The organism is Streptomyces sp. NPDC096339 (assembly GCF_044762985.1).
Classification (GTDB): Bacteria; Actinomycetota; Actinomycetes; order Streptomycetales; family Streptomycetaceae; genus Streptomyces.
The window spans coordinates 56,043-106,197 of sequence record NZ_JBIWFI010000032.1 but is presented as its reverse complement, the minus strand read 5'-3'; the positions used below and the strand labels follow the sequence as shown (position 1 = coordinate 106,197).

The window sequence follows — 50,155 nt, the reverse complement described above, 5'->3', positions numbered from 1 at the left end:
TGCATTACGGTGGGGCACGAGGGCCTTTCTGGTCGCCGGTGCAGATGTCGCAATCCACACCGAGCCAGAAGGCCCTCACCCATTTCAAGATCCCTTAGTCGAGACCTGCATCACCCGTCCACAACCTCCCGGGACAGAACAGCTAGGGCTTGACCGACCGGTAGTACCGGCGGGCGCCCTCGTGCAGGTCCAGCGGATCGGTGTAGATCGCCGTCCGGAGGTCCACCAGCTGCGCCGCGTGCACCACGTGCCCGATGCGGTCGCGGCTGAGGATCACGGTCCGGGTGAACTGCTCCGTCAGCTCGGGGTCCATCCCCTCGGTGGTCACCAGCAGGTTCGGCACGGCCAGGGTCGCCACCGCGCTGGTGTTCCGTGCCCGCGCGTACGCGTCCTGCGGCATCACCGCGGCCCGGTAGTAGCGCGCCGGGCTCCCGCTGCCCTGGAGCTGCTCCACGAGGTCGCCGAGCTGTACGAGCCGGATCTCGAAGCGCTCCGACAGCTCGCGCACCGCGTTGGTCGGCAGGCCGCCGGACCAGAAGAACGCGTCGATCCGCCCGGCCTCCAGTTCGGCCGGCATGGTGTCGATGCCGATGGACACGGTGGTGAGGTCGCGGGCCGGGTCCAGCTTGGCCGCCGTCAGTAGCCGCTCCGAGACCAGCCGCACCCCGGATCCGGGCTGGCCGACCGCGACCCGCTTGCCCCGCAGGTCCCGCGCCGACTGCACCGGTGAGCCGGCCGGCACCACCAGCTGCACGTAGTCGTCGTAGAGGCGGGCGCACCCGCGCAGGTAGGCCGCTCCGGGTTTCCCGTCGAGCCGGTACTTGGCGACCGCGTCGGCCGTCGCCACAGTGAAGTCCGCCTCACCGGCGGCCACCCGCTGGAGGTTCTGCTGCGAGCCCTCACTGGTTTCCAGCCGGACCTTCACCCCGGGCATGTCCTGCTTGAGGGCCTGCTCCAGCAGCTGCCCGTAGCGGTGGTACACCCCGTTCCGGACGCCGGTGCTGAAGGTCAGCTCGCCCTTGAGCTCGGGCTCCCCGAAGGGCCGCAGCCACCACAGCAGGACCCCGAGCACGGCCAGTACGGCCACCAGGACCCGCAGGGCGTGGCGCCTGCTGATCCGGGGCGGTACGAGAGGCATGCCGGCGATCCTGCCACCCCCCTGCCCGCCTGTCACGCCCCGGCCGCCCCGCCGGCCCCGGCCCGCGGCGCCACGGCCCTGCCCGCGGCCCCGGCCCACGGCGGGCCGGAGGGCTTCCCGGCACCGCCTACCCTTGTTGCATGACCAGCAGCGACCGGAGCCAGGCAGTGGACGTGAAGCGAAGCTACGAGGTGCGCACCTACGGGTGCCAGATGAACGTGCACGACTCGGAGCGCCTCTCCGGTCTGCTGGAGGACGCCGGCTACGTCCGGGCGCCCGAGGGCTCCGACGGCGACGCCGACGTCGTGGTCTTCAACACCTGCGCGGTCCGCGAGAACGCCGACAACAAGCTCTACGGCAACCTCGGCCGGCTGGCCCCGATGAAGACGAAGCGCCCCGGGATGCAGATCGCCGTCGGCGGCTGCCTCGCCCAGAAGGACCGCGAGACGATCGTCAAGAAGGCCCCCTGGGTCGACGTCGTCTTCGGTACGCACAACATCGGCAAGCTCCCCGTGCTGCTGGAACGCGCCCGCATCCAGGAAGAGGCGCAGGTCGAGATCGCCGAGTCGCTGGAGGCGTTCCCGTCGACGCTCCCGACCCGACGCGAGTCCGCGTACGCCGCCTGGGTCTCGATCTCCGTCGGCTGCAACAACACCTGCACCTTCTGCATCGTCCCGGCGCTGCGCGGCAAGGAGGAGGACCGTCGCCCCGGCGACATCCTCGCCGAGGTGGAGGCCCTGGTCGGCGAGGGCGTCTCCGAGATCACGCTGCTCGGCCAGAACGTGAACGCGTACGGCTCCGACCTCGGCGACCGCGAGGCCTTCAGCAAGCTGCTGCGCGCCTGCGGCGAGATCGAGGGCCTGGAGCGGGTCCGTTTCACCTCCCCGCACCCGCGCGACTTCACGGACGACGTGATCGCGGCGATGGCGCAGACCCCGAACGTGATGCCGCAGCTGCACATGCCGCTGCAGTCCGGCTCGGACCCGATCCTCAAGGCGATGCGCCGTTCGTACCGGCAGGAGCGTTTCCTCGGGATCATCGAGAAGGTCCGCGCCGCCATCCCGCACGCCGCGATCACCACCGACATCATCGTGGGCTTCCCCGGCGAGACCGAGGAGGACTTCCAGCAGACGATGCACGTCGTGCGCGAGGCCCGCTTCGCGAACGCCTTCACCTTCCAGTACTCCAAGCGGCCCGGCACCCCCGCCGCCGACATGGACGGGCAGATCCCCAAGGAGGTCGTGCAGGACCGCTACATGCGCCTGGTCGCCCTCCAGGAGGAGATCTCCTGGGAGGAGAACAAGAAGCAGGTCGGCCGCACCCTGGAGGTCATGGTCGCGGAGGGCGAGGGCCGCAAGGACGGCGCCACGCACCGCCTGTCCGGCCGCGCCCCCGACAACCGCCTGGTGCACTTCACGAAGCCGGAGGCGGAGGTCCGCCCCGGTGACGTGGTCACCGTCGACATCACCTACGCGGCCCCCCACCACCTGCTGGCCGAGGGCCCGACCACGGCCGTACGGCGTACCCGCGCCGGCGACGCGTGGGAGAAGCGCAACGCCGCCCCGGCCCAGCCGGCGGGCGTCATGCTGGGCATCCCGACCCTGGGCGTCCCGGCCCCCCTCCCCGCGGCGACATCGGGCTGCGCGGCCCCGCAGGGCTGACCCCGGCCCGGGTGCCGTCGCGAGCGCCTTCCGAGCACCGCCCGCGACCGGCCCCGGCCCCTGCCGTCCCCGGCCCGCGCCGTCCCCGGCCGCTGCCCCTGCCCGCCCCGGCCCGCTGCCCGCGCCGGGGCGCGGGTGTCTTCCGAGCGCCGCCCGCGCCGGCCCCGGCCCGTGCCGTCCGCTGCCCGCGCCGTCCGCTGCCCCCGCCCGCTGCCCGCGCCGGGGCGCAGGTCTCTTCCGAGCGCCGCCCGCATCGGCCCCGGCCCGTGCCGTCCGCTGCCCGCGCCGTCCGCTGCCCCGGCCCGCTGCCCGCGCCGGGGCGCGGGTGTCTTTCGAGCGCCGCCCGCATCGGCCCCGGCCCGTGCCGTCCGCTGCCCGCCGGCCGTTGCCCTGCCCTGCCCTGCCCTGCCCTGCCCTGCCCTGCCCTGCCCGGCCCGTGCCGGGGCGCGGGTGTCTTGCGAGCGCGGCCCGTGCCGGCGCGGGGCTCTTCCCGGGCGCTGCCCGTGTCGGGTTCCTGCCTACCGGGCGATGCCCGTGCCCGCGCCGCGCACCCGCCCGGCCGGAGTCGCCGGCGTTTGAGGCGCGGGGCACGGGGCGGAGCCCCGGGTCGTGGACCGGCACCGGCCGCGCACCCGGACCACACGAGCGGCTCGGGGGCGGCACGGCCCGGCGCGAGCCGCACCGACCCCCCCTGGATCGGCCGCGCTTGGCGATAGGCTGCGGATCATGCTCGTAGCCGCTGCCGTCTGCCCCGCCCCGCCGCTGCTCGTGCCGGCGGTCGCCGCGGGGGCCGCCGCCGAACTCGGCGACGCCCGTACCGCCTGCTCCGACGCGCTGGCGGTGCTCGCCGCGTCCCGGCCCGACCTGCTCGTCGTCGTCGGGGCCGCCGACCGGGACCACGGCGGTCCCTACCCCCAGGGCGCCCGCGGCAGCTTCCGCGGGTTCGGGGTCGAGGCCGACGTACAGCTCGGCGAGGGCGAGGAGGGGCCGCGCATGCTGCCGGCCCCGCTTGCCGTCGGTGCCTGGCTGCTGGGCCACGCCCGGTGGGGCGCCGCCCCCGTCGAGGGGTTCGCCGTCGCGGAGCCGCTGGACGACACCGCGCACTGCCTGCGGGCCGGCCGGGAACTCGCCGCACGGGACGAGCGCGTCGCACTGCTCGTGATGGGTGACGGCAGCGCCAAGCGGACCCTGAAGGCCCCCGGTTACCTCGACGAGCGGGCCGCCGCCTTCGACGCGGCCGCCGCCCGCGCGCTCGCCGCCGCCGACGTCGCCGCTCTCACCGCCATGGACTCCGTGCTCGCCGCCGAACTCCAGGTCGCCGGTCGGGCCCCCTGGCAGGTCCTGGCCGGCGCCGCCGAGGGCGCGGGCCTCGACGGTCGGCTGCTGTACGAGGACGCGCCGTACGGCGTGGGGTACTTCGTCGCCGCCTGGTCCTGAAACCCGTACCGCGCCACGCATACGGGGAAGGGGCGCGGAACCGGCCGTCGCCGGTGCCGCGCCCCTTTCCGGCACCGCGTCAGGAAGCCGTCGGCGGCTTCGGTCCGCCGCCGGGAGCGTCCTTGTGCGCGATCTTGCCCAGGGCGTCCTTCGCCTTGCCCGTCCCGCTCGTGATCCGGTCGCTGTACTTGCCGTGGGTCTTCGCGTCCACGGCCTTGGCCATCTTGTCCAGACTCCCGGTGATCTTGCCTTCGTTCTTCTGGGCGAGGTCGCCGACCTTCTCCTTCGCCGGCTCGAGCTTGGCCTTCAGCTTGTCCAGCAGGCCCATGGGTCACCTTCCATTGGCGGTCGCTACGTACGGGCGCCCTCGCCGGCCTCGCTGTCCACCGCCGGCTCGGCCGACTGCTGCTTCGGGATCCCCACGGCTTCCGCCGCCGGAGCCTCCACCTCAGCAGCCCCGGTCTCGGTCTCCTCGATCTCCTCGGCCGCACCGGACTCCGCCGTCGTGGCCTCGGCGGCGACCTCCTCGGTCACGACCTCTACCTTGCGGCGGAAAAGCCGATCGAAAACGCCCATTTCTCCTCCTATAACGTTACTCGTGTGAGCGAAGTTCCGCCTTGGTCGCAGGGGCCTCCGCAGGGACCTCGGCAAGGGTTGCCACAGCCCCCTCCGCCGGGCTGAACCACGCCAGGGCAACGACCCCGCCCCCACCCCGTCACGTAGCTCGATCGGGTACATGCGGCGGGGTTTGCGAGACTGGGGCGGTGAGGAAAGCACCCCCCGCCCCGCGGGTCATCGCCGTCGTCGGTCCCACCGCGGCCGGAAAGTCCGACCTGGGCGTCGCCCTGGCCCGCCATTTCGACGGCGAGGTCGTCAACGCCGACTCCATGCAGCTGTACCGGGGGATGGACATCGGTACCGCCAAGCTGACGACGGAGGAACGCGGCGGGGTCCCGCACCACCTCCTCGACATCTGGGACGTCACCGACACCGCCAACGTGGCCGAGTACCAGCGCCTGGCCCGCGCCGAGATCGACAAACTGCTCGCCGAGGGCCGCACGCCCGTCCTCGTCGGCGGCTCCGGCCTGTACGTCAGGGGCGCCCTGGACGTCATGGAGTTCCCCGGTACCGACCCCGAGGTCCGCGCCCGACTGGAGGCCGAGCTCGCCCTGAGCGGTTCCGGGGTCCTGCACGCCCGCCTCGCCGCCGCCGACCCGGCCGCCGCCAAGGCGATCCTGCCCAGCAACGGCCGCCGGATCGTGCGCGCGCTGGAGGTCATCGAGATCACCGGTCGCCCCTTCACCGCCAACCTGCCCGGCCACGAGTCCGTCTACGACACCGTCCAGATCGGCGTCGACGTGGCCCGGCCCGAGCTCGACGAGCGGATCGCGCTGCGCGTGGACCGGATGTGGGAGGCCGGACTCGTGGACGAGGTCCGCGCGCTGGAGGCCCGAGGGCTGCGCGACGGAATCACCGCCTCCAGGGCGCTCGGCTACCAGCAGGTGCTCGCCGCGCTCGCCGGTGAGTGCACCGAGGACGAGGCCCGGGCGGAGACGGTCCGGGCGACCAAGCGCTTCGCCCGCCGCCAGGACTCCTGGTTCCGGCGAGACCCGCGCGTCCACTGGCTCAGCGGGGCCGTCGCCGACCGCGGGGAACTCACCGGACTCGCGCAGTCGTTGGTCGAACGAGCGGTCACAGCCTGATCACGTGATGGCATCGGGACGCCCCGTGGGCCCGTAGCGGGCCTGGGGGCGTGCCATCATCAAACTCCTGTGGGTGTGTCACCCGCAGTGAATGGCGGCGTACTGAATCCGAGTGGGGAGGGCGCGTGGCGATGGAGGCCGGCCCTCGTGACACCGGGCGGGACGACACCCGGCGGGAAGCGGACCCGACGCTTCTCGACCTGGCGGAAGGCGTTGAGGGAACGCAGCGGCCCGACGGCCCGGACGTCCCCGACACCCTCGGGCTGCCCACGGGTCCCGCGCGGCTGACCCCGGACGGCCCGGACGCCCCGGACACCGCGGAGGCCGAGGCCGCCGCCGGACCCGAGGTCGAGGTCGAGCTGCGCCCGCAGCGGCGCCTGCGCGTGTGGCAGATCGTCCCCATCGTGGTGCTGGCCGCCGCCGGTTCGCTCATGTTCGCCTTCCCGCTGGCCTTCGAGTTCGGCGACGGCGGAGCCGTGGTCGCCATGCTCGGCTTCCTCATCAGCTGCTGCGCAGGCGGCTGGGGGATGATGGCCGCCCGCCGCGTGGGCTACTCCTGGCCCGGGCTCCCGGCCCGGGGGAGCGGCCGCCGCCCCGACTGGCGCATGGCCGCGCTGTACGCCGTGGTCGCGCTGGCCGTCGTGGCACTCGCCGTGTACCGGGTGGCCCGGCTCCGCTAGGGCCGTCCGGCGGGCGGGCCGCCGCCCGCTGACCGTCCCTCGGACGGTCCGACGCCCCTGACCAGGGGATCGGTACGATGGGCGGGTGACGCAGACCACCCTCTCCTTCCTCAAGGGCCACGGCACCGAGAACGACTTCGTGATCGTCCCGGACCCGGACAACGCCATCGAGCTGCCGGCGGCCGCCGTCGCGAAGCTCTGCGACCGGCGGGCCGGGATCGGAGCGGACGGGGTCCTGCACGTCGTCCGGTCCGCCGCGCACCCCGAGGCGGCCCACCTGGCCGACGAGGCGGAGTGGTTCATGGACTACCGCAACAGCGACGGCTCCATCGCCGAGATGTGCGGCAACGGCGTACGCGTCTTCGCCCGCTACCTCCAGTACGCGGGCCACGTCGAGGCGGGCGACCTCGCCGTCGCCACCCGGGGCGGCGTCAAGCGCGTCCACCTGGACAAGGCGGGCGACGTCACGGTTTCCATGGGCCGTGCCGAACTCCCCGAGGGCGAGGTCACCGTCGCCGTCGGCGCGAAGAGCTGGCCCGCGCGGAACGTGAACATGGGGAACCCGCACGCGGTGGCGTTCGTTGAAAGCCTCGACGACGCCGGGACGCTGTACGACGCCCCCGACTTCAGCCCGGCGTCCGCCTACCCGACGGGTGTCAACGTCGAGTTCGTCGTCGACCGCGGCCCCCGTCACGTCGCCATGCGCGTCCACGAGCGCGGCTCCGGCGAGACCCGCTCCTGCGGCACCGGCGCCTGCGCCGTCGCCGTCGCCGCCATCCGCCGCGAGGGTGCGGACCCGGCCGCCACCGGCGAACCGGCCACGTACACCGTCGACCTCCCGGGCGGCACCCTCGTCATCACGGAGCACCCCGACGGCCGGATCGAGATGACCGGACCGGCCGTGATCGTGGCCGTGGGAGAGTTCGACGCGGCCTGGCTCACCGAAACGGCTTTCGCCTGAAGCTTCCCTCTAATGGGTGATCCGTTTCACGCTCAGCGAGAGGTGGACTGCGCCACGTGGTGGGGTCGGTAACATCAGGCACCGGCCCTGAGGGCTCACCCCATGCCCGCCACCGCCGGTCGAAGCCGCCGGAGGTGCCCATGAGTGCAGAGGCCACGAACCCCGAAGCACACCCCGAAGTGCGCCCTGAGCTCCGCAGACGTGGCCGGACCAGGCTCGATCTGCGCCGGCTCGGCCGAGCGGCGCTGCTCGGGCCGACGTCCCGCGACCGTCTTCCGGACGCCATCGGGCACGTCGCGGAGGCGCACCGCGCCCACCATCCGGACGCCGATCTGTCCGTTTTGCGGCGGGCCTATCTGCTCGCGGAGACCTCGCACCGCGGCCAGATGCGAAAAAGTGGTGAGCCGTACATCACACATCCGCTCGCCGTCACCCTGATCCTCGCCGAACTCGGTGCCGAAACCACCACTCTGACGGCCTCTCTCCTCCACGACACCGTCGAGGACACCGACGTGACCCTCGATCAGGTCCGCGAGGAGTTCGGCGACGAGGTCTGCTTCATCGTCGACGGCGTCACCAAGGTGGAGAAGATCGACTACGGCGCCGCCGCCGAACCCGAGACCTTCCGCAAGATGCTCGTCGCCACCGGCAACGACGTCCGCGTCATGTCCATCAAACTCGCCGACCGGCTCCACAACATGCGCACCCTCGGCGTGATGCGCCCCGAGAAACAGGCCCGCATCGCCAAGGTCACCCGCGACGTCCTCATCCCCCTCGCAGAACGGCTCGGCGTCCAGGCACTCAAGACCGAGCTGGAAGACCTCGTCTTCGCGATCCTCCACCCCGAGGAGTACGAGCACACCCGCGCGCTCATCGCCGCCCACGCCGGTGAGAACGACCCGCTGCCCGCCATCGCCGACTCCGTACGGACCGTGTTGCGCGAGGCCGGCATCGCCGCCGAGGTACAGGTACGCCCCCGGCACTTCGTCTCCGTCCACCGCGTCGCCCTCAAACGCGGCGAGCTGCGCGGCTCCGACTTCGGCCGCGTCCTCGTCCTCGTCGGCGAGAACGCCGACTGCTACGCCGTGCTCGGGGAGCTGCACACCTGCTTCACCCCGGTCGTATCGGAGTTCAAGGACTTCATCGCCGCCCCCAAGTTCAACCTCTACCAGTCGCTGCACACCGCCGTCGCCACCCCCGAGGGGTACGTCGCCGAGGTCATCGTGCGGACCCGGCAGATGCACCGCGTAGCGGAGGCGGGCGTCGTCGCCCTCGGCAACCCGTACGCCACTGCCCAGGCGGAAGCCGCCGAAGCCGACGAGGAGCGGGTGGACCCGACCCGCCCCGGCTGGTTGTCCCGGCTGCTCGACTGGCAGCAATCCGCCCCCGACCCCGACACCTTCTGGAGCGTGCTCCGCGCCGAGCTCGCCCAGGACCGGGAGATCACCGTCTTCCGCGCCGACGGCGGGACGCTGGGCCTGCCGGCCGGGGCCAGCTGTATCGACGCCGCCTACGCGCAACACGGCGAGGCGGCCCACGGCTGTATCGGCGCCCGGGTCAACGGGCGCCTCACCTCCCTCTCCTCCCCGCTCTCCGACGGCGACACCGTGCAGCTGCTGCTCGCGCAGGACGCCTCCTCCGGCCCGGCCGCCGAGTGGCTGGACCACGCGAAGACCCCGGCCGCCCGGATCGCCATCGGCAGCTGGCTCGAAGCCCACCCCGACCGGGCCCTGTCCACCACCTCCGCCGCGCGGGCGCCCCTGTCCGTGGTCGGCGCCCGGGGCGGCGGCGCCAACGCGGTCGCCGACCTGCCGGACGCGCCCGTACGGCTCGCCGGATGCTGCACGCCGGTGCCACCGGACGCCGTCGCCGGATTCGTGGTCCGCGGCGGGGCCGTCACCGTGCACCGCATCCACTGCGCGGCGGTGGCACAGATGCGCGCCGTGGGGCGCACCTCCGTCGCCGTGCACTGGCGGGCCACCGCGGACTGCCGGGTCACCCTGCTCGCTGAATCGTTCGGCCGCCCCCATCTGCTGGCCGACCTGACCGAGGCCATCGCCCGCCAAGGCGTCGAGGTCGTCTCCGCGACCGTGGAACCCCCGGTCGAGCAGCGGGTCCGGCACACCTACACCCTCCAACTGCCCGACGCGGCCGGCCTGCCCGCCCTCATGCGGGCGATGCGCGACGTACCCGGCGTCTACGACGTCCGCCGCGCGTAGGCCGCCCCTGGCCGCCCCACCGCCGGTGGCCCTCCCACGTGTCAGCGGGCGGGCCCCGAAGGTCCCGTTCGGGTGGCCCCGTCGCGCGTCGCGGCCGGCCGTGCGGCGGGCGCTGGTAAGCGGTGGTGGATGCAGCTCACCTCCCCGCGCCTGCGCGCCGCCCTGCTCGCCGCGGCCTCCCTCACCCTCGTCGCCGCAGTCCTGCCCCCGCCGAAGCCGCTGGGCATCGGCGACCGGCTGTTCCCGGAGCTCGGGAACCCCGGATACGACGTGCTCTCGTACGACCTGTCGTTCACGTACAAGGACAACAAGAGCCCCCTCGACGCGGTCACCGTCATCGACGCGCGCGCCCTGCGGCCGCTGGAGCTGATCAACCTCGACTTCACCCACGGCAAGGTGGCGTCCGTCGAGGTCAACGGGGAGCCGGCCCGGTTCGAGAGCGCGGGCGAGGACCTCGTGCTGACCCCCGCGCGCCCCGTCGCGGCGAACGTGCCGCTGCACATCACCGTCCGGCACACCAGCGACCCGCGCGGCCGCGCCGACGGCGGCTGGGTGCCCACGACCGACGGCCTGGCCATGGCCAACCAGGCGGACGCCGCCCACCGGGTCTTCCCCTGCAACGACCACCCCGCCGACAAGGCGTACTTCACCTTCCGGATCACCACCCCGGCCGGGCTCACCGCCGTCGCCAACGGGGTGCCCGCCTCACTGCCCGTCCCCGGCGCGGCCGGGGCGACGACCTGGACATACCGGACCCGGCACCCCATGGCCACCGAGCTGGCCCAGGTCTCCGTGGGCCGCTCCGCGGTCGTCCACGGGACCGGACCGCACGGGCTGCCGCTGCGCGACGTGGTGCCCGCGGCAGACCGCGAGCGGCTGGACCCCTGGCTGAAGAAGACCGCCGGCCACATCGCCTGGATGGAGGAGCGGGTCGGCCGCTACCCCTTCGAGAACTACGGGGTCCTGATCGCGCGGGCGACCACCGGCTTCGAGCTGGAGACGCAGACCCTCTCCCTCTTCGAGAACAGCCTGTTCTCCGGCGAGGGCTACCCCGAGTGGTACGTGGAGTCCGTGATGGTGCACGAGCTCGCCCACCAGTGGTTCGGCGACAGCGTCAGCCCCCGGACCTGGTCCGACCTGTGGCTCAACGAGGGCCACGCCACCTGGTACGAGGCCCTGTACGCGGACGGGCTCGGCAAGTACTCCCTGGAGCGGCGCATGCGCGAGGCGTACACCCGCTCCGACCAGTGGCGGGCCGCGGGCGGTCCCCCGGCCGCCCCGAAGGCCGCCGCCCCCGGTGAGAAGATCGGACTGTTCCGGCCGGTGGTCTACGACGGCGCCGCGCTGATCCTCTACGCCCTGCGCCAGGAGATCGGCGTCCAGGCCTTCGACCGGGTCGAGCGGCGCTGGGTGGCGGAGCACCGGGACTCGGTCGCGGGCACCGAGGACTTCGTACGCCTGGCCTCACAGGAGGCGGGCCGGGACCTCACGGCCTTCCTGCAGCCGTGGCTGTACGGGAAGACGACCCCGGCGATGCCGGGGCACCCGGAGTGGAGCGGGAAAAGCGTGTGACCCGCCCCGAACGGGCATGTCACCATCGACGGGTCCCTCCGGGGCCCTCCCGGGGAATCCCCGGGTGGTGCGACACGTTGGACGTGACAGCTAACGTGTCCCTGCTGGGCGTGACACTGCTATTCGAATCGACGTAAGGATCCAATGACCTCCTCTTCTTCCCCTTCCCAGGACGCGCGGGACGCACGGGACGTGCGGGACTCGCAGAGCTTCACCGAGAGCCTTCGGGCCGATGCCCTGATGGAAGAGGACGTCGCCTGGAGCCACGAGATCGACGGAGACCGGGACGGCGAGCAGTTCGAACGCTCCGAGCGCGCGGCCCTGCGCCGCGTGGCCGGCCTCTCCACCGAACTCGAAGACGTCACCGAGGTCGAGTACCGACAGCTGCGCCTGGAGCGCGTCGTACTCGTCGGTGTCTGGACCTCCGGCACGGTGAACGACGCGGAGAACTCCCTCGCGGAGCTCGCGGCGCTCGCCGAGACGGCGGGTGCTCTCGTACTCGACGGCGTGATCCAGCGCCGCGACAAGCCGGACCCGGCCACCTTCATCGGCTCGGGCAAGGCGCGCGAGCTGCGTGACATCGTCATGGAGAGCGGCGCCGACACCGTCGTCTGTGACGGTGAGCTCAGCCCCGGCCAGCTCATCGCGCTCGAAGACGTCGTCAAGGTGAAGGTGGTCGACCGGACCGCCCTCATCCTCGACATCTTCGCCCAGCACGCCAAGTCCCGAGAGGGCAAGGCACAGGTCGCGCTCGCGCAGATGCAGTACATGCTGCCGCGACTGCGAGGCTGGGGTCAGTCGCTGTCCCGCCAGATGGGTGGCGGCGGCGGTGGCGGCATGGCCACCCGAGGCCCCGGTGAGACCAAGATCGAGACCGACCGGCGCCGGATCCGCGAGAAGATGGCGAAGATGCGCCGGGAGATCGCGGAGATGAAGACCGGCCGCGACATCAAGCGACAGGAACGACGTCGCAACAAGGTGCCCTCGGTCGCCATCGCCGGCTACACCAACGCCGGAAAGTCCTCGCTGCTCAACCGCCTCACGGGCGCGGGCGTGCTGGTGGAGAACGCTCTGTTCGCCACCCTCGACCCGACCGTGCGCCGGGCCGAGACGCCCAGCGGCCGGGTCTACACCCTGGCCGACACGGTCGGCTTCGTCCGGCACCTGCCCCACCACCTCGTCGAGGCGTTCCGCTCCACGATGGAGGAGGTCGGCGACTCCGACCTCATCCTGCACATCGTGGACGGCTCGCACCCGGCGCCGGAGGAGCAGCTGGCGGCGGTGCGCGAGGTGATCCGCGAGGTCGGCGCGGTCAATGTGCCCGAGATCGTCGTGATCAACAAGGCGGACGCGGCGGACCCGCTCGTCCTGCAGCGGCTGCTGCGGATCGAGCGGCACTCCATCGCCGTCTCGGCCCGGACCGGCATCGGCATCGACGAGCTGCTCGCGCTCATCGACGCCGAGCTGCCGCGGCCCGAGGTCGAGGTGGAGGCCCTGGTGCCCTACACGCTCGGCTCGCTGGTGGCCAAGGCGCATGCCGAGGGCGAGGTGATCTCCGAGGAGCACACGGCGGAGGGCACCCTGCTGAAGGCACGGGTCCACCAGGAACTGGCGGCGGACCTGGCTCCGTACGTGCTCGCCAAGAGCTGACCGCTCGGACGGCGATCCGACGCCGATCCGACGGCCATCCGACGCGGAGACGACCGAGGGCCCCCTGCGATGTGCAGGGGGCCCTCGGTCATTCGCTCACGCCCGCTTCGGACCGGGCTACTTGAACTTGCCGCTCACGGCGTCGAAGACACCCTTGGCCTCGGGCCCCAACCGGGGTCCGGCCAGCCAGCCCGCCTTCGACGGGCCGATCGAGGTGTTCGACACCAGCGCCGGCTTGCCGTCGGCGCCCGCCGCGACCCAGCCGCCTCCGGAAGCACCACCGGTCATCGTGCAGCCGATGCGGTACATCACCGGGTCACTCGCGTTCAGCGAGAGCCGGCCCGGCTTGTCCACGCACTGGTAGGCCTTCTGGCCGTCGAACGGAGGCGCCGCCGGGTAGCCGGTCGCGGTGATGCTCGCGACCTTCGGCACGGCCGGAGCGTTGAACTCCACCGGAAGCGCCGAACCGACCGTCTCCTCCAGCGACTTGCCGCCGCCCTGCTCGGGAGTCACGTGCAGCACCGCGAAGTCGTACGGAGCGCCCGCGCCACCCGTCGGGCCACCCGTCGCGATCCACTGGTCGGAGGTCTGTGCCCAGTCGCTCCACCACACGCCGTACGGTGCCACCTGCTCGCGGGGCGCGCCCTTGAGCTGCGCCGTCGGCTTGCCCGCGTTGTTGTAGGACGGCACGAACGCGATGTTGCGGTACCAGCCGCCGGACTTGCCCGCGTGTACGCAGTGGCCCGCAGTCCAGACCATGTTGGACTTGCCGGGGTGCGCCGGGTCCTTGACCACGGTCGCCGAGCAGACCATCGAACCCTCGGGCCCGTCGAAGAAGACCTTGCCGGAGGGCGGAACGCTCTGGTGGTAGGGCGGGTTCGCGGCCTTGGCCGTCACCGGAGCCGGGGTCGGGTCGGTCACGCCCTGGTCCTTGCCCGCGTCCGGGTCGACGGCCGGCTGCTTCGGCTGCTCGGCGTCACGCATGCGGTCGGGGTCCCAGAGGCCCTCGATGATCGGGTTGATGTAGTCGCCCGCCTCGCGGAGCCAGTCCTCCTTCTTCCAGTTCTTCCACGCACCCCCCTTCCACTTCTCCATGTCGATGCCGTGCTCCTTGAGCCTGTCCTTGAGCTGGTCGGGGATCTTGATCCCGCCCGTGCCCGGGGGCGGACTGCTCTGTGCCACGGTCGGCTTGGCGTCGCCGGCGGCCTCGTCGTCGCCGGGGCCGCACGCAGCGGCGGTCAGCGCGAGCGCGGCCGCGCACAGAATCGCGGTGACCGGTCGGTTCGGTCGCATGTCGGTTCGTCCCCCTGGTGGATTCGAGGCGTCGAGTGCAGCAACCCACTATGCCGCCGAGGTTGGGGACGGCACAGCCGGGGTCGTGGTTCCTGGCTCCCGAACGGTGTCGCGCCCTCGGCGGACAAGGATCTTGTGCCCACCCGTGATCCGTCGCCGTCACCGTCGTTGGTACGTACGGGGGATGGGGGAGCAGCGTTGATGTTCGAGGCGCAATCCGGAAGAGCAATCAGTGCGGGAGGTCCGACACTCGTGGCTTTGACCGAGCCGGCGGCGGCAGCCGCGGCTGCCGCCGCCGAGGCACAGGTGCCGCCCCAGGCGAGCCGGGCACGACGACCCGGCGCCCCTGGTGTCCCGGGCATCCCCGGCGCCCCCGTATCCGCGGCCGGCATCCTGCGCCGGCAGTCCCAACGGGAGTCCGCCGCACGGACGTACGCGCGCTCCCTGCCCATCGTCCCGGTGCGGGCCCGCGGGCTGACCATCGAGGGCGCCGACGGGAGGCGCTACCTCGACTGCCTCTCCGGTGCCGGCACCCTCGCCCTCGGACACAACCACCCCGTGGTGCTCGAAGCCGTGCGCGGTGTCCTCGATTCCGGGGCCCCGCTGCACGTGCTGGACCTCGCGACGCCGGTCAAGGACGCCTTCACCACCGAGCTGTTCGCCAATCTGCCGCCCGCGCTGGCCGCCGACGCCCGGATCCAGTTCTGCGGGCCGGCCGGCACGGACGCGGTGGAGGCGGCCCTCAAACTCGTACGCACCGCCACCGGGCGCTCCGGGCTGCTCGCGTTCACGGGGGCCTACCACGGGATGACCGCCGGGGCACTGGACGCGTCGGGGGGTGCCGCGGACGTACGGGTGACCCGGCTGCCGTACCCGCAGGACTTCCGCTGCCCGTTCGGCGTCGGCGGCACCGAGGGCGCGGAACTCGGCGCCCGCTGGACGGAGAACCTCCTGGACGACCCCAAGGGCGGGGTCCCCACACCCGCCGGGATGATCGTCGAACCCGTCCAGGGCGAGGGCGGTGTCCTCCCGGCCCCCGATGGCTGGCTGCGGCGGATGCGCGAGATCACCGAGGCGCGGGGGATCCCGCTGATCGCCGACGAAGTGCAGACGGGCGTCGGACGGACCGGCGCCTTCTGGGGAGTGGATCACGCCGGGGTGGTGCCCGACGTGCTCGTGCTGTCCAAGGCGATCGGCGGCAGCCTGCCCCTCGCGGTGATCGTGTACCGGGCGGGTCTCGACGTCTGGGCCCCCGGGGCGCACGCGGGTACCTTCCGCGGGAACCAGCTGGCCATGGCAGCCGGTACCGCCACCCTCGCCTACGTCCGCGAGAACCGGCTGGCCGAGCGCGCCGCCGCCCTGGGCGAACGGATGCTCACCGCCCTGCACGGCCTCGCCTCCGACCACCCCTGCATCGGTGACGTACGGGGCCGGGGCCTGATGATCGGCGTCGAACTCGTCGACCCCGAGACCGGAGACAGCGCCCCCGCCCTCGCCGCGGCCGTCCGCCAGGAGTGCCTGGACCGCGGGCTGATCGTCGAACTCGGCGGCCGCCACTCCGCCGTCGTCCGTCTGCTACCTCCGCTGACCCTGACCGACGAGCAGGCCGGCGCGGTCCTCGACCGCCTGGCCGACGCCATCCCGGCAGCCGCCCGCCGGCCCCACTGACCCGTACCCCGAGGACCCGCGATGCCCGACGCGCACCATTCCACACCGACCCCCGGCCCCGGCGGCGAGGAGCACCGCCTGCGGCCGGGCGCCTTGACCCCCAGGGCGCAGCAGCAACCGCCGGCCCCCACCGACCAGCCGACCCCGGCCCAGCCCCCCACCCCGGACACGGCAGGGGCCCCGCCGGCCCCCACGGGCCCCGCCCTTGCCGAGCACCACACACCGCCTCCCCGCCCCACCCCGGCCACCCCCACCCACCCCTGGGACGAACCCCCGGCCCGCGACGACCGGCAGGCCACGCCCTCCGAACCGGCCCACCTCTGGACAGCCCCCGCCGAGCCCACCCCCACGCAGCCCACACCCCCGCCCCACCCGCGACCCGTCCACGCGCAGCCCGCACCCCCAGCCCCGGCCACCCCTTGGTCCGCGCCCGCCGAGCCCGCCCACGCGCAGCAGCCCGCACCCCCGGCTCCGGCCCACGCGCAGCCCGCACCCCCAGCCCCGGCCACCCCTTGGTCCGCGCCCGCCGAGCCGGCCCACGCGCAGCAGCCCGCACCCCCGGCTCCGGCCCACGCGCAGCCCGCACCCCCGGCTCCGGCCCACCCGTGGCCCGCGCCCCCGGGACCGGCGCAGCCCTGGGTAGCGCCTGCCGAGCCCGTCCAGCCTCAGCCGACGTCCCCGGAGCCCGCCCAGCCTCGCGGCACGTCCACCGGGCCCGATGACCAGCAGGCCACACCAGCGGACCCCGCCCAGCCCTGGGCCCCGCACCCCACCCCCGCGCACCCGAGGCCCGCGCCCTCAGGGCCGGCCGAGCCCTGGGCCGAGCCTGCCGGCTCGCGGAACGCACCCCCCGAGCCCCGGGTCGAGCATCCCGAGGTCGTGACGGGGGCCGGGGGCGACGGGGCGTACGCCGCCACTGGTGAGCAGGGCCGACGGGTGCCCGCGCCGGAGGGCCCGGCGGCGGCCACCGTGCCGCGGCAGAAGGACGGCACGGCCCCGCCCCGCGTCAGCCGCAGAGACATGGCCCGGCCGGAGCAGGCCGGGCCGCCCGAGCTGCTGGACCACCCCGACCCGACGCTCGCCGCCGAGGCCGCGACGGTCGAGAACCTGCTCCGCTGCTGGGTCCGCGAAGCCGGACTCCGCCGCCCCGACGGCCCCGCCGGGACGCCGCTGCGCATCCCCCTCCCCGCCTCCGGAGCCGCCCTGAACGTCGCCGTCCGCCACTGGTCCCCGGCCGGCTGGCACCGCTTCGGCCCGGCGCGACTGGAATCCGCACCCACCACGGCCCCCGCCCTCGACGCCGTCACCCTTGCCGCTCTCCTCGCCCGTGAAGGCACTCGTACGCGTACCTCCACCGGCGACGGTCACGACCACGGCTCCGCCGACCTCGTGGCGCGAGTGGCCGACTCGGTCCGCCGCACCGCAGAGTTCATCGCCGACCGACGCGAACGCCCCACCGCCCCGGCCCCCGTCAGCGCGGACCGCTTCCTGACTTCCGAACAGTCCCTCCTCCTGGGCCACCCCCTCCAACCGGATCCGAAGAGCCGCGAAGGACTCTCGGAGACCGAAGCCCGTCGCTACTCACCCGAACTGCACGGCTCCTTCCCCCTGCACTGGTTCGCCGTCGAACCCGCCGCCCTCGCCACCCAATCGGCCTGGACGGAACGGGGCCGCCCCGTCTCCGCCGCCCGGCTCCTCGGCCGGCTCGCCCCCGGCCTCGCGGTGCCCGACGGCGCCACCCCCCTTCCCCTGCACCCCTGGCAGGCCCGCGACCTGCTCCAACGCCCCGCCGTCGCCGCCCTCCGCGAAGCAGGACTCCTACACGACCTCGGCCCCCACGGCGCCCCCTGGTACCCCACCTCCTCCGTCCGAACCGTCCACCGCCCCGGCACCCCCGCGATGCTCAAGCTCTCCCTGGGCCTACGCATCACCAACTCCCGCCGCGAGAACCTCCGCAAGGAACTGCACCGCGGCGTCGAGGTCCACCGGCTGCTCCGCACCGGCCTCGCCGAGCAGTGGCAGACGGGCCACCCCGGCTTCGACATCGTCCGCGACCCCGCCTGGGTCGCCGTCGACGCCCCGGACGGCACCCCCGTCCCCGGACTCGACGCCCTGCTGCGCCACAACCCCTTCCGCTCCTCCGACGACGTCGTCTGCGTCGCCGCGCTGACCTCCCCCCGCCCGTGGCCCGGCCGGCCCGGCATGACCTCCCGGCTCGCCGAGACCGTCTCCCGCCTCGCCACGAGTACCGGCCGTCCCACCTCCGCCGTCGCCGCCGAGTGGTTCCTGCGCTACCTCGACCACGTGGTCCTGCCGGTCCTCGCCTTCGACGCGCTCGCCGGCATCGCCCTCGAAGCCCACCAGCAGAACACCCTGGTCCTCCTCGACCCGGCCGGCTGGCCGGTCGGCGGCCGCTTCCGCGACAACCAGGGCTACTACTTCCGCGCATCGCGCCGCGCGGAACTGGAGCACCGGCTCCCGGGCATCGGCAGCGTCAGCGACACCTTCGTATCCGATGCCGTGACCGACGAACGGTTCGCCTACTACCTCGGCATCAACAACGTGCTCGGCCTCATCGGCGCCTTCGGCTCCCAGCGCCTCGCCGACGAGCGCGTACTGCTCGCCGCCTTCCGCCGGTTCCTCCGCAAGGCAGCCCACCTCGGCCCGCTCCCCACGCGGCTCCTCGACTCACCCACCCTGCGCTGCAAGGCGAATCTGCTCACCCGCCTGGGCGGCCTCGACGAGCTGGTCGGTCCCGTCGACACCCAGTCCGTCTACGTCACCATCGCCAACCCCCTCCACGATTGACACGTCAGCGCCGATACGGAGAAGAGCCCCCGATGCCCTCCACCGAAACCACTGCCGATCCCGCAGGCTCCGCAACCCGTGCGTTCGGCAGCCTGCGCACCATCGACGAAACGATCGAACTTCGCTTTCCCGTGGGCCGGTTGCCTCAGCTCGCCGAGGCTGACCTGCTCGATTCCCCGGCCCTCTGGGGCAGAACGGACACGCCGGCCGGCACCTTCCGCCTCGAACCCGTACGACCCGACCGGGACCTGGGGCTGCTCACCGGCTGGATGAACGATCCAGAAGTCGACGCCTACTGGGAGCTCGCCGGCCCCGAAGCCGTCACCGGGGCCCATCTGCGGGCCCAGCTCGACGGAGACGGCCGCAGCATCCCCTGCCTCGGGCTGCTCGACGGCACGCCGATGAGCTACTGGGAGATCTACCGGGCCGATCTCGACCCGCTGTCCCGGTCCTACCCGGCGCGCCCCCACGACACGGGTATCCACCTGCTGATCGGAGACGGAACGAACCGCGGCCGGGGCCTGGGCACCACACTGCTGCGCGCCGTCGCCGACCTGGTGCTCGACAACCGACCTCGCTGCACACGCGTCATCGCCGAACCGGACATCCGCAACACCCCCTCCGTATCAGCCTTCCTGGGCTCGGGTTTCCGCTGTTTCGCGGAAATCGACCTGCCCGAGAAGCGCGCCGCCCTGATGATCCGGGAGCGGGCGCTGCGCAATCTGCTCTGACTGCCGCCCCGCAGGCCCCGACCGCCCCGCCGCTTCGCACCTCTCCCTTCGAAAACTCCGCGCCACGCGGCAAAGTTCCCGAGCCCCGAGGAGACCCGTGCAGAATTTCCAGACCCCCCACGACGCCACGGAACCGCCCGTGCCGCCCTCGCCCCAGCACCCCTGTACGCCCCCCGAACTCACCCGTCCGACCTGGGACTTCGCAGCCCGCCGACTACTCGCCAAGATGCTTTCCGAGTTCGCGTACGAGGAGATCATCAGTCCGGTCCGCGCCTCTGCCCGGTCCGGCGACGCCTGGACCCTCACCCTCGACGACGGCAGCAGCCTCGGCTTCCGCGCCCGCCGCCGCGTCTACGGGAGCTGGCACGTCATCCCGGACACCATCACCCTGACCCCGGCGCCGCCCTCCACTGAGCCTCCCATCGCCTTCGGGGACCCGTACGCCTTCCTCATCCGCGCCCGCACCCTCCTCGGCCTCGACGGAGCCACCCTCGGCCACCTCGTCCGCGAGCTCAGCGCCACCCTCGCCGCCGACGCCCGGATCGACCACACCGCGCTCACCGCCGACGTCCTCGCGGACCTGGACTACGCCGCCCTCGAAGGCCACCAGACGGGCCACCCCTGGCTCGTCCTCAACAAGGGCCGCATCGGACTCTCCGCCTCCGACACCGCGGCCTGGTCCCCCGAGGCCCGCACCCGCCAGCGCCTGCCCTGGCTAGCCGCCCACACCTCGATCGCCGCCTACCGCGGCACCGCCGGCCTGGAGGATCCCGCCCGCCTCTACTCCGCGGAGCTCGATCCCGTCACCCGTGCCGCCTTCGACCAGAGCCTGCGCGACCGCGGCCTGGACCCTCTCGGCTACCTCTACTTCCCGGTCCACCCCTGGCAGTGGGACGAGGTGGTCCTCCCGCTCTTCGCCCCGGCCCTCGCAGCCGGCACCCTCGTCCCGCTGCCCGCCGACCCCGACGTACGACTGCCCCAGCAGTCGATCCGCACCTTCCTCAACCTCACCCGCCCCGACCGGCACAGCGTCAAGCTGCCGCTCTCCGTCTTCAACACCATGGTCTGGCGCGGCCTGCCCTCCGATCTTGCCCTCGCCGCGCCCGCCGTCACCGCCTGGATCCACTCGCTCCGCGACGGCGACACCTTCCTCCGCGACGAGTGCGGGGTGATCCTGCTGGGCGAAGTCGCCTCCGTCACCGTCCGTCATCCCGTGTACGACGAGCTTCCCGAGGTCCCGTACCAGTACAAGGAACTCCTCGGCGCGATCTGGCGCGAGCCCCTGACCGGCCGCCTCGCCCCCGGCGAGCGTGCCCGCACGCTCGCCTCCCTCCTCCACACCGACCCGCGCGGCCGTTCCTTCACCGCCGAGCTCGTCGCCCGGTCCGGCCTGGCCCCGGCGGTCTGGCTCCAGCGCCTCTTCGCCGCCGTGCTGCCCCCACTGCTCCACTTCCTCTACCGCTACGGCACCGTCTTCTCCCCGCACGGGGAGAACGCCGTCGTGATCTTCGACGAGCAGGACGTCCCGGTCCGGCTGGCGGTGAAGGACTTCGTGGACGACGTCAACATCAGCGACGAGCCGCTCCCCGAGCTGGCCTCGCTGCCCGAAGAGGTCCGGGCCGTCCTGCTCACCGAGTCCTCCGACTTCCTTCCGCAGTTCATCCACTCCGGACTCTTCGTGGGTGTCTTCCGCTACCTCTCCGCCCTGTGCGAGGACCGCCTGGACGTGCCGGAGAGCGAGTTCTGGTCCCTCGTACGGGCGGAGATCGTGCGCCACCAGGCCCGCTTCCCCGAGCTCAAGGACCGCTACGAGCTCTTCGACCTGCTCGGAGAACGCATCGGACGGCTCTGCCTGAACCGGAACCGGCTCTACGAGGACGGCTACCGAGACCGCCCCGACCGCCCGCACGCCGTGCAGCACGGCACCGTACCCAACCCCTTGTACCGGCCTTGATCCCTCGCCGGTGCGCTCATTGTCGGTGCGGCCCCGTAGGGTTGGCAGTGCTATGACGAAGCCCTCCCTCCCCGACCTGCTGCACGCCGCCGTCTCCGCCGTCGGCGGTACGGAGCGCCCCGGCCAGGTGGCCATGGCCGAAGCCGTCGCCGAAGCGATCGACGACAACTCCCACCGGCTCATCCAGGCCGGCACCGGCACCGGAAAGTCCCTCGGATACCTGGTGCCGGCACTGGCCCACGGGGAGCGCGTGGTGGTGGCCACGGCGACCCTCGCCCTCCAGCGGCAGCTCGTCGAGCGTGACCTGCCGCGGACGGTGGAGGCGCTGCACCCGCAGCTGCGTCGCCGCCCGCAGTTCGCCATGCTCAAGGGCCGGTCCAACTACCTGTGCCTGCACCGCCTGCACGAGGGCGCGCCGCAGGACGAGGAGGAGGGCCTCTTCGACCAGTTCGAGGCGGCCACCCCCACGAGCAAGCTCGGCAAGGACCTGTTGCGCCTGCGCGACTGGGCCGACGAGACGGAGACCGGCGACCGCGACGATCTGACCCCGGGTGTCTCCGACAAGGCCTGGGGGCAGATCTCCGTCTCCTCCCGCGAATGCCTGGGCGCGACGAAGTGCGCGTACGGGGCCGAGTGCTTTGCCGAGGCCGCCCGCGAGCGCGCCAAGCTCGCGGACGTGGTCGTCACCAACCACGCGCTGCTCGCCATCGACGCCATCGAGGGCGCCCCCGTGCTGCCCCAGCACGAGGTGCTGATCGTGGACGAGGCGCATGAGCTGGTTTCCCGCGTGACCGGGGTCGCCACCGGCGAGCTCACCCCGGGGCAGGTCAACCGGGCCGTGAAGCGTGCGGCCAAGCTGGTCGACGAGAAGATCGCGGACTCCCTGCAGACCGCCGCCGAGTCCTTCGAACGGGTCATGGAGCTGGCGCTCCCGGGCCGCCTCGAAGTGATCCCCGAGGACCTCGGCTACGCGCTGATGGCCCTGCGGGACGCCTCGCGCAATGTGATCTCCGCGATCGGCGCGACCCGCGACAAGTCCGTCCACGACGAGGACGCGGTCCGCAAGCAGGCCCTGGCCGGCGTGGAAGGCATCCACACGGTGGCGGAGCGGATCACCACCGGCTCCGAGTACGACGTCGTCTGGTACGAGCGCCACGACCGCTTCGGCGCGACGGTCCGGGTCGCCCCGCTGTCGGTGTCCGGCCTGCTGCGGGAGAAGCTGTTCGAGGACCGCTCGGTGGTCCTCACCTCGGCCACCCTCAAGCTCGGCGGCGACTTCAACGGCGTCGCGGCCTCGCTGGGGCTCTCCCCCGAAGGGGTCGAAGGGGACGACGTACCGGCCTGGAAGGGCCTGGATGTCGGCTCGCCCTTCGACTATCCGAAGCAGGGCATCCTCTACGTCGCCAAACACCTGGCCACGCCGGGCCGCGAGGGCACCCGCGGCGACATGATGGACGAGCTCGCCGAGCTGATCGAGGCGGCCGGTGGCCGCACGCTCGGCCTCTTCTCCTCCATGCGGGGCGCCAAGGCGGCCGCCGAGGAGCTGCGCGGCCGGCTCGACAATCCGATCCTGCTCCAGGGCGAGGAGACGCTCGGCGAGCTGATCAAGGCCTTCGCTGCCGACCCGAAGACCTGCCTGTTCGGGACGTTGTCGCTCTGGCAGGGAGTGGACGTGCCCGGTCCCAGCTGCCAGCTCGTGGTGATGGACAGGATCCCCTTCCCGCGCCCCGACGACCCGCTGATGAGCGCCCGACAGAAGTCGGTGGAGGAGCACGGGGGCAACGGCTTCATGGCCGTAGCGGCCACGCACGCCGCCCTGCTGATGGCCCAGGGCGCGGGTCGCCTCGTACGGGCCGGCGGCGACCGGGGTGTCGTCGCCGTGCTGGACCCGCGGCTGGCCACGGCCCGCTACGGGAGCTTCCTGCGGGCCACGCTGCCGGACTTCTGGTACACCACGGACCGCAACCAGGCCCGCCGCTCGCTGGCAGCCATCGACGCCGCCGCGAAGGCCGACGGCAAGTAGGTCTTGGGGAGCACGAACCGCACCATCAATTGAGCAACCCAAACGGCGAGCAACCACGTCCGCGAGAGCGGCGGCGGTTTAGCCGCAAAAACAGAACAACCCCCGGGACCGGCGCAGTGGGTCCCGGGGGTTGGACGGAGGCGGCGGGCGTCAGACCCGACGCAGTACCGCGACGACCTTGCCGAGGATGGTCGCCTCGTCACCGGGAATCGGCTGGTAGGCGGAGTTGTGCGGGAGGAGCCAGACATGGCCGTCCTCGCGCTTGAAACGCTTGACGGTGGCCTCGCCGTCCAGCATCGCGGCGACGATGTCGCCGTTCTCCGCGACGGGCTGGCGACGCACCGTGACCCAGTCGCCGTCACAGATCGCGGCCTCGATCATCGAGTCACCGACGACCTTGAGGACGAACAGCTCACCGTCGCCCACGAGCTGGCGGGGGAGCGGGAACACATCCTCGACGGACTCCTCGGCGAGGATCGGGCCGCCGGCCGCGATCCGGCCGACCAGGGGAACGTAGGACGCGGCGGGCTTGCCCGTGGTGTCCGTGGGCTGCGAGCTCGGCTGGTCGGAGCCGCGCACCTCATAGGCGCGGGGGCGGTGCGGGTCGCGCCGCAGGAAACCCTTCCGCTCCAGGGCCATCAGCTGGTGGGCGACGGACGACGTGCTCGACAGGCCGACGGCCTGGCCGATCTCCCGCATCGACGGCGGGTAACCCCGACGCTGCACGGAGTCGCGGATGACCTCGATGACCCGCCGCTGCCGGTCCGTGAGCCCGGAGCTGTCGGCGCGGATGCCTGGAGGTCGACCTGGCAGCGAGCGTGCGGGGCGTACGACGGGCTCCGCCTCCGGATTCAGGTTTGCGTCGTTCATGGCATGCACCGGCTCGAGTCGGCTCTGGGAGCGGTTCTGGGCAGTGATGGTGGCACTGTCTGCGGTCGTGGTCACGTCGGCCCCTCTCGAAATGTTCTCCCTAGCTGGACAACGGTAGTAGCTTTCGAAAGGTTGCGCCAAACACACGTTCGAGTGAAAAATCGCAGATCGTCCCGCGTGGGCACATCGAGAGGTGTATAGACGCTCGGTGGGCCGAACGTGGGTTCGGCTCGGCGCCCGCTGCTTACGGTACCCTTCCCGGTCGGGTCGCCACCGTCGGGGCTGCGCCCAGTGTGGCACCGCGGAGCCTCGTATCCGGCTATCGGACGGCACGACACGCGGAGTGGGTTAAATCCGCCGCAACCCAAGATCTAGTGGTTGGATGAGCGCTGCCACCCAGAGGTTGTGGTCCTCGGTCTGCCGAGGGTCCCGGCATCGCATATGCTTGTGGCTGCTTCACGAGCCCCCGGCAGAGCTTGTCCCTGTCGTTCAGGGGCTCCGTGGGGTGATTCAGTCGTGCCAAAAGGGAGGGTGAGGGAACCATGCACTGCCCCTTCTGCAGGCACCCCGACAGCCGCGTCGTCGACAGTCGCACCACGGACGACGGCACGTCGATCCGCAGGCGCCGTCAGTGCCCCGACTGCTCCCGTCGTTTCACGACGGTGGAGACGGCCTCGCTGATGGTGATCAAGCGCAGCGGGGTGACCGAACCCTTCAGCCGTACCAAGGTCATCTCCGGCGCGCGCAAGGCGTGCCAGGGGCGGCCGGTCACCGAGGACGCCCTCGCCAAGCTCGGCCAGCGGGTCGAGGAGGCGGTGCGCGCCACCGGAAGCGCCGAGCTGACCACCCACGACGTGGGTCTGGCCATCCTCGGCCCGTTGCAGGAGCTCGACCTGGTCGCGTACCTGCGGTTCGCGTCCGTTTACAAAGCTTTCGACACCCTTGAAGACTTCGAGACCGCCATCGCGGAACTGCGCGAGCCGCGGCCTCATCCCGAAGAGTGCGAGCCCGGGGGGACCGGTTCGGTCCCCGTGCCCGCCTCCGCCGCCGACTGACCGGACGGCCCTCGCCGTGGAGCCCAGGCGCCGCGGTGTGGCCGGTCAGCCGAGCGAAGAGACGTAGATACAGATACACAGCACCGTGCCGCGGAATAGCGCTGGCACTTTAGGGCGTTTTGCCCGCATTGGGAGGCGGCATGACAGAGACGGCGAGCAGCTCGGCACGTGGTTCCCGCGCCAAGGGGACCAAGGCCGCCAAGGGCGGCCTGCGTATCGAGCGCATCCACACCACCCCCGGCGTGCACCCTTACGACGAGGTGAGCTGGGAGCGTCGTGACGTCGTCATGACCAACTGGCGCGACGGCTCGGTCAACTTCGAGCAGCGCGGCGTCGAGTTCCCCGACTTCTGGTCGGTGAACGCGGTCAACATCGTCACCAGCAAGTACTTCCGCGGCGCGGTCGGCACCCCGCAGCGCGAGACCGGTCTGAAGCAGCTGATCGACCGGATCGTGAAGACCTACACCAAGGCCGGCGAGGACTACGACTACTTCTCGTCGCCCGCCGACGCGGAGATCTTCGAGCACGAGCTCACCTACGCCCTCCTGCACCAGATCTTCAGCTTCAACTCCCCGGTGTGGTTCAACGTCGGCACCCCTCAGCCGCAGCAGGTCTCGGCCTGCTTCATCCTGGCCGTCGACGACTCCATGGAGTCGATCCTCGACTGGTACAAGGAAGAGGGAATGATCTTCAAGGGCGGCTCCGGCGCCGGCCTGAACCTCTCCCGCATCCGCTCCTCCAAGGAGCTCCTGTCCTCCGGCGGCAACGCCTCGGGTCCCGTCTCCTTCATGCGCGGAGCCGACGCGTCCGCAGGAACGATCAAGTCGGGCGGCGCCACCCGCCGCGCGGCCAAGATGGTCGTCCTGGACGTGGACCACCCGGACGTCGAGGCCTTCATCGAGACCAAGGTGAAGGAAGAGGAGAAGATCCGCGCCCTGCGCGACGCGGGCTTCGACATGGACCTGGGCGGCGACGACATCACGTCCGTCCAGTACCAGAACGCCAACAACTCCGTCCGCGTGAACGACGAGTTCATGACGGCCGTCGAGAACGGCACCGAGTTCGGCCTGCGCGCCCGCATGACCGGTGAGGTCATCGAGAAGGTCGACGCCAAGGCGCTCTTCCGCAAGCTGGCCGAGGCCGCGTGGGCCTGCGCCGACCCGGGCATCCAGTACGACGGTGTGATCAACAACTGGCACACCTGCCCCGAGTCCGGCCGCATCACCGCGTCCAACCCCTGCAGCGAGTACATGCACCTGGACAACACGTCCTGCAACCTCGCCTCGCTCAACCTGATGAAGTTCCTGAACGACGACGGCAAGGGCAACCAGTCCTTCGACGCCGAGCGCTTCGCCAAGGTCGTCGAGCTCGTCATCACCGCGATGGACATCTCCATCTGCTTCGCGGACTTCCCGACGCAGAAGATCGGCGAGAACACCCGCGCCTTCCGCCAGCTCGGCATCGGCTACGCCAACCTCGGCGCCCTGCTGATGGCCACCGGCCACGCGTACGACTCGGACGGCGGCCGCACCCTCGCCGCGTCGATCACCTCCCTCATGACCGGCACCGCCTACAAGCGCTCCGCCGAGCTGGCCGCGATCGTCGGCCCGTACGACGGCTACGCCCGCAACGCCGAGTCGCACAAGCGCGTCATGAAGCAGCACTCCGACGCCAACGCCGCCGCGCCGCGCACCGAGGACCTGGACAACACGATCTGGGCCGCGGCCACCGAGGCCTGGCAGGACGTCCTGCGCCTCGGCGAGAAGAACGGCTTCCGCAACTCCCAGGCCTCCGTCCTCGCGCCGACCGGCACCATCGGTCTCGCGATGTCCTGCGACACCACCGGTGTCGAGCCGGACCTGGCCCTGGTCAAGTTCAAGAAGCTCGTCGGCGGCGGCTCGATGCAGATCGTCAACGGCACCGTCCCGCAGGCCCTGCGCCGCCTGGGCTACCAGGAGGAGCAGATCGAGGCGATCGTCGCCCACATCGCCGAGCACGGCGTGGTCGTCGACGCCCCGGGCCTGAAGACCGAGCACTACGAGGTCTTCGACTGCGCGATGGGCGAGCGCTCCATCTCCGCGATGGGCCACGTCCGCATGATGGCCGCGATCCAGCCCTGGATCTCCGGCGCGATCTCGAAGACGGTCAACATGCCGGAGTCGGCGACCGTCGAGGAGATCGAGGAGATCTACTTCGAGGCGTGGAAGATGGGCGTCAAGGCGCTCGCGATCTACCGCGACAACTGCAAGGTCGGCCAGCCCCTCTCCGCCAAGAAGAAGGAAGAGGAGAAGGAGGAGGTCACCGCCAAGACGGAGGAGACCATCCGCGCCGCCGTCGAGAAGGTCATCGAGTACCGCCCCGTCCGCAAGCGCCTCCCCAAGGGCCGCCCGGGCATCACCACCTCCTTCACGGTGGGTGGCGCCGAGGGCTACATGACCGCCAACTCCTACCCGGACGACGGTCTCGGCGAGGTCTTCCTGAAGATGTCCAAGCAGGGCTCGACGCTCGCCGGCATGATGGACGCCTTCTCGATCGCCGTCTCCGTCGGCCTCCAGTACGGCGTGCCGCTGGAGACCTACGTCTCGAAGTTCACCAACATGCGCTTCGAGCCGGCCGGTATGACGGACGACCCGGACGTGCGGATGGCGCAGTCGATCGTCGACTACATCTTCCGCCGCCTGGCGCTGGACTTCCTGCCCTTCGAGACCCGCTCGGCCCTCGGCATCCACACCGCCGAGGAGCGCCAGCGTCACCTGGAGACCGGCTCCTACGAGCCCCTCGACGAGGAGCTGGACACCGAGTCGCTGGCCCAGTCGGCCCCGCTCGCCGCGGTGCCGTCGGCCCCGAAGCCGGCCGTGGTCACCGTCCCGGTCCCGGCTCCGAAGACGGCGCACAGCAACGCCGAACTGGTCGAGATGCAGCTCGGTGTCTCCGCCGACGCCCCGCTCTGCTTCTCCTGCGGTACGAAGATGCAGCGCGCCGGCTCCTGCTACATCTGCGAGGGCTGCGGCTCCACCAGCGGCTGCAGCTGACGCCAGTAGGTCGGTAGGCCCCGGGGCCCGCTGACCGGCAGTACGACGAAGGGGACCGGCCGTTGGCCGGTCCCCTTCGCCATGCCCGGCTCCGGGCGAGGGGACCGGATACTCGTTTCCCGCTGAAACGATCAACGGTTAATCTCCAGCCCGCACATGTGATCAGTGGGGGAAGGGCGGGGAAGTGGCCGAGAGGAATGGGGCCGGAGACGGGACGGGCGTCAACGCGGCGGCACAGGCCATCATGGCGGTGGTGCTGGTCGGAGGGCTGGCCGCCGCTGCATGGGTGACCAGGGACTCCTTCGACACGAAGGCGGCGGACCCGAAACCGGCGGTCTGTCCGGCAGTGGCGGAGGCGGGGACGGCGGGCCGGTCCGAAGCGGACGAGACCGGGGCACAGCTGTGCCGTGCGCTCAATCGGCCGGACCTGCCGACACTCCTCGGAACGCCGCGGGACATGGTGCGCAACGCCTCGGGGAAGGGCGGCGAATTCACGCATGCCGACGGCAGGAAGACCGTCACCCCCGAGGCGGAGGTCGGGCTGGAAGCCCACTCCGTGAAGCTCTCCGCGACTTCCGGTGAGCTCGAGATCGCAGACATGGCCCGTCTTCTGGGACCGTCCGTCGAGCGCACGACGGTCCTGGGGCACCCTGCGGTCCTCTACTCGGACCGGACCATAGCCCTCACCTTCAGGTTCGACGGGCAGAAGAGCACGGCGGGCCAGGGCGGGATCGCCCGGCGGCTGATCGTCGCCAAGGGCCCCGGGGACGGTGGTGGTTGGTTCGAGGTCGTGGTGTGGCGCCAGGACGACAGAACGCCCGATGACGGGGCGCTGTTCCGTGTCGCGGAGCAGGTGCTGCCGGCCGCACCGGGGTGGGCAGCCGGGTGACGCGGACCGGTATCGAGGGCGGAGCGGGCATGAGAGGGGGAGCGGAAGTGGGAGCGGGCGTGGGCACCGTGTGGAGTGGTGACGAGCTGGATCTGGGCGCGTACCTGGAACGGATCGGAGTGCGGCGAGATCCTGATGGCGGCGGGGAACTCCGGGCGGATCTGGCGACGTTGTACGAAGTGCACCGCGCCCACACCGCCGCCGTCACCTTCGAGAACCTGGACGTCCTGCTGGGCCGCCCCGTCGAGCTGGACGTGAAGGCGATCGAGGACAAGCTCGTGCGTGCCCGTCGCGGCGGGTACTGCTACGAGCAGAACTCACTGCTGGCCGCCGCCTTGGAACGGATCGGCTTCGAGGTCTCCGGGCGCGGTGCCCGCAACCGCACCCGCGGAGACTTCCTCACGGCTGTGACGCACGCCGTCCTCGTCGTCACGGTCGAGGGTGAACCGTGGCTCTGCGACGCCGGATTCGGCTACCAGGGGCCCTGCGAGCCCGTCCCGCTCGGGCGGCCCGGTACCGAGGTGCGGCAGGGGGAGTGGACGTACCGCGTCCGTGAGGAGGAGGGTGGCGTCCTCGTGCTGTGCGTCCTGCGCGGGGGCGCCTGGCGGGACTTGTACGCGTTCTCCCCGCAGAGCTACCACCCCGTCGATTACCTGGTGCTCAACCACTACAGCTCCACGCACCCCCGCTCCGCCTTCGTCTCCCGGGCCATCGCGCAGCGGCCGGGCGACGAGGTCCGCCTGGCGTTGGTCGGGCGCGAGCTCACCCGGCTGTATCCGGACGGGCGGGTCGAGAGGGAGAACGTGGGGCCGGACGAGCTGATCGCGGTGCTCGACAGGGAGTTCGGCCTTCGGCTGTCCGGGCGGGATGAGGCGGAAGTGGTGCGGATCCACCGCGCCGGGGACTGACCCGGGACGCGCCGGGACCGTACGATGGCGCAGTGTTGGTCAAGTGGATTCGCTGCACGGTGACGGACCGACGGGGGTTCGAGCGCGGGCAGCGAAAATGGGCGGGGCTGCCGGGCGAGCCGGGATTCCGGGGGCAGGGCGGCGGCTGGAGCCGGGGCCGGCAGGGGGTCGCGCATGTCTTCGCGTTCTGGGAGAGCCGGTCCTTCTACGACTCCTTCATGGCCCGCAGCCATGACCGGCTGGCCGCATCGCAGAACGGCACCTACACCGACCTGCGCGTCACCCTCTTCGACCACCGCTTCGACGTGAAGACGGGGTTCGAGCCCCGGTTCACCGACGCCGATGTCGTACGTGTCGCGCACACCAAGGTCCGCGAGGGCCGGGTCGACCACTTCGCCCTCATGCAGGAGAAGGTGTGGAACCCGGCCATGGCGGGCTCGCCGGGGATGATCCGGGGCCTCTTCGGAGAGGCCCCCGGCCGGGAGTTCCTGGTGCTGTCGATGTGGCACGCGGCGGCCGAGCACGGCAAGTACCGGCAGGAGCGTGTGGAGAGGCTCTCCCTGAGGGCCCAGATCCAGGCCGATGTCGAGGCTCTCACCGGTGACGTCGTCGACCTCGAACCGTCCTGGACGGTGTGATCGTGCGTTCGCCCGACGGCCTGGCGTTGTGAATGTACGACGACCGCCGGCTCGGCCGGGCTCTGACCGGCGTGCCCGTCTGTCGGCCCGGCGGTGGCCGAATAGGGTCGTGGGATGTCTCGACCACGTCGCATCGTCCTTGTCCGGCACGGGGAATCGGAGGGTAACGCCGACGATTCGGTGTACGAGCGTGAGCCCGACCACGCCCTTCGGCTGACGAAGAAGGGGCGCGAGCAGGCCGTGACCGCCGGCGAGCGGCTGCGCGAGCTCTTCGGCGACGAGACGATCAGCGCGTACGTCTCCCCCTACCGGCGGACCCTGCAGACCTTCCGGGAGCTGCGGCTGGACCCGACCCGCGTCCGGATGCGCGAAGAGCCGAGGCTGCGCGAGCAGGACTGGGGAAACTGGCAGGAGCGGGAGGACGTACGGCTCCAGAAGGCCTACCGGGACGCGTACGGGCACTTCTTCTACCGGTTCGCGCAAGGAGAGTCGGGCGCCGACGTGTACGACCGGGTCGGGTCCTTCCTGGAGAGCCTCTACCGCAGCTTCGAGGCCCCGGACCACCCCGAGAACGTGCTGCTCGTGACGCACGGACTGACGATGCGACTCTTCTGCATGCGGTGGTTCCACTGGTCGGTGGCCGAGTTCGAGTCACTGTCGAATCCCGGCAACGGCGAATACCGGGTGCTCATGCGTGGACCGGACAGTCGCTACCGGATGGACCGCCCGTTTGAGCGGTGGACCACACCCGAGCCTTACGATCTCGACGGCTAGAGTGGCCCGCAATGACCCCTGACTCCACTCCCGAACAGCGCTACGCACGCGCCATGTCCAGCCTCAGAGGGCTGGCTCTGGGGGACGCCCTGGGCTCCCAGTACTTCGTCCCCGTGAACTACCCGCTGCTCAAGCGGCGCGAACTGCCCGCCGGTACCGAGACGTGGCAGTGGACCGACGACACCGAGATGGCGTGCTCGGTCGTGGCCGTGTTGGCCGAACACGGCCGCATCGACCAGGACGCGCTCGCGAGCTCCTTCGCGCACCACCACGACTTCGACCGGGGCTATGGCCCCGCGGTGAACCGGATGCTGCGGCTGGTCCGGGAAGGCGAGGACTGGCGCACGCTCGCCGCCGAACTGTTCAACGGGCAGGGCTCCTGGGGCAACGGCGCCGCCATGCGGATCGCTCCGCTCGGAGCCTGGTACGCCGACGACCCCGAGCAGGCCACGCATCAGGCGGAGATCTCCTCCTACACCACCCACCAGCACCGCGAGGCGGTGTGCGGGGCCATGGCCGTCGCCGCGGCGGCCGCGCTCGCCGCGGATCCGGCCGGCCCGCCGAAGGCGTCCGACCTGCTGGACGGAGTGATCGCCCTGGTGCCGCGCAGCGCGGTGGGTGCCGGGCTGCGCCGGGCGAGGGACATGCTGGACTACGGCGACGCGACCACGGTCGCCGCGGTCCTGGGCTGCGGACGGCGCACCAGCGCCCACGACACCGTGCCCTTCGCCCTGTGGTCCGCGGCGCGTTCGCTGCAGGACTACGAGCGGGCGTTCTGGACCACCGCGCAGGTGGGCGGGGACGTCGACACGACCTGCGCCATCGTCGGCGGAGTGCTGGGCGCACGCGGCGACGAGGTGCTGCCGGCCGCGTGGCTGGCGCGCACGGAGGCCCTGCCGGCCTGGCTGCCGGAGGCGGCGGCGAGCTAGTGCTCTGACCGGAAGGGTTTGCCGGTTCACGGCGTCCGGTGCGGTGCATCGCAAGGCGGAGGGCCACGGCTCGTACTGGACGTACTCGCCTGGCCCGACAACGCGGCGAGGTGCCGTGCCGGGCGTCGTGAGGCGGTGAACCTTTCCGGTCAGAGCACTAGGTTCTGCCCGAGTCGGTTCGGGGGCACCCCTGTTGGGGTGCCCCCTTCCGTTTGTCACGGTCCTGCCACAGGCTCTTTTGATCCTGTTCAAAACCCTCCCGGCGCGTCCTACGCTGACTGCTCAGCCGCCCCGAACCGCAATGCCGGGGCGGCCTGCTGGGAGGGGATCTTGATGTCAGAGAACACCGACGGCGTGGATGAAGCCGCGTCCGAGACCGCCGGTGGGGCGGCGAAGCCGGCCGAAGCGGCGGTTCCGGCGCCCGGCCCACAAACCGGATCGGCCTCCGGCGCCTCGGCGGCCCCGCAGCCCGGAGCGACGTCTGATGCCCCACCGGGTCCACAGCCCACGGCGCCCCCCGGTGCGCCGCCGGGGCCGCAGCCCGGAGTGCCCCCTGAGGCCGCCGCGCACATGGCCTGGCAGGCGCACCAGCAGCGGGCGCGTGCCGCGGCCCTCGCCAAGGCCTCCGCCCCGCCCACGTGGGTCGTACGGATACGGCCGGCCGAAGCCGCTCCCGTGCGGTCCACGACGCTCGTCGCCGCACTCGTGGCCGGTCTCGCCACCGCTCTGCTGCTCGGCGACGGCCTCGGCCCCGGCCTGCCGCTCGTGGTGCTGCCCGCCGTCGTCGCCGCGTACTTCGCCGCCCGCGCGGCCGGTCGGGCGCCCCGCCCCTGGACCCTGCTCTGGGCGGTCGGCTGCCTCGCGCTCCTCGTCGTACCGGCCCTGCGCGACTCCGCATGGCCGGCCACGCTCGCCATCCTGGCCGCCATCCTGCTCGGCGCGCTCGCCCTGCACGGCAGCCGAACCTGGCACGGGGTGCTGCTCAGCCCGCTCGGCCTGTTCGAGTCGGCCGTGAGCGGCACCGGTTGGGCCTGGGCGGGCCTGCGGTCACGCAGCGGGGGCATCAGCAAGGACCGCTGGCTGCCCGTCCTGAAGGCGACCGCCGTGGCCGCGGTGCTGCTGGTGCTCTTCGGCACGCTGTTCGCCTCCGCCGACGCCGCCTTCGCCGATCTGCTGGGCAACCTCACGCCCGACGTCACCGTCGGCGAGGGGCCCTTCCGGACCGTCCTCTTCGCCCTCGGTGTCGTCCTCGCGCTCGCCGCCGCCCGCACCGCCGCGGCCCCGCTGCGCTGGGACCGGATCGAGGTCACCCCGGGCAAGCCGCGCTCCCGCGTCGAATGGGCGCTTCCGCTCATCGTGCTCAACCTGCTCTTCGCGGGCTTCAACGCCGTTCAGCTGACCGTCCTGTTCGGCGGTTACGACAAGGTCCTCGGCAGCACCGGCCTCGGCCACGCCGAGTACGCCCGGCAGGGCTTCTGGCAACTGCTCTGGGCCACCCTGCTCACCCTCGTCGTCATCGCGCTCGCCCTGCGCTGGGCCCCGCGGGACGGTGCCGGCGACCGCCGCTTCGTCCGCGTCGTCCTCGGGGTGCTGTGCGCGATGACGCTGGTGGTCGTGGCCTCCGCGCTGCGCCGGATGGGCTTCTACGTGGACGAGTACGGGCTGACCAGGTTGCGCGTGTCGGTGGCCGCCATGGAGATGTGGCTCGGGCTGGTCATCGTACTGATCATGGCGGCAGGGGCGTTCGGTGCGCGCTGGCTGCCGCGTGCGGTCGCGGGCAGCGCCGCCGCGGCCGTCCTCGCCTTCGGCCTGCTGTCCCCGGACGGCATGGTCGCCGAGAGCAACGTGGCCCGCTACAAGACCGACGGCAAGATCGACCTCGCCTACTTCCAGTTCCTGTCGGCGGACGCGGTCCCCGCCCTCGACGGATTGCCCGAACCGCAGCGGTCCTGCGCCCTGCGGGGGATCAACGACGAGATGGCGAGGGCCGGGGACGTCCCCTGGTACGCGATGAGCCTGGGCGAGCACCGCGCCCGGAAGATCCTGCGCGAGCGGCCGGTGACCGTCTCCTACGCGGAGTGCTCGCGCCTCGGCGCGTTCGGCAGCCGCATCGAGTACTAGAAGTCGGTGTACGAGGGGCCGGGCGCGGGAGCGATCCCGCGCCCGGCCCCTCGTACGGCCGCCGGTGCTCAGGCGGCCGGACCGGCCTTCGCGGCCGCGCCGTTCAGGGCGTCCAGGTCGCTCTTGCGTACCCGGATCACCAGCAGGGCGGTGGCCAGGGCCAGTCCCGCCATCGCCACGGCGGCGAAGAACGCGGTGGAGATGCCGTGTGCGAGCACGAGGTCCCCCCAGGGGTCGGGCAGCCGCCCGGACTCCTTGGCCGCGGCCAGCTGACCGGGATCGGCCTGGGCGATGAAGGCCCGGGTCTGCTTCTCGGCCTCGCCGCGGGTGGCCGTGCCGAAGACGGTGACCAGGATGGACAGGCCGAGCGAGCCGCCGACCTGCTGGCTGGCGTTGAGCAGCCCGGAGGCGGCGCCGGCCTCCCTGGGCGCGACGCCGGAGACCGCGGTGAGGGTGAGCGTCACGAAGTTGAGGCCCATGCCGAAGCCGAACAGCAGCATGGGCCCGAGGACCCCGGAGAGGTACGAGGAGTCGGTCCGGAGGAAGGTCAGCCAGGCCAGCCCCGTGCCGACGAGGGCCGTACCGGTGACCATGAAGGGCTTCGGGCCGAGGCGCGGCAGGAAGCGCTGCGAGAGGCCGGCCGCCGTGATGATGGCGGCGGTCACGGGCAGGAAGCCCAGCCCGGACTGGATCGGGCTGAAGCCCAGTACGTTCTGCACGAACTGGACGATGAAGAAGAACATGCCGAACATCGCGGCGGCGAGGCTGAGCATGATCACGTAGGTGCCGGCGCGATTGCGGTCGGCGAACATCCGCAGCGGGATGATCGGCTCGCGGGCCTTCGACTCGATGGCCACGAACAGCGAGAGCAGGACGACGGCCGCGAAGAACGAGCCGAGGGTGAGGGAGTCGCGCCAGCCGTCCTCGGAGGCGCGGATGAACCCGTAGACGAGCGAGGCCATGCCGCCGGTGGAGGTGAGCGCTCCGGCGACGTCGAAGCGGCCGGGGTGACGCTCGGACTCGCTGATGTAGAGCGGGGCGAGCACGGCGATCAGCACACCGATCGGCACGTTGACGAAGAAGACCCAGCGCCAGTCGAGCCACTCGGTCAGCATGCCCCCCGCGAGCAGGCCGATCGCGCCGCCGCCGGCCGAGACGGCGGCGAACACCCCGAAGGCCCGGTTGCGTTCGGGGCCTTCGGCGAAGGTGGTGGTGATCAGCGCGAGCGAGGTCGGCGAGGCGATGGCACCGCCGACGCCCTGGAGGGCGCGGGCCGCGAGCAGTTGCCAGGGCTCCTCGGCGAAGCCGCCGAGGAGGGAGGCCAGCGTGAAGAGCAGGATTCCGGCCATGAAGACGCGGCGCCGGCCCAGGATGTCACCGGCCCGGCCGCCCAGCAGGAGCAGGCCGCCGAAGGTCAGGGTGTAGGCGCTGAGGACCCACGAGAGGTCGGTGGTGCTGAAGGCGAGGGCCGTCTGGATGTGCGGGAGTGCGATGTTCACGATGGTCGCGTCGAGGACGACCATGAGCTGACAGGCGGCGATGACGGTGAGCGCCACTCCGGGGCGCCCCTCGCGGCGGGCAGCTCCCGGTATTCGGGGCGTGGCGAGTTGAGAGCTTGTCACTGAGGATCCCCCCACCAAAGTGAAATAGTGAACGCATTCGTTCACTTCGGCCTACGGTAGGAGCCCGGCCTTAGGGAACGCAAGCGTTCACTAAGGCTGAAAATGCGTGCGAGGGGCGCGCGGTGGGCGCGTAGGCCGGTGGGAGGTTCGGATGGTGGTGGGTTCGCGCTGGTCGGCGGCGTCATCGGGGCGCAGACGGGGTCCCGAACTCGAACGGGCGATTCTCGACGCCGCGTTGGAGCAATTGAGTACGGTCGGCTGGAACGCGCTCACGATGGAGGGCGTCGCGGCGGGCGCGCAGACGGGCAAGGCGGCGATCTACCGGCGTTGGCCCTCCAAGGCGGACCTGGTGGCCGATGTGCTGCGGTCCGGTCTGCCGCCGATCGGCGCGATTCCCGACCGCGGATCGATCCGGGAGGACCTGTTCCTGCTGTGCGTGCGGATGCGCGACGTCATGTCCTCGCGGGCCGGGCTGGCCCTGCGGTCGGTCCTTCACGAATGCGACCACACGCATGCCGACCGGTTCCAAGGGGTCATCTGGTCGGGGCTGCACGAGCCGGCCCAGGAGCGGATCAGGGAGCTGCTGGCGCGCGGCATCGAACGGGGCGACGTCCGGCCGGACGCGATCGGTCCCTACGTCGTGGACGTCATTCCGGCGCTGCTGATGTACGGGGCGAAGGTGCGCGGGAGCGAATGGGGGGACACGGACATCGGGGCGATGATCGACGAGGTGATGGTGCCGGCGCTCAGAGTGTGAGACGGGGCGCGGGGCGCCGAGGGGGAGCGAAAACTGCGCGGAGGCCGCGCGGAAGCGGCGTGGGACTGGCGTGGCGGTGGTCCGGGAATGCCGCGGGAGCCGTGCGGGGCCTGGGCGGAAGCGGCCTCGTGGGCGGCCTCGCGGCGGTCGCTCGGTGGGCCCGTGGGGGGTCTCGCGGTGGCCCGGACGGGGTCTCGTCGACGGCCGCGCGGGAGCGGGAGCCGGGCCGGGGTGTGCAGGCGGCGCGGGGCGGCGTAACCTTGCTGGCGCCATGCCGTACGAAGCACCCACCCACACCGTCGAACGCTCCCTCCGTGCAACCACCGGCGCCAAGGTCATCGCCGGGGTCGACGAAGTCGGACGAGGGGCCTGGGCCGGTCCCGTCACCGTGTGCGCGGCGATCACCGGTCTGCGCCGGCCGCCCGCGGGTCTCACCGACTCCAAACTGCTCACGCCCAAGCGACGCGACGCCCTCGTCGAGGTCCTGGAGGACTGGGTCACGGCGTACGCCCTCGGGGACGCCTCCCCGGAGGAGATCGACGAACTGGGTATGACCGCGGCCCTGAGGCTGGCGGCGGAGCGGGCCCTGGAGGCCCTCCCCGTGCGGCCCGACGCGGTGATACTCGACGGCAAGCACGACTATCTCGGCCCGCCCTGGCGGGTTCGGACGGTGATCAAGGGCGACCAGTCCTGCGTCGCCGTAGCGGCGGCCTCGGTCATCGCCAAAGTGAGGCGTGACCGGATGATGGCCGCACTCGGCCAACAGGGCGACGGGATCGAAGACTTCGGTTTCGCCGCCAACGCCGGATATCCCTCGCCCGTACACCGGGCGGCACTTGAGGAACGGGGGCCCACCCCGTACCACCGGCTCTCGTGGTCGTACCTCGACGCGCTGCCCCGGTGGCGCCACTTGAAGAAGGTGCGGCGCAGCGAGGAATCGATGGAGCTGGAAAACGGAGGCCAACTCGGCTTCGATTTCTGATCGCACCCATGTGCCACCAGCCGGTACGTTTCGTACCGGTGTTTGATAGACATCAACCCGCCTCTCACCCCGCCATCGAGGAGCCTCAGATTCACGAGAGTGCCCAGGGTCCCCGCGTCACGCCGGCCGCCAGCCGCACCGCGCCGACCCCCCGTCCCGTACCTGGTCCGCGTCCCGTAGCCGTACCGCGGCCCGGACGCCCCGGTCCCGTCCGGCCCGCACCGCCCGCGCAGCGCGCTCCGCAGGCCACCCCCGGACCCGTTCCCGCAGCCCCCGCCGCACCGTCCGTCTCGGCCGCGGTGCCGCAGATCCAGCTGATCCCGGCCTCCGCCGAGGGCGCGCTGGACGCGGCCGAAGAGGCCGTCGACCTGCTGCTCGACACCGGGCGCGCGCCCGGTGACATCCTGGTGCTCACCACCGGCGACCCGCACCCGTGGGCCGCGCACGAGCTGTCCTTCGGCGAGGCCGCGTACTGGGCCCTCCACGACGCCAAGGACGACGTCTTCTACGCGGACGCGGCGCAGGTCCAGCGCGCCGCCGGGCGTCCCGTCGTGGTCCTCGCGGCCAACGGCGGAGCGGCCGGCACGCTCGCCGCAACCCTGCCGGTCGCGCTCGCGCGAGCCGGTGCGCTGCTGATCGTGTGCGGCGACCCGCAGCAGATCAACTCCGTGCTGGGTGCGGGCGTCTGACGCCCCGTACCCGGGTACGGGCGTGGGGCGGGGTTGGGCGCGAGCCCGCCCCGCTGAAGCCCGAGGCCTGATCCGCCGTACGCCCGCTCCAGGGTGTACGGCCGTTGGGCATGCCCACGCGCAGGCCCTGAAGGTGGAGGACTTCGCCTCACAGGGCGGACCTGCGCGCGGCGGTCAGCGTGCCGCGGTCCGGCGCAGGGCCTCGGCCGCGCCACCGCCGGTGTGCAGGGCTACAGGGGCGAACTCGGCCACGGTGTCGCCGAGGCGCTGCGGCCGTGAGTCGGAGCTCGGCCGTCGGCCGCCCCTGCCCTCGCCCAGTACCTGCCAGCCGTCGCGGGTCAGCGTGATGTACGCGCCGCACCGCAGTCCGTGCAGGGTGCAGGCGTCCCGCAGCCCCCACATCCAGGCCCCGTCCTCCTCGGTCCACCGCTCGTCGCCGTCGCGGCAGTAGAGGAGTACCGCGGTCCGCACCGGGGTGCGTCGCCGCAGGTCGTGCGGGAGGACGCGGCGCAGCCGGGACAGCAGGGCGTTGCGGTACTCCCAGCCGTCGGCCGAGGCCGACCGCTGCACGAAGGAAGCGCTCGCCACGAGTTGCTCCTCCGGGCCGAGGACGGCGATGACCGCGGTCGACGGCATCGGGGAGTGCCGGGAGTGCAGACCGCTGACGACTTCGCGCGGATTGCGGAGCAGGGGAATGCCCGACGCCGTCCATTCGGAGGGTTCCAGCAGTCTGCCGTGCCGGCTGGTGCCGCCGGTGGCCATGGTCAGTGACGTGGTCGAGGGCGGGGCGGATCCGAAGGTCACGGTCCTCCCTTCGGGTACCGCCCGCGGACGGGCACTGCTGGAGTTCGGGCGCGCCGCAGCACGGCCCAGGAGAGCGCCGGGGAGCCGAGCGGGAGCAAGTGCAATTCTCGCGTGGCCTCCGAGCATGCGGCAACGAGCAATTGCCGTCGCCGACCGGAATCCAACGGTATGCCGTTCATATCCTTGCCCCGCCACGCCGAAGATGACGCATTCGGCTACCCCTGGAGCGCCAGCACCAGGGGGAACACCTCGCGCGCGCCCGCCCGTCGGAGCAGCCGGGCGGCCACGGCCAGGGTCCAGCCGCTGTCCGCGCGGTCGTCCACGAGGAGCACCGGACCTGCTGCCTCTGCGAGTGTCGCGGCCAGGGCGGGCGGCACGGTCAAGGCCTGGTGGAGTCCCCGCACCCGCTGGGCGCTGTTGGAGGACGGCAGCCCGAACTCCGGTGCCTGATCCGTGTACGCCATCGTCCCGAGCAGCGGCATCCGCCCGATCTCCGCGATCCGCGTGGCCAGCGAACCGACCAGCTGGGGACGGGAACGCGAGGGCAGTGCGACCACGCCCACCGGCCGTGCGGGCGCTTCCGGCGACCCCGAGGCCCAGCCGCCCGGGCCGCGGGCCCAGTCGGCCAGGACCGCCACCACGGCCTGCGTCACATCGTCCGGAATTGGCTGGTCCGCAGAGTGCGGTGCGAGCATCGGGCGCAGCCGGTTGCCCCACCCGATGTCCGACAGCCGACCCAAGGCCCGTCCCGTCGAGGCCTGTTCCCCGGCCGGGATGCGTCCCTTGAGGTCGACGCCGACCGCCGCGAGGCCGGTCGGCCACATCTTGCGCGGCTCCAGCTCCACGCCGGGCCGGCCGAGTTCGCCGCGGGCGGTGTCCAGGGCGGTGTTGGAGACATCCGCGGTGAACCGGGCCCCCGCGCAGTTGTCGCAGCGGCCGCAGGGCGCGGCCTCCTCGTCGTCGAGCTGGCGGCGCAGGAACTCCATCCGGCATCCGGTGGCCGCCGCGTAGTCACGCATCGCCTGCTGCTCGGCGGCCCGTTGACGGGCCACCCAGGCGTAGCGGTCGGCGTCGTACGCCCACGGCTCACCCGTCGAGGTCCAGCCGCCCTTGACCCGGTGCACGGCGCCGTCCACGTCGAGCACCTTGAGCATCGTCTCCAGGCGGGTGCGGCGCAGGTCGACCAGCGGCTCCAGGGCGGGCAGCGACATCGGGCGGCCGGCCTGGGCGAGGACGTCGAGGGTCCGGCGCACCTGCTCCTCCGGCGGGAAGGCCACGGAAGCGAAGTACTGCCAGATCGCCTCGTCCTCGCGGCCCGGCAGCAACAGCACCTCCGCGTGCTCCACCCCGCGGCCCGCACGGCCGACCTGCTGGTAGTAGGCGATGGGGGAGGAGGGCGAGCCCAGGTGCACGACGAAACCCAGGTCGGGCTTGTCGAAGCCCATGCCGAGAGCGGAGGTCGCCACCAGGGCCTTGACCCGGTTGGCCTGGAGGTCTTCCTCGGCCTGCTGCCGGTCGGCGTTCTCCGTCTTGCCCGTGTACGAGGCGACGGTGTGGCCGCGGTGGCGCAGGTACGCGGTGACCTCCTCGGCGGCCGCCACCGTCAGCGTGTAGATGATCCCGGAGCCGGGGAGCTCTCCCAGGTGGTCGGCGAGCCAGGCCAGCCGGTGCGCGGCGTCGGGCAGGCTCAGCACGGCAAGGCTCAGGCTCTCGCGGTCCAGCGGGCCGCGGAGCACCAGCGCGTCCGTACCGGCTCCGGTGCCCAGCTGTTCGGCGACGTCGGCGGTCACCCGCGCATTGGCCGTGGCGGTGGTGGCCAGGACGGGGACGCCCGGCGGGAGGTCGGCGAGCATGGTGCGCAGCCGACGGTAGTCGGGGCGGAAATCGTGTCCCCAGTCGGAGATGCAGTGGGCCTCGTCCACCACGAGCAGTCCGGTCGCGGCGGACAGCTTGGGCAGCACCTGGTCGCGGAATTCCGGGTTGTTGAGCCGCTCCGGGCTCACCAGCAGGACGTCGACCGCGCCCGCCGCGACCTCCGCCTGGATCCCCTCCCACTCCTCGGGATTGGCCGAGTTGATGGTGTGGGCCCGGATCCCGGCCCGGGCCGCGGCCTCGACCTGATTGCGCATCAGCGCGAGGAGCGGGGAGACGATCACGGTGGGGCCGGCGCCGGCCGCGCGGAGCAGCGAGGTCGCGACGAAGTAGACGGCGGACTTGCCCCAGCCCGTCCGCTGTACCACCAGAGCCCGCCGCTTGTGCGCGACGAGGGCCTCGATCGCGAGCCATTGGTCCTCGCGAAGCCGGGCGGTGCCCGTGGGGTCACCCACGAGACGGGCCAGTACGGAGTCTGCCGAGGACCTCAGGTCTGCGTTCATGCCCCCATGCAACCCGATGCCTCTGACATCACGCCAATGCGGCTCCGGCCCTGTGAATGTTGAACCCTAAACAGAGTTATCCACAGGGCTTTCGGGATCGGTTGGCCCACGGGATCTTCGTGGCATGACGAACAGCCACGAATCGCACACCCCGTCCGAGCGGCCCTCCGCCAACACGGCCGGAGCCGCGACCGAACCACAGATCACCCTGCGCAGCCCGGCAGAACTGGCCGACGCGCTGCCCTACATGCTCGGGTTCCACCCGACCGATTCCCTCGTCATGGTCGCCGTGCACGGTGAGGGCGGCCGCTTCGGCGGCCGGCTCCGCGTCGGCATTCCCACCGCCACCGCCGAATGGGAGGACACCGCACGACAGGTCGCGGACTGCCTGATCCGCGGCAGCGCACGGCGCGGCGGCAAGCCCGACGGCATCGTCGTCTTCCTCTGCCAGGAGCCGCGCGGGGAGGAGAGCGGGCAGCGGGTGATGACCCGGCTGCGCCCGCTCGCCCAGCGGATCAGGCTGGCCTGCGGCGAGCTGGACGTGCCCGTACTGGAGGCCCTGTGCCTCTCCGCGGGCCGGTTCTGGTCCTACGTCTGCCCCGACGGGCACTGCTGCCCGGCCGAAGGCAGCCCGATGCCCGCCGCCGGGACCTCGGTGCTGGCCGCCGAGGCCACGTTCGCGGGGCTCCAGGTCCGGGGTTCCCTCAGGGAGATCGAACGGCGGCTGGCGCCGCTGCGCGGGGCCGTCGCCGAGGAGATGGAGCGGGCCCTCGACCGGGCCGCCGGGGCCCTGCTCCCCAAGATCCTCGACGGGGCGACCAGGGAGGAGGTCGGCGCCGAGACCGTCGCGCTGGCCGGGAGCCTGATGCGGCGCATGTCCCTCGCCCTGCCCGTCGAGGGCGGGCCGCTCGCCGACGACTGGGACGACGCGCTGCTCACCCACGACGAGGCGGCCGCGCTGATCCTCGGTCTCCAGGACCGCCTGATCCGGGACGTCGCCGCGGAATGGATGGAGGGCGAGGAGGCCGCCCCCGCGCTGAGGCTCTGGCGGGCCCTGGCCCGGCGCTGCGTCGGGGCCTACGGCGAGCACGCGGCGGCCCCGCTCACACTCGCGGGCTGGGTCTCCTGGTCCACCGGGGACGAACCGACGGCCCGTATCGCCCTCGGTCTCGCCCTGCGGGCCGACTCCGAATACCGCTTCGCCCAGCTGCTCCACCACGCCTGCAACGAGGGCATCGACCCCGAAGGGCTCAGGCAGTGCCTTCGGGAGGAGCGCAGCCGCCGCGAGCCACGGCGCGGGCGCTCGAAGGCGGGCAGCCGTCCGCCCGGCCGCCGGGAGCGGAGCACCACCCGCCGTGCGTCACGCCGCATGACGAGGAGCGACCAGTGAGCCCGCGGCGGCAAGCCCCGTGCGGCACCCCCGTGCGACGCCTGAGGAGCACCCTCCGCCTGATCCTGCGGCGCGGCCCACGGCCCGGCCTTCCCCGCCCGGCACCGGGGCCCGTGACCCGCGCGGGGGTGGGGGCGTTCCCACGGAAGGAGGCGGGGGTCCGGCCGCGCCGCCGCCCAGCCGAACCGACCGGAGCGCAGACAAGGCGACACATGTCTCACCCCGCACCTCCCCGCCCCGCCGTGGTTCCCGGCGCCCGCAGGCCCGAGCTGCCGCCCGTGCACGGAGCCGTCATCTGCGTCGCCGCGCCCTGCCTGGCCATCTCCCCGGAGCACGGCCAGCTGACCGGGCGGGGGATCGACGGGATCTACCGCTCCGGGCGGCGGCTGCTGTCCCGCTGCGTCCTGCGGGTCGGCGGCCGGGACCCCGTCTCCGTCCAGGGGCGCAGCCTCGGCGCCGACCGCGCCGCCTTCACCGCGACGGTGCGCACCGGGGCCGAGCCCGGCCCCGACCCGGACATCGGGGTGGAACGGGTCCGGCACGCGGACGGCACCGAGCGGATCACCCTGCGCAGCTTCGCCCTCCGGCCGGTGCGCCTACCGGTGGAGGTACTGCTCGGCACGGACCTGGCCGAGCTGGCCGCGGTGGCCGCCGGCCGCACCGGGCCGGAACTGCCCGCCGGGGTGCACGCCGCCGGGCTGCGCTGGAGCACGGGCGAGGCCCAGGCGGTCACCGCCGCCCATCCGCCGCCGGACGACGCTCTGGCCTCGGCCGGGCTGCTGCGCTGGCAGCTCGAACTGGGTCCGGGCGAGTCCCGCACCATCGAACTGCGGACCACACAGGACCGCTCGGCGCGGGCGCCCGCCGGGCAGGTGGCCAACCCGCTGGCCGAAGCCCGGGCCGAGGGGGACGATCCGCGGGCCGAGGCATGGTTCGCGAACAGCGTCGCCGACCTGGGTGCGCTGCTGCTGAGGGACCCGGAGGAGCCCGGCGACTGCTTCGCCGCGGCGGGCGCGCCCTGGCGGCTGGGGCTGGCCCCGGCCGAAGCGCTGTGGGCGGCCAGGATGGCGCTGCCCCTCGGTACCGGGCTCGCGGCGGCCACCCTGCGCGTCCTGGCCCGGACCCAGACCGGAGGGCGGGGGCCCGAGGCCGGGAAGATCCCCGGTCCCCTGCGCGGGGCGGGCCCGCAGCTCCCTCCGGGGTGCACCGGCACGGAGGCCACGCTGGCCTTCCCCGCCGTGCTCGCCGAAGCCCGGCTCTGGGGGATGCCTGAGGAGGAGCTGGCCCGGCTGCTGCCCGCCGCCGAGAGGTGCCTGGAGTGGCTGCGCGGAGCGCTGGGGGAGGACGGCTTCCTCGCCGACCCCGATCCGGGGCCGCGGCGCTGCGAGACCCAGGCTCACGCCCACCGGGCCGCCCTGCTGGGGGCCGATCTGCTCGCCGCGTGCGGGCGCCCCGGCGCACAGGAGTGGCGTGAGCGCGCTGCGCGGTTGCGGGAGCGGTTCCGGGAGGGCTTCTGGATCGACGGCCCGGACGGCGGCCGGCCCGCGGCCGCCCTGCACCCCGACGGACGACCGCTGCCCCGGCTCACGGGGGCCGCCGCCCACCTTCTCGACACCGGACTGGTCGGCGGCGGCCTCCTCGCCCCGGGGCTCCTGGACCGGACACGCACCGAGCAGCTGGCCCGGCTGCTCGGAGCCCCCGCCATGGACTGCGGATGGGGGCTGCGGAGCATGGCCGTCAAGGAGCCGGGGCACAACCCGTTCGGCCACCGCTCCGGGGCGGTGCGCGCGTACGAGAGCGCGGTGGCGGTGGCCGGCCTGGCCCAGGCGGGCTTCGAGAAGGAGGCCGCCGGTCTGCTCGGAGGCCTGCTCGACGCGGCCCAGGCCTTCGGGTACCGGCTGCCCGAGATGTTCGCCTCCGAGCAGCGCACCACCGCCGGAGTCCCGCTCCCGCACCCGGCGGCCTGCCGGCCGGCGGCCGTGGCCGCGGCGGCCGGGGTCCACGTCCTGAGCGCCGTCGTCGGAATCCGCCCCGACGCCCCGGCCGGCACGGTCGCCCTCGTACCGCTCCCCGGCGCCCCACTCGGGGCGCTGCGGCTCTCGGGCCTGCGGGTGGCGGGAGAACCCTTCGCCGTCCGGATCAGCAGGCTGGGGCTGGCCATGGTGGAGGAGGCGGCCGATGCGCTCCAACTGGGAGGCTAGGGTCCAGAACAGTGGTTCCAAGGTCACCAAAGAGCTGTTTATCGTCAGGCAGACGACTATGATCGCGGCATGTCGCCCTACGACCCGTCGGCCTTCCCGCCCTTCGCCGTCACCGTCGACCTGGTCGTGCTCACCGTGCGGCGCCACGCGCTCTGCGCGCTGGTGGTCCGCAGGGGTGAGGCACCGTTCCAGGGACGCTGGGCGCTGCCCGGAGGATTCGTCCGAGGGGATGAGGACCTGGGGGCGGCCGCGGCCCGGGAGCTCTCCGAGGAGACCGGCCTCTGCGCGCACGATCCCGCCGTACCGGGCGTGGACAACGGGGCGCACCTCGAACAGCTGGCGACCTACGGAGATCCGAAGCGGGATCCGCGGATGCGCGTCGTCAGCGTGGCGCACCTGGTGCTGGCTCCGGACCTGCCTGCGCCGCGCGCCGGGGGAGACGCCAACAGCGCCCGCTGGGCCCCGGTCGACGAGCTGCTGGCCCCCTTGGACCAGGCTTCCGCGGGGCTCGCCTTCGACCACGAGCGGATCCTCGCCGACGGCGTCGAGCGCGCCCGCTCGAAGATCGAGTACTCCTCGCTGGCCACCGCCTTCTGCCCGGCCGAGTTCACCGTCGGCGAGCTGCGGCGGGTCTACGAGGCCGTCTGGGGGGTCGCTCTGGATCCGCGAAACTTCCACCGGAAGGTCACCGGAACGCCCGGATTCCTCGTGCCGGCCGGAGGGACGACGACCCGTCAGGGCGGGCGCCCGGCCCAGCTGTTCCGGGCCGGCGGAGCCACACTGCTCAACCCGCCGATGCTGCGCCCGGAAGTCTGACGCTCCGACGGGCCGGTTGCGCCGAAAATCGGACATATCGCGTTATCTTGTTTGCGGTACTCACCCTGCCGCAGAGCGGTCTCACACCCCGCGAGAGAAGCGATGCTCCAGGCCATCGGACTCACCAGCACCTCCCGCCACGACGCCCCGCCCCTCGTGGACGACCTCACCTTCGAGGCTCGCCCGGGGACCGTGACCGCCCTGCTCGGCGAGCCGGGATCGGGCAAGACCACCGCGCTGCGGCTCATGCTCGAACTCGAACCGGGCCGCGGCGTCACCTACTTCAGAGGCCGGCCACTGCACCAGATCCCGCACCCCGGCCGTGAGGTCGGCGTGCTGCTCGGCGACGTCCCCGGCAACCCCGCGCGGACCGTCCGCAACCAGCTGCGCATGCTCTGCGCCGCCGCCGGCGTGCCGGCCTCACGGGCCGACACCATGCTGGAGGTCGTCGGGGCCGCAGGGCTGCGCGACCAGCGGCTCGGCTCGCTCTCCCTCGGCATGGAGCGCCGGGTCGCGCTGGCCGCCGCGCTGATCGCCGATCCGTGCACCCTGCTCCTCGATGAACCGGGCGCCGGACTCTCCCCACGTGAACGCGGCTGGCTGCACGGGCTGCTGCGCGGCCACGCCTCCCTCGGCGGAGCGGTCCTGTTCACCACCGACGACGCCAAGGAGGCCGCCCGCAGCGCGGACCGGGTCGTCAGCATCGCGGCGGGCCGGCTCGTCGCCGATCAGGACGCCGCCGAGTTCGCCCGGACCCGGCTGCGGCCGAGGGTCGCCGTGCGCACCCCGCACGCGGCCCGGCTGGCCGACGTGCTGGGCCGCGAGGCCCGGGCGGCGCATCGCGCGGTGGAGATCGTCGAGGAGAGCGGCAGCCGCCTGTCGGTGTACGGGAGCAACTGCGCCGAGGTCGGCGAAGCGGCGTTCCGGCACGGGGTGCTGGTCCACCGCCTCGCCGATGAGACGGGCGACGCCGGCGCGCCGACGGCAACGCCGCTCCCGCACGCCCGCCCCGCGGTCGGGTCCCCGCCCGTCTCCGGATCGGCTCCGGAGGCGGCCCCGGACGCCGCTGCGGCTTCCGTCGAGGTTCCGGGACCGGCTGCCGGGGAGGCCGCCGAAGGGGTGGTCGGTGGTCGCCCGCGGCATGCGCGCTCGCGGCGGCCCGCCTCTGCGGTGCGCCGCGTGGGCGGACCGCTCCGGCCACTGCGCTACGAGCTGCTCCGCGTCTTCGGCACCGCCACGCCCGTCCTCACCGCAGCCCTCGTCGTCGCCGTCTCCGTCCTCACCACCCTCGTGCTGGCCAGGGCCGGCCACACCCCGCAGAACCGGCTGCTCGCCGCCTGGCCGGAGCTGCTCCCTCTGCCGCCCGCCGCGCTCGGGGCGGGGCTGCTCGGCGCCCTCGCCTTCGGCGAGGAGTACCGCTACCCGGCGCTCGCCGCGGACCGGGGCACCGTGCCCCGCAGGATGGGACTGCTCACCGTCAAACTCGGCGTCGCCGCGGCCCTCGCCCTCCTGCTCGGCACGCTGGCCGTCACGGCGGACGCCGCCTCGCTGGCCCTCGTATTCGACAGTGGTCCACTGCGCACTCCGGCGGAATGGCTCGCCCCGGCCGCCAGCTGGGCCGGCCTGCTCATCGGCTGCGCCTGGGCGGGCGTCCTGGCCTCGGGCGTCTTCCGGTCCGCCACCGCCGGTCTGGCCGCCGTGCTCGCCGTACCGGTGGGCGTGGTCCCGCTGGTGCGCCGGGCGCTGGAAGGCTCGTCCGCGTACCCGATGACCGGACTCGGGCCCCGGCTGCGAGGTCTCACCTGGGTGCAGTGGCCGCCGGAGGCCGACCGCCTGCTCCTCGGGGCCCTGCGGGTGATGGCCCAACCCGTCGGAACCGCGCTCGTGCTCTCGCTGATGGTCCTGTTGTGCGCCTATGGGTTCACCGGACTGCGCAGCAGAGTCCGTTGGTGATCGTTCCGGAGCGGGAGGAGTCGTGTGCGGGACCGTTGAGTTCCGCCTCGCGTCAACCAGACCGCAACTCCCCGAAAAAGGCCCGGTTCTTTACGATAAGTCGTCAATTGCGTAGGTGGCACCGATCACCCTTTCGTGTGCTTTTCACCAAAGACCTCAAGGGCAGTGGAGGCACGGCCGACAAAGGATTCGTGAGTACCCTTGCGCACACCATGATGACCGCCGCCCGCCATGCCGATTCCGGCCTCGCCGGCCCGGGCGAACTCGACCGCTACCCCTACGCGGAGACCCCAGGGTCCGACCGCCCAGCGCCCCAATGGGACGGTGCCGACGTCGAGTTGAGCCGTGTGGGTCGACGCGCGGCAGGCAGCCGCGGCCGCGGCCTGCACGGCCAACTCGTCCAGCAGCTCGGCCAGATGATCGTCTCCGGCGACCTCGGCGCGGACCGCCCCCTGGTCCCCGAGGAGATCGGCCAGCGCTTCGAGGTCTCCCGCACGGTCGTCCGTGAATCGCTGCGGGTCCTGGAGGCCAAGGGCCTCGTCAGCGCCCGCCCCAACGTGGGCACTCGGGTCCGGCCCGTCGCCGACTGGAACCTGCTCGACCCCGACATCATCGAGTGGCGGGCCTTCGGCCCCCAGCGCGACGACCAGCGCCGCGAGCTGAACGAACTCCGCTGGACCATCGAACCGCTCGCCGCCCGCCTCGCCGCGGGCCACGGCCGCCCCGACATCCAGCAGCGGCTCGCCGACATGGTCGAGATCATGGGCCACGCACTCGGCCAGGGCGACGCGATCACCTTCGCGCGCGCCGACAACGAGTTCCACGCGCTGCTGATCCAGGTCGCGGGCAACCGCATGCTGGAACACCTCTCCGGCATCGTTTCCGCCGCCCTCCAGGTCTCCGGCAGCCCGGTCACCGCCTGCGACCGGCCGAGCGAGACCTGCGTCGCGCACCACGCCCGCATGGTCGAGGCCCTCGCGTCCGGTGACGCGGCGGGTGCGGAGAGCGCCATGCGCCAGCTCCTGACGGTGCATCCGGAGGTCGAGCGCGTGGTCCCGGCCCCGCGCGAGCACTGAGGAGCGGACGCGCGGGGGTGCACGACTGTCGCCGGGCCCGGTCGGGTCCGGCGACACCGGTGTGCGGCACCCTCCCGGTGCCCACCCGGCGCCAGCACCGCACCGCCCCTGCCGACCGCGACCGCCGCACCGCCCCGCAGCGCTCCGCCGAGGCTCCACCGGGCCTCCGCCGCGCCGCGACCCAGACGTATGACCCTATGACCGGCATCAATCCATACGGGGTGTGACTTGGGCCACGAAGATTGGGCGTAACGCTCCGCGAGGTCCCGCGATGACCTAAGAGGTGATGGCCGACGGAGGGAACAGCAGCCCTTGTGGGTGCTGTGCAGCTCCCCGGCCCCTGCCCGCGCCCCCGGCCCATCCCCAGTCGGTGGTCGTCGGCTCCGGTCCAGCACCACGAGGCCCGGGGTCGGAAGCCGTTTCCATCGTTCCGAGAGGTTGTTCGTGTCGGCCAGCACATCCCGTACGCTCCCGCCGGAGATCGCCGATTCCGAGTCTGTGATGGCGCTCATCGAGCGGGGCAAGGCCGAGGGGCAGATCGCCGGCGATGACGTGCGTCGGGCCTTCGAGGCTGACCAGATTCCTGCGACCCAGTGGAAGAATGTTCTGCGCAGCCTCAACCAGATCCTCGAGGAAGAGGGTGTGACGCTGATGGTCAGTGCCGCGGAGTCGCCCAAGCGCACCACCCGCAAGAGCGTCGCAGCGAAGAGCCCGGCCAAGCGGACGGCCACCGAACCCGTAGCCAGGAAGACGGCGGCGAAGACGACGGCGAGCAC

The 50,155-nt window shown here is 72.5% G+C and carries 38 protein-coding genes (1 of these 38 running past the window's edge); 30 read left to right on the top strand and 8 right to left on the bottom strand.

Going from position 1 to position 50,155, the window contains the following annotated elements:
* Nucleotides 1–142: 142 nt before the first annotated feature.
* Nucleotides 143–1,138, bottom strand: a complete 996-nt coding sequence (locus ACIQ5Y_RS30840) for a TAXI family TRAP transporter solute-binding subunit (RefSeq protein ID WP_403887672.1) — start codon at nt 1,136–1,138, stop codon at nt 143–145.
* Between the two features lie 140 nt (nt 1,139–1,278).
* Between ACIQ5Y_RS30840 and miaB the strand changes: the two genes are divergently transcribed.
* Nucleotides 1,279–2,799: a tRNA (N6-isopentenyl adenosine(37)-C2)-methylthiotransferase MiaB gene (miaB, locus tag ACIQ5Y_RS30835; protein ID WP_403887669.1), complete on the top strand. Its 1,521-nt coding sequence runs from the start codon at nt 1,279–1,281 to the stop codon at nt 2,797–2,799.
* A gap of 726 nt (nt 2,800–3,525) precedes the next feature.
* Entirely contained in the window at nt 3,526–4,236 is a 711-nt protein-coding gene (locus tag ACIQ5Y_RS30830; protein WP_403887666.1) for a hypothetical protein, read from the top strand.
* Between the two features lie 79 nt (nt 4,237–4,315).
* On the opposite strand, the gene ACIQ5Y_RS30825 is transcribed toward ACIQ5Y_RS30830, so the two are convergent.
* Both ACIQ5Y_RS30825 and ACIQ5Y_RS30820 read right to left on the bottom strand, forming a co-directional pair.
* On the bottom strand, nt 4,316–4,564 hold the full coding sequence (locus tag ACIQ5Y_RS30825; protein ID WP_403887663.1) for an antitoxin: 249 nt from the start codon (nt 4,562–4,564) through the stop codon (nt 4,316–4,318).
* A 23-nt stretch (nt 4,565–4,587) separates the two neighbouring features.
* The gene (locus ACIQ5Y_RS30820) at nt 4,588–4,812 is read right to left on the bottom strand and encodes a hypothetical protein (RefSeq protein WP_403887660.1); all 225 of its coding nucleotides are present in this window, start codon (nt 4,810–4,812) and stop codon (nt 4,588–4,590) included.
* Nucleotides 4,813–5,000: 188 nt separating this feature from the next.
* Between ACIQ5Y_RS30820 and miaA the strand changes: the two genes are divergently transcribed.
* The 6 genes from miaA to hflX all read left to right on the top strand — a co-directional run bounded on the left by miaA (nt 5,001) and on the right by hflX (nt 13,021).
* Nucleotides 5,001–5,939, top strand: coding sequence for a tRNA (adenosine(37)-N6)-dimethylallyltransferase MiaA (gene miaA, locus ACIQ5Y_RS30815; protein ID WP_403887657.1), 939 nt, complete (start codon nt 5,001–5,003; stop codon nt 5,937–5,939).
* Between the two features lie 125 nt (nt 5,940–6,064).
* Nucleotides 6,065–6,619 (top strand): hypothetical protein, encoded by a 555-nt coding sequence (locus ACIQ5Y_RS30810; protein WP_403887654.1) that lies wholly within the window; start codon nt 6,065–6,067, stop codon nt 6,617–6,619.
* Between the two features lie 85 nt (nt 6,620–6,704).
* A complete protein-coding gene (dapF, locus tag ACIQ5Y_RS30805) occupies nt 6,705–7,580 on the top strand; it encodes a diaminopimelate epimerase (RefSeq protein WP_403887651.1) in 876 nt (291 codons plus the stop codon).
* 140 nt (nt 7,581–7,720) lie between these two features.
* Entirely contained in the window at nt 7,721–9,799 is a 2,079-nt protein-coding gene (locus ACIQ5Y_RS30800; RefSeq protein ID WP_403887648.1) for a RelA/SpoT family protein, read from the top strand.
* A gap of 129 nt (nt 9,800–9,928) precedes the next feature.
* Entirely contained in the window at nt 9,929–11,371 is a 1,443-nt protein-coding gene (locus ACIQ5Y_RS30795; protein ID WP_403887645.1) for a M1 family metallopeptidase, read from the top strand.
* A gap of 144 nt (nt 11,372–11,515) precedes the next feature.
* Nucleotides 11,516–13,021, top strand: coding sequence for a GTPase HflX (gene hflX / locus ACIQ5Y_RS30790; RefSeq protein ID WP_384579726.1), 1,506 nt, complete (start codon nt 11,516–11,518; stop codon nt 13,019–13,021).
* 117 nt (nt 13,022–13,138) lie between these two features.
* Here the strand turns inward: hflX and ACIQ5Y_RS30785 are convergent, their stop codons facing one another.
* Nucleotides 13,139–14,314, bottom strand: coding sequence for a trypsin-like serine peptidase (locus ACIQ5Y_RS30785; protein ID WP_403887642.1), 1,176 nt, complete (start codon nt 14,312–14,314; stop codon nt 13,139–13,141).
* Nucleotides 14,315–14,515: 201 nt separating this feature from the next.
* Here ACIQ5Y_RS30785 and ACIQ5Y_RS30780 point away from each other — a divergent pair, with 201 nt between their 5' ends.
* The 5 genes from ACIQ5Y_RS30780 (at nt 14,516) to ACIQ5Y_RS30760 (ending at nt 23,498) form a co-directional block, all read left to right on the top strand.
* A complete protein-coding gene (locus ACIQ5Y_RS30780) occupies nt 14,516–15,982 on the top strand; it encodes a diaminobutyrate--2-oxoglutarate transaminase family protein (protein ID WP_403887639.1) in 1,467 nt (488 codons plus the stop codon).
* Between the two features lie 879 nt (nt 15,983–16,861).
* Nucleotides 16,862–18,790, top strand: coding sequence for an IucA/IucC family protein (locus ACIQ5Y_RS30775; protein ID WP_403887636.1), 1,929 nt, complete (start codon nt 16,862–16,864; stop codon nt 18,788–18,790).
* A gap of 32 nt (nt 18,791–18,822) precedes the next feature.
* The gene (locus ACIQ5Y_RS30770; protein ID WP_403887633.1) at nt 18,823–19,521 is read left to right on the top strand and encodes a GNAT family N-acetyltransferase; all 699 of its coding nucleotides are present in this window, start codon (nt 18,823–18,825) and stop codon (nt 19,519–19,521) included.
* Nucleotides 19,522–19,618: 97 nt separating this feature from the next.
* Nucleotides 19,619–21,475 (top strand): IucA/IucC family protein, encoded by a 1,857-nt coding sequence (locus ACIQ5Y_RS30765; RefSeq protein ID WP_403887630.1) that lies wholly within the window; start codon nt 19,619–19,621, stop codon nt 21,473–21,475.
* A gap of 52 nt (nt 21,476–21,527) precedes the next feature.
* On the top strand, nt 21,528–23,498 hold the full coding sequence (locus ACIQ5Y_RS30760) for an ATP-dependent DNA helicase (protein ID WP_403887627.1): 1,971 nt from the start codon (nt 21,528–21,530) through the stop codon (nt 23,496–23,498).
* Nucleotides 23,499–23,648: 150 nt separating this feature from the next.
* Here ACIQ5Y_RS30760 and lexA read toward each other — a convergent pair whose 3' ends face one another.
* Nucleotides 23,649–24,443 (bottom strand): transcriptional repressor LexA, encoded by a 795-nt coding sequence (gene lexA, locus ACIQ5Y_RS30755; protein WP_365173116.1) that lies wholly within the window; start codon nt 24,441–24,443, stop codon nt 23,649–23,651.
* A gap of 467 nt (nt 24,444–24,910) precedes the next feature.
* Between lexA and nrdR the strand changes: the two genes are divergently transcribed.
* From nrdR to ACIQ5Y_RS30715, 8 genes are all read left to right on the top strand, one after another.
* On the top strand, nt 24,911–25,423 hold the full coding sequence (gene nrdR / locus ACIQ5Y_RS30750) for a transcriptional regulator NrdR (RefSeq protein WP_403887624.1): 513 nt from the start codon (nt 24,911–24,913) through the stop codon (nt 25,421–25,423).
* Between the two features lie 140 nt (nt 25,424–25,563).
* A complete protein-coding gene (locus tag ACIQ5Y_RS30745) occupies nt 25,564–28,455 on the top strand; it encodes a vitamin B12-dependent ribonucleotide reductase (protein ID WP_403887621.1) in 2,892 nt (963 codons plus the stop codon).
* Nucleotides 28,456–28,639: 184 nt separating this feature from the next.
* A complete protein-coding gene (locus ACIQ5Y_RS30740; RefSeq protein WP_403887618.1) occupies nt 28,640–29,344 on the top strand; it encodes a DUF6215 domain-containing protein in 705 nt (234 codons plus the stop codon).
* A gap of 59 nt (nt 29,345–29,403) precedes the next feature.
* Nucleotides 29,404–30,252, top strand: coding sequence for an arylamine N-acetyltransferase (locus tag ACIQ5Y_RS30735; protein WP_403887615.1), 849 nt, complete (start codon nt 29,404–29,406; stop codon nt 30,250–30,252).
* A 32-nt stretch (nt 30,253–30,284) separates the two neighbouring features.
* The gene (locus tag ACIQ5Y_RS30730) at nt 30,285–30,890 is read left to right on the top strand and encodes a YdbC family protein (RefSeq protein WP_403887612.1); all 606 of its coding nucleotides are present in this window, start codon (nt 30,285–30,287) and stop codon (nt 30,888–30,890) included.
* A 114-nt stretch (nt 30,891–31,004) separates the two neighbouring features.
* Complete coding sequence (locus ACIQ5Y_RS30725; RefSeq protein ID WP_403887609.1) at nt 31,005–31,664, top strand: histidine phosphatase family protein; 660 nt, start codon at nt 31,005–31,007, stop codon at nt 31,662–31,664.
* Nucleotides 31,665–31,675: 11 nt separating this feature from the next.
* Nucleotides 31,676–32,593, top strand: a complete 918-nt coding sequence (locus ACIQ5Y_RS30720) for an ADP-ribosylglycohydrolase family protein (RefSeq protein WP_403887606.1) — start codon at nt 31,676–31,678, stop codon at nt 32,591–32,593.
* Between the two features lie 546 nt (nt 32,594–33,139).
* A complete protein-coding gene (locus ACIQ5Y_RS30715; protein ID WP_403887603.1) occupies nt 33,140–34,714 on the top strand; it encodes a DUF4153 domain-containing protein in 1,575 nt (524 codons plus the stop codon).
* A gap of 68 nt (nt 34,715–34,782) precedes the next feature.
* Here the strand turns inward: ACIQ5Y_RS30715 and ACIQ5Y_RS30710 are convergent, their stop codons facing one another.
* A complete protein-coding gene (locus tag ACIQ5Y_RS30710; protein WP_403887600.1) occupies nt 34,783–36,336 on the bottom strand; it encodes an MFS transporter in 1,554 nt (517 codons plus the stop codon).
* A 154-nt stretch (nt 36,337–36,490) separates the two neighbouring features.
* On the opposite strand from ACIQ5Y_RS30710, the gene ACIQ5Y_RS30705 reads away from it, so the two are divergent.
* From ACIQ5Y_RS30705 to ACIQ5Y_RS30695, 3 genes are all read left to right on the top strand, one after another.
* On the top strand, nt 36,491–37,093 hold the full coding sequence (locus ACIQ5Y_RS30705) for a TetR/AcrR family transcriptional regulator (RefSeq protein WP_403887684.1): 603 nt from the start codon (nt 36,491–36,493) through the stop codon (nt 37,091–37,093).
* Between the two features lie 271 nt (nt 37,094–37,364).
* Nucleotides 37,365–38,075, top strand: coding sequence for a ribonuclease HII (locus ACIQ5Y_RS30700; protein WP_403887598.1), 711 nt, complete (start codon nt 37,365–37,367; stop codon nt 38,073–38,075).
* A gap of 8 nt (nt 38,076–38,083) precedes the next feature.
* On the top strand, nt 38,084–38,764 hold the full coding sequence (locus ACIQ5Y_RS30695) for a hypothetical protein (RefSeq protein ID WP_403887595.1): 681 nt from the start codon (nt 38,084–38,086) through the stop codon (nt 38,762–38,764).
* A gap of 174 nt (nt 38,765–38,938) precedes the next feature.
* Here ACIQ5Y_RS30695 and ACIQ5Y_RS30690 read toward each other — a convergent pair whose 3' ends face one another.
* Together ACIQ5Y_RS30690 and ACIQ5Y_RS30685 are read right to left on the bottom strand one after the other, a co-directional pair.
* Entirely contained in the window at nt 38,939–39,568 is a 630-nt protein-coding gene (locus ACIQ5Y_RS30690; RefSeq protein ID WP_403887592.1) for a hypothetical protein, read from the bottom strand.
* 215 nt (nt 39,569–39,783) lie between these two features.
* Nucleotides 39,784–41,943 (bottom strand): RecQ family ATP-dependent DNA helicase, encoded by a 2,160-nt coding sequence (locus ACIQ5Y_RS30685; protein WP_403887590.1) that lies wholly within the window; start codon nt 41,941–41,943, stop codon nt 39,784–39,786.
* 124 nt (nt 41,944–42,067) lie between these two features.
* On the opposite strand from ACIQ5Y_RS30685, the gene ACIQ5Y_RS30680 reads away from it, so the two are divergent.
* The 6 genes from ACIQ5Y_RS30680 to ACIQ5Y_RS30655 form a co-directional block, all read left to right on the top strand.
* Complete coding sequence (locus ACIQ5Y_RS30680) at nt 42,068–43,333, top strand: DUF4192 domain-containing protein (RefSeq protein ID WP_403887587.1); 1,266 nt, start codon at nt 42,068–42,070, stop codon at nt 43,331–43,333.
* 212 nt (nt 43,334–43,545) lie between these two features.
* Nucleotides 43,546–45,534, top strand: coding sequence for a glycogen debranching N-terminal domain-containing protein (locus ACIQ5Y_RS30675; RefSeq protein ID WP_403887585.1), 1,989 nt, complete (start codon nt 43,546–43,548; stop codon nt 45,532–45,534).
* A 69-nt stretch (nt 45,535–45,603) separates the two neighbouring features.
* On the top strand, nt 45,604–46,350 hold the full coding sequence (locus ACIQ5Y_RS30670) for an NUDIX domain-containing protein (protein WP_403887582.1): 747 nt from the start codon (nt 45,604–45,606) through the stop codon (nt 46,348–46,350).
* A 102-nt stretch (nt 46,351–46,452) separates the two neighbouring features.
* On the top strand, nt 46,453–48,303 hold the full coding sequence (locus ACIQ5Y_RS30665; RefSeq protein ID WP_403887580.1) for an ATP-binding cassette domain-containing protein: 1,851 nt from the start codon (nt 46,453–46,455) through the stop codon (nt 48,301–48,303).
* A 191-nt stretch (nt 48,304–48,494) separates the two neighbouring features.
* On the top strand, nt 48,495–49,379 hold the full coding sequence (locus ACIQ5Y_RS30660) for a FadR/GntR family transcriptional regulator (RefSeq protein ID WP_403887577.1): 885 nt from the start codon (nt 48,495–48,497) through the stop codon (nt 49,377–49,379).
* A gap of 438 nt (nt 49,380–49,817) precedes the next feature.
* Nucleotides 49,818–50,155: the 5' portion of an RNA polymerase sigma factor gene (locus ACIQ5Y_RS30655; protein ID WP_403887574.1), read on the top strand. The gene runs 1,246 nt beyond the window's last position; only the first 338 of its 1,584 coding nucleotides appear in the window; the start codon lies at nt 49,818–49,820; its stop codon lies beyond the right edge, outside the window.

Bases quoted from the DNA above. Each gene is read 5' to 3' on its own strand.
- nrdR (WP_403887624.1), top strand. From the start codon at position 24,911: ATGCACTGCCCCTTCTGCAGGCACCCCGACAGCCGCGTCGTCGACAGT.
- ACIQ5Y_RS30700 (WP_403887598.1), top strand. From the start codon at position 37,365: ATGCCGTACGAAGCACCCACCCACACCGTCGAACGCTCCCTCCGTGCA.
- ACIQ5Y_RS30785 (WP_403887642.1), bottom strand. From the start codon at position 14,314: ATGCGACCGAACCGACCGGTCACCGCGATTCTGTGCGCGGCCGCGCTC.
- ACIQ5Y_RS30680 (WP_403887587.1), top strand. From the start codon at position 42,068: ATGACGAACAGCCACGAATCGCACACCCCGTCCGAGCGGCCCTCCGCC.
- ACIQ5Y_RS30770 (WP_403887633.1), top strand. From the start codon at position 18,823: ATGCCCTCCACCGAAACCACTGCCGATCCCGCAGGCTCCGCAACCCGT.
- ACIQ5Y_RS30695 (WP_403887595.1), top strand. From the start codon at position 38,084: ATGTGCCACCAGCCGGTACGTTTCGTACCGGTGTTTGATAGACATCAA.
- ACIQ5Y_RS30780 (WP_403887639.1), top strand. From the start codon at position 14,516: ATGTTCGAGGCGCAATCCGGAAGAGCAATCAGTGCGGGAGGTCCGACA.
- ACIQ5Y_RS30725 (WP_403887609.1), top strand. From the start codon at position 31,005: ATGTCTCGACCACGTCGCATCGTCCTTGTCCGGCACGGGGAATCGGAG.
- ACIQ5Y_RS30800 (WP_403887648.1), top strand. From the start codon at position 7,721: ATGAGTGCAGAGGCCACGAACCCCGAAGCACACCCCGAAGTGCGCCCT.
- ACIQ5Y_RS30795 (WP_403887645.1), top strand. From the start codon at position 9,929: ATGCAGCTCACCTCCCCGCGCCTGCGCGCCGCCCTGCTCGCCGCGGCC.
- ACIQ5Y_RS30745 (WP_403887621.1), top strand. From the start codon at position 25,564: ATGACAGAGACGGCGAGCAGCTCGGCACGTGGTTCCCGCGCCAAGGGG.
- ACIQ5Y_RS30830 (WP_403887666.1), top strand. From the start codon at position 3,526: ATGCTCGTAGCCGCTGCCGTCTGCCCCGCCCCGCCGCTGCTCGTGCCG.
- ACIQ5Y_RS30840 (WP_403887672.1), bottom strand. From the start codon at position 1,138: ATGCCTCTCGTACCGCCCCGGATCAGCAGGCGCCACGCCCTGCGGGTC.
- ACIQ5Y_RS30760 (WP_403887627.1), top strand. From the start codon at position 21,528: ATGACGAAGCCCTCCCTCCCCGACCTGCTGCACGCCGCCGTCTCCGCC.
- ACIQ5Y_RS30670 (WP_403887582.1), top strand. From the start codon at position 45,604: ATGTCGCCCTACGACCCGTCGGCCTTCCCGCCCTTCGCCGTCACCGTC.
- ACIQ5Y_RS30820 (WP_403887660.1), bottom strand. From the start codon at position 4,812: ATGGGCGTTTTCGATCGGCTTTTCCGCCGCAAGGTAGAGGTCGTGACC.
- ACIQ5Y_RS30685 (WP_403887590.1), bottom strand. From the start codon at position 41,943: ATGAACGCAGACCTGAGGTCCTCGGCAGACTCCGTACTGGCCCGTCTC.
- hflX (WP_384579726.1), top strand. From the start codon at position 11,516: ATGACCTCCTCTTCTTCCCCTTCCCAGGACGCGCGGGACGCACGGGAC.
- ACIQ5Y_RS30825 (WP_403887663.1), bottom strand. From the start codon at position 4,564: ATGGGCCTGCTGGACAAGCTGAAGGCCAAGCTCGAGCCGGCGAAGGAG.
- ACIQ5Y_RS30665 (WP_403887580.1), top strand. From the start codon at position 46,453: ATGCTCCAGGCCATCGGACTCACCAGCACCTCCCGCCACGACGCCCCG.
- ACIQ5Y_RS30720 (WP_403887606.1), top strand. From the start codon at position 31,676: ATGACCCCTGACTCCACTCCCGAACAGCGCTACGCACGCGCCATGTCC.
- ACIQ5Y_RS30675 (WP_403887585.1), top strand. From the start codon at position 43,546: ATGTCTCACCCCGCACCTCCCCGCCCCGCCGTGGTTCCCGGCGCCCGC.
- miaB (WP_403887669.1), top strand. From the start codon at position 1,279: ATGACCAGCAGCGACCGGAGCCAGGCAGTGGACGTGAAGCGAAGCTAC.